The sequence below is a fragment of the Streptomyces sp. NPDC051822 genome, from assembly GCF_044452745.1.
Classification (GTDB): domain Bacteria; phylum Actinomycetota; class Actinomycetes; order Streptomycetales; family Streptomycetaceae; genus Streptomyces.
In genome coordinates this window covers 273409-326959 of sequence record NZ_JBITBZ010000009.1, presented here as the reverse complement: position 1 = coordinate 326959, position 53551 = coordinate 273409, and the positions used below count along the sequence as shown (strand labels likewise).

Genomic DNA, 53551 nt, shown 5'->3' with positions numbered 1-53551 from the left:
TCAGGTCTGATTCGCTTGTCAAGTGTCCCATGGGAGCGCAACGTGATTTCCCCGCCTGTGGACAACCCCGGAGAGTGTCGTTCCGTCTGGGAGAATGGCTCAGGCAGAGCTTGTCAGGCAGCACCCCTCAGGAAGAAGGACGTACCGACCGTGGCTCAGAGCAGCACCGAGACCGACTGGGTCTCCCGTTTCGCGGACGAGGTCATCGCCGAGTCGGAGCGACGTGCGCCTGGCAAACCGGTCGTCGTCGCCTCCGGCCTCTCCCCGTCCGGCCCGATCCACCTGGGCAACCTCCGCGAGGTCATGACCCCGCACCTGGTCGCCGACGAGATCCGCCGCCGCGGCTACCAGGTCAGGCACCTGATCTCCTGGGACGACTACGACCGCTACCGCAAGGTGCCGAACGGCATCGAGGGCATCGACGCGTCCTGGGCCGAGCACATCGGCAAGCCCCTGACCTCCGTCCCGGCCCCCGTCGGCTCGCCCCACCCCAACTGGGCCGAGCACTTCAAGGCCGCCATGGTCGAGTCGCTGGCCGAGCTGGGCGTCGAGTACGACCCCATCAGCCAGACCGAGCAGTACACCGCCGGTGCCTACCGCGAGCAGATCCTGCACGCCATGAAGCACCGCGGCGACATCGACGCCATCCTCGACCAGTACCGGACGAAGAAGGCGCCGAAGAAGCAGTCGCAGAAGCCCGTCGACGAGGCCGAGCTGGAGGCCGAGGAGGGCTCCGGCGCGGCGAGCGAGGACGACGGCTCCGGCGGCGCCTCCGGCTACTTCCCGTACAAGCCGTACTGCGGGCAGTGCGAGAAGGACCTCACCACGGTCACCTCGTACGACGACGAGACCACCGAGCTCGCCTACACCTGCGTGAACTGCGGCTTCGGCGAGACCGTGAAGCTCAGCGAGTTCAACCGCGGCAAGCTGGTCTGGAAGGTCGACTGGCCGATGCGCTGGGCGTACGAGGGCGTCATCTTCGAGCCCTCCGGCGTCGACCACTCCTCGCCCGGCTCGTCCTTCGTCGTCGGCGGCCAGATCGTCCGCGAGATCTTCGACGGCGTCCAGCCGATCGGCCCGATGTACGCCTTCGTCGGCATCAGCGGCATGGCCAAGATGTCCTCCTCGCGCGGCGGCGTACCGACCGCCGCCGACGCGCTGAAGATCATGGAGGCGCCGCTGCTGCGCTGGCTGTACGCGCGCCGCAGGCCCAACCAGTCCTTCAAGATCGCCTTCGACCAGGAGATCCAGCGGCTGTACGACGAGTGGGACAAGCTGGAGGCCAAGGTCGCCGACGGCACCGTGCTGCCCGCCGACGCCGCCGCCCACTCCCGCGCCGCCCGCACGGCCGTCGGCGAGCTGCCGCGCACCCCGCGCCCGCTGCCGTACCGCACGCTCGCCTCGGTCATGGACATCACCGCGGGCCACGACGAGCAGACCCTCCGGATCCTCACCGAGCTCGACCCGGAGAACCCCGTCACCTCCCTCGACGAGGTCCGGCCGCGCCTCGACCGCGCCGAGAACTGGATCACCAGCCAGGTCCCGGCCGACCAGCGCACCATCGTCCGCGACGAGCCGGACGCCGAGCTCCTCGGCTCCCTCGACGACGAGGGCCGCGAGTCGCTCCGGCTGCTCCTGGAGGGCCTCGACACCCACTGGTCGCTCGACGGGCTCACCACCCTCGTCTACGGCGTCCCGAAGGTCATGGCCGGTCTCGACCCGGAGGCCAAGCCGACGCCCGAGCTGAAGCTCGCGCAGCGCGCCTTCTTCGCCCTGCTCTACAAGCTCCTCGTCAGCCGGGAGACCGGGCCGCGTCTGCCCACGCTGCTGCTCGCCGTGGGCGCGGACCGGGTGAGGAAGCTGCTCGGCGCGTGAGCGCGTGAGCATGTAAGTACCTGACAAGGAGAAAGGGCCGCCTCCCGGAGTTCGGGGGCGGCCCTTTCGGCTGTCTTCAGTTGGGTCAGGGGGTGTCGAAGTCGGCCATCTCCTGCTGGATCCGCTGCTGGATCGCGGGGGTCAGCCGGTGCAGCACGTCGGTGTCAGGGAACTCCGGCATGCCGTAGTGCGCCGCGACCAGCTGCTCCAGCTCGGCCGCGCTGGGGAACTGCTTGTTCTCGTGGCTGTAGGACCACGTCAGCTTGTAGACGGTCTCCTCGAAGTCGTCGGCCGGCGGCTCCGGATCGACGTACTCCGGGTACGGCTCGAAGCCCTCGGGACCCTGTTCCTGGCGGGGGTCCGCAAGCGGCATGTCCTCCGGGCCGAGCGGGATGGCCACCGGCGTCGGCTCCAGGCCCTCGGCGATCTGCGGCGCGTACGCCGTCTCGTGGGCCTCCGGCGGGAGCTGCTGGGCGTGGAACCAGGGGCTGCCGTTGACCAGGTGTTCGCCCGCCGGGACGTCCGGCTGCCCCGGTGCTTGCGGGAGCTGCTGCGGCGGGCCCGCCTGCGCCACCGTCGCCGACTGCAGTTGGGGCTGCGGGGACTGCTGAGGCAGCTGCTGCGCGGGTGCCTGCTGCTGCGGGGGCAGGAGAGCCGGCTCGATGCCCGCCGCGGCGAGGCCCGCCGCCGCCGTCTCCGCCAGGGGGACGCCGTACCGGGCGAGACGCAGCGGCATCAGCGCCTCCACCGGGGCCTTCCGGCGCCAGCTCCGGCCGTAACGGGCCTGCAGCCGCGCCTGGTAGATCAGCCGCTCCTGCTCCAGCTTGATGACCTGGTCGTACGAGCGCAGTTCCCACAGCTTCATCCGGCGCCACAGGCGGAACGTCGGCACCGGGGACAGCAGCCAACGGGTCAGCCGCACGCCCTCCATGTGCTTGTCCGCCGTGATGTCCGCGATCCGGCCCACCGCGTGCCGCGCGGCCTCGACGGCCACGACGAACAGGATCGGGATCACCGCGTGCATCCCGACGCCCAGCGGGTCCGGCCAGGCGGCCGCGCCGTTGAAGGCGATCGTCGCCGCCGTCAGCACCCAGGCGGTCTGGCGCAGCAGCGGGAACGGGATCCGCAGCCACGTCAGCAGCAGGTCCAGGGCGAGCAGCACACAGATGCCCGCGTCGATGCCGATCGGGAAGAAGTACGAGAAGGTGCCGAAGCCCTTCTGCACGGCGAGCTCGCGCACCGCGGAGTACGACCCCGCGAAACCGATCCCCGCGATGATCAGCGCACCGGCGATGACGAGGCCGATGAGTATCCGGTGTGTGCGTGTCAGCTGCATCGCGGCCACCCGCGATCCCCTCCCCGTCATTCGACATCCCGCGCGCACAGAGTGGCACATGTGTGCGGAGCCCGGCCCCCGGGGGAGGGACGGGCTCCGTACGGACGTGCCGGACTGTGCGGGTTTGTGCCTACTTGTTCAGGCCTACTTGTTGGCGGCGGCCACCGCGGCCACGGCCTCCTTGGCCGCCTTCACCGCGCCGTCCACGATGGTCTTCTCCGACGGGGTGGGCGCGCCCGCGTACCCGGCGCCGTTGTACGAGAGCAGCACCAGGACGTTGCCCGCACGCGCCACGACGGCGCCGTAGACGAAGTCCTCGTCGGTCTTGCGCAGCTGGTACGTGACGGTCTTGGCCTCGTCGCCGATGCCCGTCGCCGTGGTGGTGCGGAGCTTCTTGGCGCCCTGGGTGCCCTGGACCTTGGCGAGTTCCTTCGCCAGGTTCTCCTGGGCGCGCTCCTGGCCGCTGCCGAGCACCGCGTCCGACTCGTACCGGTAGAAGGACACGTCGAGCCAGCGGTACTGCGAGCCCTTCACGCCCTTGTCCGCGAGACCGTTCCACGAGCAGCCGCCACGGCTGGCGAGGTCGCTGGAGACGGCGGGCGTGCCGTTCTTGGTCTTCGCCTTCGGCACCAGCGATTCCGTGGTCTTGGCCGCGATCGACTTGCAGGCCTGGGGCAGCTCCGCGAACTTCGCCGGCTCGACCTTCTTCGTCGTCTGGGACGGCGAGGGAGTCGCGGACGCCGACGCGCCGGCCTTGTCCTTCGATCCCGTCTTGCCGGAGCCGCTGTCGCCGGAGTCCGAGGAGCAGCCGGCGACGACGAGCATCACCGGGACGGCGGCGCAGGCGAGTATGCGGGTGAGTCGCGGGGCTGATCGCTGCATGGTTCCTTCAGTCGCTTGTCGTACGGTCCTGCCGGGGTCCGGCGGCCACGGGCACGGTGCGGATGGGCCACGGTACGCCGACACGTTACGTGCTCGCCGTCCGCTCACGGAGCGGAGCGGGACGGCTACTCCTCAAGGCGCTCGGCGAGCAGCCGGGCCAGATTCCGGGCCTTTTCCTGCAGTTCCGCGCTGTCCGGGGCCTCGGCGGAACCGGTGGTCTGCTCACGGTAGGAGACCGTCACGATGACGTTGGATGTGCGGAACACCACGCTGACGACCCGCTGGTGGCTGTTGGCCCCGACGGCGCTGACGACGTCGTCCAGGTACGCGATGTCCCCGAGGCCTTCGAGGACGCGGGGCTCCAGACCGGTGGAGGCCGGGTCGGGAGTGGTCGGGTCGCCGGTGGCGGTGCCGCCGGTGGCACCGGCCGTCGGGGACTTGGCCGTCGGGGTGCTGTTCGGCGGGGCCGTCCTGCCGGGTGGGGTCTTGCCCGGGGTTGTGCCCGGCGCGGTCGTCGAGGTCGAGGCCGGGGCCGTCGCCGAGGCCTGGTCCGTGGGGGTCGGCGGGACGGTCGGGGCCAGCGGGATGCCCGCCGCGAGCTGCTTGCGGGTGTACACCTCCTGCGCCCGGTCGTCGTCGCTGACGGCGGTGTCGTAGGACACGACCCGCTCGACGTCGAGCACGAGCCGGTGCGAGGTGTCCGGGGTGTCGGCCCGCCAGGTGCAGCCGACCCGCCGGTCGGTGTCGTACGTGACGGCGGCGGTGCCGCGGTACGCCTTGTCGCGCTCGCGGTCGGCCAGCGTGGCGGCGCCGGGGAGCAGGTCCCTGAGCGTGGCCTGTGGGACGGAGCCGCAGGGCTCGAAGAGCGTGCGGTAGCGGCCGGGGGGCGCCACCGGGGCGGCGGGGCCGGCCTTGGCGTCGACGGCGATGTCGTCCACCGGGGTGCCGGCGGAGCATCCGGTGAGACCGATCCCGAGGCCGAGGCCGAGGGTGAGGACGACGGCGGTGCGAGCCGCGGACCCGGTGCGGCCGGGGGTGTACCTCTTTCGCTGCACGGTCCCAGGCTCCCTTCTCCCGAAGTCTTTCCCGAAAACTGTTTGCCGCGCGAACCCGGCCGATGGACACAATGTCTATCGCACACGCAGCTGTTGATGCCGGTCCGCTGTCACCTGTACGGGCTTTGGCTCCGGTTTTTGCGTTATCAGACTTTTCGGGGGAATCGAGGGAGTATGTCGTACGTAGAGGTGCCTGGGGCGAAAGTACCGATCCGGATGTGGGCCGACCCTGCCACGGTGGAGGGCGGTGCGATGCAGCAGCTGCAGAACGTGGCGACGCTGCCGTGGATCAAGGGCCTGGCCGTGATGCCGGACGTGCACTACGGCAAGGGCGCGACGGTCGGTTCGGTGATCGCGATGCAGGGGGCGGTCTGCCCGGCGGCGGTCGGTGTGGACATCGGCTGCGGCATGTCGGCGGTCAAGTCCTCGCTGACGGCGAACGACCTGCCGGGCGATCTGTCGCGGCTCCGGTCGAAGATCGAGCAGGCGATTCCGGTGGGCCGCGGGATGCACCGTACGGAGGTGGATCCGGGGCGGCTGTACCAGTTCCCGACCGGGGGGTGGGACGACTTCTGGTCGCGGTTCGACGGGGTCGCGGACGCGGTGAAGTTCCGGCGAGAGCGGGCTGCCCAGCAGATGGGAACCCTTGGCTCGGGAAACCACTTTGTTGAACTTTGCACCGATTCGTCTGGCTCGGTGTGGCTCATGCTGCACTCCGGGTCCCGGAACATCGGCAAGGAGCTCGCCGAGCACCACATCGGGGAAGCGCAGAAGCTGCCCCACAACCAAGGGCTCGTCGATCGTGACCTGGCGGTCTTCGTCGCGGACACCCCGCAGATGGCCGCCTACCGGCACGACCTCTTCTGGGCACAGGAGTACGCCAAGTACAACCGCGCGATCATGATGGCTCTGTTCCAGGAGGTCATCCGGCGGGAGTTCCGCAAGGCGCGGGTGACCTTCGACCAGGTGATCTCATGCCATCACAACTATGTGGCGGAGGAGCGCTACGAGGGCATGGACCTGCTGGTCACGCGGAAGGGCGCGATCCGGGCCGGGTCCGGGGAGTTCGGGATCATCCCGGGTTCGATGGGCACGGGCTCGTACATCGTGAAGGGCCTGGGGAACGCGGCGTCCTTCAACTCGGCGTCGCACGGAGCCGGCCGGAAGATGAGCCGGAGCGCGGCGAAGAAGCGCTTCTCGACGAAGGACCTCGAGGAGCAGACGCGGGGCGTCGAGTGCCGCAAGGACTCCGGGGTCGTGGACGAGATCCCGGGCGCCTACAAGCCGATCGAGAAGGTCATCGACCAGCAGCGGGACCTTGTGGAGGTCGTCGCCAAGCTGAAGCAGGTCATCTGTGTGAAGGGCTGAGTCGCCGCCCGAGGGGGGCGCGGGACGCGAGCAGGCCGGTGCGGACGCGCCGGCCTCTTCTCGTGGCCTCAGAGCTCGCGGTGGACCTTGGTGTTGGACGCCTGGGCTCGGGGGCGGACGACGAGGAGGTCGATGTTGACGTGCGGGGGGCGGGTGCAGGCCCAGGTGATGGTGTCCGCTACGTCGTCCGCCGTGAGCGGCTCGGCCACGCCCGCGTAGACCTTGGCGGCCTTGTCGGTGTCGCCGCGGAAGCGGGTGGTGGCGAACTCGTCCGTCTTCACCATGCCGGGGGCGATCTCGATGACGCGGACCGGGGTGCCGACGATCTCCAGGCGGAGGGTCTCGGCGAGCACGCGGGCGCCGTTCTTGGCCGCGACGTAGCCGGCGCCGCCCTCGTAGGTGGAGTGGCCGGCGGTGGAGGACAGGACGACGACCGTGCCGTCGCCGCTCGCGGTGAGCGCGGGCAGCAGGGCCTGGGTCATGTGGAGGGTGCCGATGACGTTGACCTCGTACATCTGGCGCCAGTCGGCGGGGTCGCCGGTGGCGACCGGGTCGGCGCCGAGCGCGCCGCCCGCGTTGTTGACGAGGACGGCGAGGGTGCGGAACGCGGTGGCGAACTCGTCGACGGCGGCGCGGTCGGTGACGTCGAGGGCGTAGGCGGCGGCCTGGTGGCCGGCCTCGTTGATCTCGGCGGCCAGGGCCTCGACGCGGTCCTTGCGCCGGGCGGTGAGGACCACGCGGTAGCCGGCGGCGGCCAGCTGCCGCGCGGTGGCGGCGCCGATTCCGCTGCTCGCTCCGGTGATGACGGCGATGGGGGTGCCGGGGGCAGTCATGACGGGGTGCTCCTCGCGCGGGTGGTCGATGACGTCGATCGCCCGGCCAGGATAGGCGGGGGCGCCGGTCAGTGATCTCGGGGGGCGTACATGATCACGGCCATGCCGGCGAGGCAGACGAGGGCGCCGATGACGTCCCAGCGGTCGGGCCGGTAGCCGTCGGCCGCCATGCCCCAGGCGATGGAGCCGGCGACGAAGACTCCGCCGTAGGCGGCGAGGACGCGGCCGAACTCGGCGTCGGGCTGGAGGGTGGCGACGAAGCCGTAGACCCCGAGGGCGAGCACTCCGGCGCCGATCCAGATCCAGCCGCGGTGCTCGCGGACGCCTTGCCAGACGAGCCAGGCGCCGCCGATCTCGAAGAGTGCGGCGAGGGCGAAGAGGGCGATGGATCGGGCGGTCAGCATGGCGGCAGCCTGCCACGGGTCCGGGGACACGCAGGCTGATGGGTTGTCAGAATATCGGATGGTGTGTGGGTATTTTGGGCCCCATGCGTGGAATGCGGAAGGGTGTGCTCGGGGTCGCTCTCGCGGCCGCGGTGGTGATGGGCTCGGCTGCCGGGGCGAGTGCGGGTGCCGACGCCGGTGTCGGTGTCGGTGTCGTGGGGCCGGAGGCCGGGGTCGAGGCGGATCTGGCTCATCACGGTCATGTCTCCCTGTGGGACGGGAGGGTCGGTGTCTGGCTGGTCAGCGAGAACCACGGCCCCTCCCACCTCTCCCAGGCGACGGTCCGGCTCGCCTTCTCCGAGCCGATGGCGGGCGGCCAGGAGCTGCCCCAGACGTGCCTGTGGAGCAGCGACCGGGTGGTGTCGTGCCGGACGGGCGAGCTGCGGGCGGTGGGGGGTATCGGTGAGCTGGCGCTCGACCTGCGGACCGCGGGCTTCCCGGACGAGCTGACCGTGGAGATCACCACGGCCTGGCGGGACGGGGTGACCGACCGGAACCCGGCGAACGACCGGCACCGGGTTCTCGTGCTCTCGACCGGGGACCCGTACGTCTTCTGAGCACGGCTCCTGATCGCCGCTCCGGTTCAGCGGCGCGTCCAGTGGACGTAGCCGTCGGGGCGGACCAGTACCGCCGTCCGTCGCGCCGGGTCGGTCCACGTGGCCCGTACGAGGCGCGCCGGGGAGACGGGTGCGGTCCCGGGCAGGGCCGGGGGCTCGCCCGCCGGGGCGATCAGGACGAACTCGCCCCCGCGCAGCAGCTCGTAGAGCCGTCCCTCGCGCAGGCGCAGGTCCGGCGCGCGGCGGCCCGCGGGGCGGCCGGAACCCGCCGGCGGCGCGTACGCGATGCCGATTCCGCTGATCATGCCCATGGCGCGGGCCGAGGCGGGCCGCACCACGTTCAGGAAGCGGGCGGCGAGGGCGCGGGCGGCCCGGGTGAGCGGGGTGTGCGCCATCGCGAGGCGCACGATCGCACCGCTGCTGCGCAGCACCATGGTGCCGACCGGGTGCCGCTCGGACTGGTAGCTGTCCAGGAGCGCCTCGGGGTCGGGGGCCTCGCCGCGCAGGACGGCGATGAGCTTCCAGGAGAGGTTGGCGGCGTCCTGCAGACCGGTGTTCATGCCCTGGCCGCCGGCGGGGGAGTGGACGTGGGCGGCGTCTCCGGCGAGGAAGACCCGGCCCACCCGGTAGGCGGGGGCCTGGCGCTCGTCGCTGTGGAAGCGGGAGATCCAGCGGGCGTCGTGCATGCCGTAGTCGGTGCCGAGGGCGCGGCGGGCGATCTCGCGGACCTCGTCGAGGTCGACGGGCTCGCTGTCGGCGACCTGGCGGGTGCGGCTCCAGCCCATCACCCGGTACCAGCCGTCGCCGAAGGGGGCGAGGAAGGCGAAGGTGTCGCCGGAACCGCTGACGGTGAACAGGCTGCCGGGTTCCTCGGTGAGGCGGACGTCGGCGAGGACCATGGAGCGGATCACGGAGCTGCCGGGGAACGGCAGGTTCAGGGCGGTGCGGACCGCGCTGCGGACGCCGTCCGTGCCGACCAGGTGGCGGGCGCCGAGGGTGAGCGGCTCGCCGTCCGGGCCGGTGAGCTCCGCGGTGACCGTGTCGGTGTCCTGGTGCAGTCCGCGCAGCTCCGTGCCGTACCGGAAGGTGACTCCGGCCTCCCTCGCGCGGCGCTCCAGGAGGCGCTCCACCTCGTACTGCGGGGTGACGAGCAGGTGGTTGAAGCGGCTGGGGAGGCGGGAGAGGTCGAGGTCGAGCCGGCCGAAGAGCCGGGCGCGGGGGAGGGGCGTGCCCTTGGTGAGGAGTTCGTCCGCGAGGCCCCGGGCGTCGAGCTGCTCCAGGGTGCGGGCGTGCACGCCGAAGGCGCGGGTCATGTTGCTCAGGCCGTGCGGGCGGCGCTCGACGAGGGTGACGTCGATGCCCGCGGCGGCGAGGTCGCCGGCGAGGAGCAGGCCGGTGGGGCCGGCGCCGATGACGAGAACGTCCGTGTCGGTGGTGCGCATGGTGCTCATGGCTGCCTCCAGGGGGCCCACGTCCGTTGGCCAACACCTGTTGGTCAACGCTTGTTGGCAACTGTAGGGGCGACCCGGCTGGAGTGTCAACGCTTGTTGGCCTACAGTTGTTGGTATGCCGACCGCCCGCCGCTCCGACACCACCAGGGCCGCCATCCTGGAGGCCGCTCGTGAGCGCTTCGCCTCCGACGGATACGAGCGCGCCACCATCCGTGCCATCGCCCGCGACGCCGACATCGATCCGTCGATGGTGATGCGCTACTACGGGAACAAGGAGGGCCTCTTCGCCGCTGCGTCCGAGATCGAACTCGGGCTGCCCGAACTGGGCTCCCTGCCCGCTCAGCACATCGGGGCCGTCCTGGTCGGCCACTTCCTGGAGCGCTGGGAGCGGGACGAGGTCCTCACCGGGATGCTGCGGGTGGGCGTCACCAACGAGGCGGGGGCCGCGCGCATGCAGGCGATCTTCGCCCAGCAGCTGGGCCCCGTCACCCGGGGAGTCTGTCCCGATCCGGCCGAGGCCCCGCGGCGGGCGGCGCTCGTCGCCTCCCAGATCCTCGGCATGGCGCTCACCCGCTACGTGCTGCGTCTGCCGCCGGCCGTGGAGATGTCCACCGACGAGATCGTGGCGTGGCTGGGCCCGACCGTGCAGCGCTATCTGACCGCCGAGGCGCCCTGAGGCGGCCGGGCGGGGTGCCGGGGCGGCCGGTGTTCAGCCGGTGACCGCGCCGCCGAACTCCCGTACCGCGTCGGAGACGATCGCCTCCAGGCGCGCGTGGTGGGCGCCGCGCCAGTAGACCCGGCCGCACTCCACGCACTCGGCGAACACGTCGTACGTCTTCTCCGTGCCCTGCTCCAGGCGGGCGCGGACCGCGTCCTTGTCGGCGCCGCTCAGTTCTCCGTTGCACGCCGTGCACCGCGTCCACGGCGCGAGCGGCGGGGCGAACCGTTCGAGCACGTCGCGCAGCTGGTAGTCCGGCCGGTCGCTGTAGATGTACGCCCCCGCCCACAGCTCGCGGCGGCGCAGCAGGCCGCGGTCCCGCGAGAGCATGACGCGCCGCTCCCGGGCGGAGAGCGCGGCGAGCGCGGGGTCGCCGATGTCCTCGCTCTCGTACGCCGCGTCCACCCCGAGCAGCCGCAGCCGCCGGGCCAGGGTGCCGAGGTGCACGTCGAGCAGGAACCGGAGCGGTGCGCCGGGCACAGGCTGAGGCCGGGCGACGCCCTCCACCTCGACCGTCTCGCCCGCGGCCGGGACGTGCGAGGCGTCGACGGGCCGCCCGTCGACCAGGAGCCTGCCGGCCTCGGTGAGGGGCACGCCGAGCGACTCCACGACGTGGCCGAGCGAGGAGGCCCCGTCGGTGACCACGGACGTGCGGCCCGAGCGCCGCTCCACCGCGACGAAGAGCCCGAGGTGGGGGGCGAAACTGATCTGGATCTCCGGTCCGTTCACGGGGACAGGATGGCATCGGGGCCGGACGCGCGGCCAGGGAATTCGGTCGTCGGCGGGCCGGTGGCGGGCCTCCGGGATCCCCTCCCGGAGCCCTCCCGGAGCCCTCCGGGAGCCCTACGGAACCTCCAGGAACCCTCCGGAACCCTTCGGAAGCCCCGCGGAAACCTGACCGTCAACCCGCGCGAATCCCTGAGGTACCGTCCCGCCATGAAGATCATCGACCTCGAGCCCGGCGACCCGCGCCTTGAGAGCGACCTCCTGCCGGTCCTCTCCGAACTCCGCCCCCACCTCACCCCGGAGCTCTTCCGCGAGGTGTACGACGCCGGCCATCCGCAGGGCCTGCGCTTCAGCGCCGCCTACGCGGACGACGGCCGCTGCGTCGGTGCGGCGGGCTGGCGGATCATCAACAACACCAGCTCCCTGCGCAAGCTCTACGTCGACGACCTCGTGACCGCGGCCGACACCCGCTCCACCGGCGTCGGCCACGCGCTCGTCGACCACCTGGACGCCCACGCCCGCGCCGCCGGCTGCCATGAGCTCAACCTGGACTCCGGGACCCACCGGACCGGGGCCCACCGCTTCTACCTGCGCGAGCGCTTCGACATCGTGGCCTTCCACTTCACCCGGCCGCTCACCGCACCCGAAGACGCCTCCTGACGCACGGTCCGGTCACCCCGCCCGCTCCGGTCGCGGGACGAGGGCGGGAGGCCCTCTTGTGCGGGCCGGGGAAGCGCTCCAAGGTGGCGGAAGAGGCACATTCCGGCCGGGGAGGGAGCAGCCGTATGTCCGATGCGCAGGCATGGGGTTTCGCGGACGACAGGGGTACGGAAGCGGTGGCGGCCCGTGTGCCGCGGCGGGTGGTCGCGTACGTGCGGGCCGGGGCGGCCCTGTGCGACCTGGGCGTGACGCCGGTCGCGGTGTACGGCTCCGGGCACGACGGCGAGGTTCTCGACCCCGCGAAGGAGGGCGGGCTGCGGGCGGCCGGGGTGACGTACCTGGGGCCTGGGCGTGCCCTGGACGAGGGGCTGCTGCGGGAGCTGCGGCCGGATGTGATCGTCGACGTGACCTACGACGGGAAGAGTCCGTACGCCCTCGACGAGGCCGTCGCCGAACGGGCCGGGGTGCCGCTCGTCGCGCTCTCCGTCGGCAACGAACTCACGCTGGCGGCGATACTCGACCGCTTCGGCGCGCTGGCCGTCAGCCTCGGGGCCGCGCCGGACGCGCAAGCGGGCCCGGACGGCGGCCCGGAAGCGGACGCGGCGGTTTCGCCGGCCGGGCTCCGTGCCGCGGAGGACGCGCTGCGGGAGGCCGCGCGGAGCGGGCTCGCCGTGCTCGCCCTCTCCGGGGCCGGCCCCGACCAGGTCCATCTCGCCCGGCCGCAGGCCTGGCCCGAGCTGGCGTGGCTCTCCGGTCTCGGCGTCCGGTTCGTCGACCCGGGACCGGGCCCGGGGGCGAACTGGCTCACCGCGGACTGGGGCCGCGCCGCCGAGCTCCGTCCCGGCCTGGTCCTCTTCGACAGCAGGGCCCACGCCACGGCGCCCGGCGATGCCCTGTCGGGTGTCCGGTTCACGCCGTGGAACCCGGAGACCCCGCCCAGCCCGGCCGCCTACGCGCGCTTCTTCCGCGACCTCGCCGAGGCGCTCACGTCCTGAACCCGTCCGGAACGGCCCACCGTCCCGGCGCGAAAGCCCCCGCCCCGCTCCTCAGGCCGGTGTCGTCGCCGTGAGGCGGGTGCGGCGGAGGGAGTCGGCGAACTCCTCCGCGCGGGAGAGCTGGGCGCGCAGTTCGGCGACCCGCTCCGCCGCCGCCTGCTCGTAGCGGCGGACGCGGCTCACGAGCGCGGCCCGCTCCTCGGGGTCGAGCTCGGTGTCCGTGCCGGCGCGCTCGGCGGCCAGCCGGTCCACGGCCGCGAGGAGTTCGCGGGTCTCGTCGAGCGTGAAGCCGAGGGGCTTCATCCGGCGGACCACCATCAGGCGGGACACGTCCGCGTCCGTGTAGAGCGGGAAGCCGCCCGGCGAGGCCGCGGACGGGACGACCAGGCCGTTGTCCTCGTACTGCCGGATCGTGCGCAGGGGCAGCTCGGTCCGTGCGGCGACCTCGCCGATCTGCATGGGCCGGCCGGCCATTCGTACTCCGCTCACGCGTCTGGTCCTTCCTCGTGCGGGACTCCCGTAGGACGTATCGGACGTCAGGAGAAGCGCGACTTCCGCGCATGAAATCCGATTCGTCCTAACTTCAGCACTTATGAGTGCCGGAAGTGCGGCGCAACGCCTGCCCGTAGGACCGTTAGGACGCTCACGGCCACACCAGGCAGTACGGCTGGTGGCCCGCCTCGTGGAGGCGTACGGAGAAGTCCTGCCACTCGTGGAGCAGCTGGTAGACGTCGAAGGCGTCGCGCGGCCCGCCGCGGTCGGGGACCGTGGACCAGATGAAGGCGGCGGCGCCGACCGACTCCTCGCCGATCCCGCGCAGCGGGTCGACGACGGTCATCGGCAGCTTCACCACCGCGTAGTCCGGGTGCAGGACCACCAGCTCCAGCGGGGGGACCTTGTTCAGGGGCATGCCCTGGATGCCGGTCAGGACCATCGCCGCTATGGTCTCCGGCTTGATCTTGGTGAACATGCCGCCCATGCCGAGCTCGTCGCCGCCGAGCTCCTCGGGGCGCATCGAGATCGGGACCTGAGCCGCCGTCGCGCTGTTGGGCGCGCCGAAGTACTTGTACGTCACCCCCAAGCTCCGGCCTCCGGTCGCGGGGGGCGGCTCCGCAGCGGGCTCCGGGATCGCCCGGCGCTCCGACGCGGTCGGCTCCTCGGCGCGCCGGCGCCGGTGCCTCCCCCGCCGGGCAGACTCCGGACCCAGGTCGTCCGTCCCCTCGCCCGGTCCGCCACCGCGATGCATATCTCCACCCGACTGCTTTTTCTCGGCAACACGACCCCGCCGCGCAACCCGATCATCGTGTCAGTGACCTCCCCCGCGTTCGTACGGTGAAACACCTGTCCGCAAGAACGCCGTGGCCTCTGACACCATGGATTCCGTGAGTCATCCCTATGACGCCTCAGTTTCGCAGACGCGGACCGCGGGCGCCCCGGCGTAATACCCAGGATGTCCACGCCGTCCCTCCGTTCCCGATGTCGTGCCCGAAGTCGTTCTCGCAGGTCAGGATCACAGTGCCGTATTCATACGAAGCCCCAGTCTCACAGACGCTTTTCGACCGCGCTTCCCTCGTGACGCCCGGCGGCGTGAACTCACCGGTGCGTGCCTTCCGGGCCGTGGGCGGAACGCCCCGGTTCATGGTGTCCGGTTCCGGTCCGTACCTCACCGACGCGGACGGTCGTGAGTACGTCGACCTGGTCTGCTCGTGGGGACCGATGATTCTCGGCCACGCGCACCCCGAGGTCACCGCCGCGGTGCAGGCCGCCGTGGCACGCGGCACCTCCTTCGGTACGCCCGGTGAGGGCGAGGTCGCGCTCGCGGAGGAGATCGTCTCCCGGATCGAGCCGGTCGAGCAGGTACGGCTCGTCTCCTCGGGCACCGAGGCCACCATGTCCGCGATCCGGCTGGCCCGCGGGTTCACCGGGCGCGCCAAGGTCGTCAAGTTCGCGGGCTGCTACCACGGCCACGTGGACGCGCTGCTCGCCGCGGCCGGCTCCGGTGTCGCCACGCTCGGACTGCCGGACACGCCCGGCGTGACGGGCGCCCAGGCCGGGGACACGGTCGTGCTGCCGTACAACGACCTGGCCGCGGTGCGGGCCGCCTTCGCCGCGCACCCGGGCGAGATCGCCTGCGTCATCACCGAGGCCTCCCCGGGCAACATGGGCGTCGTGCCGCCGGTGGCCGGTTTCAACCAGGGCCTCGCGGACCTGTGCCGGGAGAACGGCGCGCTGTACATCTCCGACGAGGTGATGACCGGTTTCCGTACCTCGAAGGCCGGCTGGTACGGCGTGGACGGGGTCAAGGCCGACCTGCTGACCTTCGGCAAGGTCATGGGCGGCGGCTTCCCGGCCGCGGCGTTCGGCGGCCGTGCCGACGTCATGGGCCACCTGGCCCCGGCCGGTCCGGTCTACCAGGCGGGCACCCTCTCCGGTAACCCGATCGCGACCGCCGCCGGGCTCGCGCAGCTGCGGCTGCTCGACGACGCGGCGTACGAGAAGGTCGACGCGGTGTCGAAGGAGATCCAGGGGCTCGTCACGGGCGCCCTCGCCAAGGAGGGTGTCGCGCACCGGCTGCAGACCGCCTCCAACATGTTCTCCGTCTTCTTCACCGCCGACGAGGTGCGGAACTACGACGAGGCGAAGCAGCAGGAGGCCTTCCGCTTCAACGCCTTCTTCCACTCGATGCTGGCCGACGGCGTGTACCTGCCGCCGTCCGCCTTCGAGTCCTGGTTCGTGTCGGCGGCCCACGACGAGCGGGCGGTCGAGCGGATCGCCGCCGCCCTGCCGGCCGCCGCCCGCGCCGCCGCGGAGGCGACGGCATGAGCCGCAACGACGACAAGGCGAGCGACATCACCGTCGTCCACCTCATGCGGCACGGCGAGGTCCACAACCCCGACGGCGTCCTGTACGGGCGCCGCTCGGGCTACCACCTCTCCGAGCTGGGCCGCCGGATGGCGGACCGGGTCGCCGAGCACCTGGCCGAGCGGGACATCACGTACGTCGTCGCCTCCCCGCTGGAGCGGGCGCAGGAGACGGCGGTGCCGGTCGCCAAGACGCACGGTCTCGACGTGGCGAGCGACCCGCGTCTGATCGAGGCGGAGAACGTCTTCGAGGGCAAGACCTTCGGCGTCGGCGACGGGGCGCTGCGCAAGCCGGGCAACTGGAAGCACCTGACCAACCCGTTCCAGCCGTCCTGGGGCGAGCCGTACGTCGAGCAGGTCGTCCGGATGATGGGCGCGCTCGACGCGGCGAAGGACGCGGCGCGGGGGCACGAGGCGGTCTGCGTCAGCCACCAGCTGCCGATCTGGATCGTGCGCAGCTTCGTGGAGAAGCGGCGGCTCTGGCACGACCCGCGGCGGCGGCAGTGCACGCTGGCGTCGCTGACCTCGTTCACGTACCAGGGCGACAGGATCGTCTCGGTCGGGTACAGCGAGCCGGCGCTCGACCTCGTCCCCGTGCACCTGCGGGCGGGCGCGAAGCCGGTCAAGGGGAAGTCGAAGGCCTTCGGCGCGTAGGGATCCGTAGAGATCCGGTAGACGCGGTACGGACCCTCTGGACAGCGCCGGAGCGGGCGGTCCACAGTTCAGGGCGATCGGGTGGTGCTCATGCCAACCGGTCGCCCTGAAATTTTTGTGCTAATTCCCGGAACCTACGTGTTCCTCCCGGCATCTCACTCATTGTCGGTTTGGATGACGTTCAGGTCATACGTCAGCGCGAATGGGGATGTCATGCGCGGGATCAGCGGAATCAGTCGAAGGGGGCTGCTCGGGGCGGGTGTTGGTGCTGCGGCGGCCATGAGTCTCGCCGCTTGCAACTCCAACGAAAAGGACAAGCCGGGACGTTCCGGACCGGGTAAGGGGGGCGACGCCTCGGCGGACCCGGGCACCGGCACCCCGACCAAGGACGACGTCCGGCTCATCGGCGACGGTTCCACCGCCGACACCGGGAAGCAGCCGCACCAGCCCGACGCCCCCGTCCCGCTCGAACCCGGCCAGACCCCGCCCCAGTTCGTGATCTTCTCCTGGGACGGCGCCGGCGAGGTCGGCAACGGCCTCTTCCCGCGCTTCCTCGAACTCGCCAAGAACCACGACGCGGCGATGACCTTCTTCCTCTCCGGGATCTACGTCCTCCCCGAGTCGAAGAAGAACCTCTACCGCCCGCCGAACAACCGCGTCGGCGCCTCGGACATCGGCTACCTCACCGACGACCACATCAAGGACACGCTGAAGTACGTCCGGCAGGCCTGGCTCGAAGGCCACGAGATCGGCACCCACTTCAACGGCCACTTCTGCGGCGGCTCGGGCTCCGTCGGCAACTGGACCCCGGCCCAGTGGCAGAGCGAGATCGACCAGGCCATGAAGTTCGTCACCGAGTGGAAGACGAACAGCGGCTGGACCGACCTCGAACCGCTGCCCTTCGACTACTCCAAGGAGCTCGTCGGCGGCCGCACCCCCTGCCTCCTCGGCCAGGACAACCTGCTCCCCACCGCCAAGCGGCTGGGCTGGCGCTACGACGCCAGCTCGCCCGGCGGCCGGCAGACCTGGCCCGTCAAGCGCCAGGGCATCTGGGACCTCCCGCTGCAGGCCGTGCCCTTCCCCGGGCACTCCTTCGAGGTCCTGTCCATGGACTACAACATCCTCGCCAACCAGTCGAAGAACACGACGAAGGGCATGCCCTCGCGCTACCCGGGCTGGCGCAAGCAGGCCACCGAGGCCCTGCTCGGCGGCTTCACGCGCGCGTACGAGTCGAACCGCGCGCCCTTCTACGTCGGCAACCACTTCGAGCAGTGGAACGGCGGCATCTACATGGACGCCGTCGAGGACGCGCTCAAGGGGATGGCCGGCAAGAAGGACGTCCGGCTCGTCTCCTTCCGCCAGTTCGTCGACTGGCTCGACGTCCAGGATCCGGCGATCCTCCAGAAGCTGCGCTCGCTCGACGTCGGCCAGAAGCCCGCCGGCGGCTGGAACACCTTCCTCAGGCCCGCCGTCTCATCCACCCCGACCGCTTAGGCGATCTTGACAAGGGGCTTTACGGGCACGTAGGGGGGTGCCCAAGATCCCCCAAACGCCCATGCGAAACTTTTCACATGAGCCTTAGCAGTCGTGTCAGTCGCGCCGGTCGTGCCCCTCGACGCACCCTGCTCGCCGTCGGAGTGCTGTCCGCCGCCCTCACGCTCTCCGCGTGCGGCGGCGACAGCAACGGCAAGTCCGGCGGCGGTGGCAACACCAACTTCGTCACCAACACCGGCGGCATCTCCACCGCCGCCAAGGGCGAACGCGCCGCCACCGGCAAGCTCGCCGGCGAGACCCTCGACGGCAAGCAGCTCGACGTCGCCGACCTCAAGGGCAAGGTCGTCGTCCTCAACGCCTGGGGCTCCTGGTGCAGCCCCTGCCGCGCCGAGGCCCCGCACTTCGCGAAGGTCGCCGAGGACCTCAAGGACGAAGGCGTCGCGTTCGTCGGCATCAACACCCGCGACCCCAACAAGCAGCCCGCGATCGCCTTCGAAGAGGACTACGGGGTGACCTACCCCAGCCTCTACGACCCGCAGGGCAAGCTGATCCTCTTCGGCTTCCCCAAGGGCACCCTCAGCCTCCAGGGCATCCCCTCCACCGTCGTCCTCGACAAGGAGGGGAAGATCGCCGCCCGCTCGCTCATGGCACTCAACGAGGAGAAGCTCCGGTCGATGATCGAGCCCCTCCTCAAGGAGAAGTGAGCCGGTGAACGAGACGGTCACCAGCGGAGCCCTGCTGCTCGCCCTGCCTCTCGCGGTCCTCGGCGGCCTGGTCTCCTTCTTCTCGCCGTGCGTCCTCCCGCTCGTCCCCGGCTACCTCTCGTACGTCACCGGGGTCACCGGCACCGACCTCGCCGCGAACCGGCGCGGCCGGATGACCGCGGGGGCCGTCCTCTTCGTCCTCGGCTTCACCGCCGTGTTCGTGTCCGGCGGGGCGCTCTTCGGCTACTTCGGGTCGACCCTCCAGGAGTACCGCGAGACGCTCACCACGGTCCTCGGCGTGCTCATGATCCTCATGGGCGTCTTCTTCCTCGGCCTGATGCCCTGGTTCACCCAGCGCGAGTTCCGCTTCCACAAGAAGCCCGTCGCCGGCCTGGTCGGCGCCCCGCTGCTCGGCGCGCTCTTCGGCATCGGCTGGACCCCGTGCATCGGCCCGACCCTCGCGTCGGTCAACGCCCTCGCCCTGGATCAGGCCAGCGCGGGGCGCGGCGCGATACTCGCCTTCGCGTACTGCCTCGGCCTGGGCGTACCGTTCGTGCTCGCCGCCATCGCCTTCCGCAAGGCGCTCGGCGCGTTCGGATGGGTCAAGAAGCACTATGTGTGGGTGATGCGGATCGGCGGCGGCATGATGATCGTCACCGGTGTCCTGCTCCTCACGGGCGCGTGGGACAGCATGGTCGCCACGATGCAGGGCTGGTCCAGCGGCTTCACGGTGGGGATCTGAGCCCCATGAGCAAGGCGGATTCCTTGAGCAAGACCGACACGTCCGGTACGACGGAGAACGACCGCAAGGCCGACGAGGCCGCCGGCGCCCAGTTGTCGACCGCTCCCGTCGAGGACCGGAGCGAGACCGTCGTCGGCGGCCCCACGCTCGGGATCGTCGGCTGGGTCCGCTGGTTCTGGCGGCAGCTGACCTCCATGCGGGTCGCGCTGATCCTCCTCTTCCTGCTCTCCCTCGGCGCCGTCCCCGGCTCCCTCATCCCGCAGACCAGCGCGGACGAGCTGAAGGTCGCGGACTTCAAGAAGGCGCACGAGACCCTCACCCCGCTGTACGAGAAGCTCCAGCTCTTCGACGTCTACAGCTCGGCGTGGTTCTCCGCGATCTACATCCTGCTGTTCGTCTCCCTCATCGGCTGCATCGTGCCCCGCAGCTGGCAGTTCGTCGGCCAGCTCCGCAGCCGGCCGCCGGGCGCCCCCCGGCGCCTCGACCGCCTTCCCGCGTACACGACCTGGCGTACGGAGGCCGGGCCCGAGCAGGTCCGCGAGGCCGCGCTCACCCTCCTCAAGGGCCGCCGCTTCCGCGCGCACACGGCGGGGGACGCCGTGGCCGCCGAGAAGGGCTACCTCCGCGAGGCCGGGAACCTGGCCTTCCACGTCGCCCTGATCGTGATGCTCGTCGCCTTCGCCTGGGGCCAGCTCTTCAAGTCCGAGGGCGGCAAGCTGATCGTCGAGGGCGACGGCTTCTCCAACACGCTCACCCAGTACGACGACTTCAAGTCGGGCTCCCAGTTCGGCACCGAGGAGCTGGAGCCGTTCAGCTTCACACTGGACTCCTTCAACGGCACGTACGAGAAGAGCGGCCCCCAGCGCGGCACCCCCCGCACCTTCGAGGCGGCCGTCAGCTACTCGCAGGGCGGCGCCGACAAGAAGGCGGTCATCCGGGTCAACGAGCCGCTGAAGGTCGGCGACTCCAAGGTCTATCTGATCGCCCACGGCTACGCGCCGGTCGTCACCGTCAAGGACGGCCGCGGCAAGGTCGTCTTCCACGGCGCCGTGCCGCTGCTGCCCATCGACAACAACATCACGTCCACCGGCGCCATCAAGGTGATGGACGGCTATCGCGACAAGAACGGCAAGAAGGAGCAGCTGGGTTTCCAGGCCTTCTTCGTGCCGACCTTCGCGGGCGCCGGCAAGGGCACGATGTTCTCGCAGTTCCCCGCGCTCGACTTCCCCGTCATGGCGCTCACCGGCTTCCACGGCGACCTGCGCGTGAACTCCGGCCTGCCGCAGAACGTGTACCAGCTCGACAAGTCCAAGATGACCCAGTTCACGGACCCGCACGGCAACAAGCTGGCCCAGCGGATGCTGCCCGGCGAGACCATGACGCTGCCCGGTGGCGCCGGCTCGATCACCTTCGAGAAGGACGTCAAGGAGTGGGCGAGCTTCCAGATCTCGCAGCAGCCCGGCAACGGCCTCGCCCTCGCGGGCGCCGTCGCCGCCATCGCCGGTCTGACCGGTTCGCTCTTCATCCAGCGGCGCCGGGTCTGGGTCCGTGCCGTACGGGGTGAGGACGGCGTGACCGTCGTCGAGATGGCCGGCCTCGGCCGGAGCGAGTCCGCCAGGCTGCCGGAGGAGCTGGGCGACCTCGCGGTCGCGCTCACCGCGCAGGCCCCGCCCACGGCCGCCGCCGCGGACGACGAAGCCGTACCGGAACCCGCGGAAGATCCCGTGGACGTTCCCGCAGAAGACCCCGCCCCTTCTGGAGAGGCCGACAAGTGATCCTCGCCGCCACGACCAACGAGAGCCTGGCGCGGATGAGCGACATGCTCATCTACTCCTCGATGGCCGTCTACACCCTGGCCTTCTTCGCCCACATCGCCGAGTGGGTGCTCGGCAGCCGCAGCAAGGTCGGCCGTACCGCCGCCGCGCTGACCGCGCGCGCCGGCGCCGCGACCTCCGCCGTGACCGTCCAGGTCAAGAGGGCCGGTGGCACCGCCGTCCTGGAGAAGCCGCAGGTCGTCACCCGTGCCGCGGCCGGCAGCCGGGACGTCCCCGACGGTCCCGGCGCGGCCGGTGGCACGGTCAAGGGAGATCTGTACGGCCGTATCGCCGTCTCGCTGACCGTCCTCGCCTTCGTGGTCGAGGCGTCGGGCGTGGTCACCCGGGCGCTCGCCGTGCAGCGGGCCCCCTGGGGCAACATGTACGAGTTCTCCACCACCTTCTCGACGGTGGCGGTCGGCGCGTACCTCGGCTTCCTCGTGGCGAAGAAGAACGTCCGCTGGATCGGTCTTCCGCTGGTCACGACCGTCCTGCTCGACCTGGGCATGGCCACCACCTGGCTGAAGACCCCGAGCGACCAGCTGGTCCCGGCGCTCGACTCGTACTGGCTGTGGATCCACGTCTCCACCGCGATCTTCTGCGGTGCGGTGTTCTACCTCGGCGCGGTCGCCACCCTGCTGTACCTCTTCCGCGACTCGTACGAGAACAAGCTCGCGACCGGCGGCAACCCGGGGGCCTTCGCCCGCTCCGTCATGGAGCGGCTGCCCTCCTCCGCCTCGCTCGACAAGTTCTCGTACCGGGTCAACGCGGCCGTCTTCCCGCTCTGGACCTTCACCATCATCGCGGGCGCGATCTGGGCCGGCGACGCGTGGGGCCGCTACTGGGGCTGGGACGCCAAGGAGGTCTGGTCCTTCATCACCTGGGTCGGTTACGCCGCGTACCTGCACGCGCGCGCGACGGCCGGCTGGAAGGGGCGGAAAGCCGCGTACATCGCGCTCATCGCCTTCGGCTGCTTCCTGTTCAACTACTACGGCGTGAACATCTTCGTGAGCAGCAAGCACTCGTACGCGGGCGTCTGACGTCCGGCGCCTGACGCCCGGCGTCCGGCGTCCGCGTTGGCACCCGGCCCGCCCCTGGGTGACGCTTGAGGCATGAGCGAGATACCCCGGGGCAGCGGCGAGACCCATGACGGGGACACGCATCTGCTGCGGTTCGTGGTCGGCCTTCCGCACCCCTTGCCGGCGGTCTGGAAGGCCGTCGCCTCCCCCGAGGGCCTGCCGGCCTGGCTCTGCGAGGCGGACCCGCTGGAGCCCCGGCTCGGCGGCCGGGTCACGCTCCGCTGGCTCAACAGTGACACCGAGGTGTCGGGGCGGGTGACCGCCTGGGACCCGGACTACGTCGCCGAGTACACGGTCGATCCCACCACCCACGGACGGATCCGGTTCCACCTGGAACCGGGGTCCGCCGGGGACGAGGGGTCGACCGTTCTGCGTTTCACCAACGAGGTGCGGGGGAGCCGGGAGTACCGGCTCGACTGCCTGGCCGGCTGGCACGAGCACTTCGAGCGGCTCGCCGCGGCACTGGACGGCCGCCCGACGGACTGGCGCGAGTGGACGCCCGAGCGGTGGCGGCATCTCCGGGACCTGTACGAGCGGGACGAGGCGCCCTGGCCGAAGTGGGAGCCCTGAGACACCCCTCAGGCCCCGGAGCGGGGGTGGTGCCGGTCGCGCCAGTCCCGGGGCGGCATGCCGTACGCCCGCTTGAACACCTTGCTGAAGTGGGTCGCGTCGGCGAAGCCCCACCTCCGTCCGATCGCCGCGACGGTCCGGAGCCGGCCGTTCGGCCCGGCCAGCTCCCGTCTGCATTCGGCCAGCCGTCGTGTACGGATCCAGTCGCCGAGGCTGATGCCAGACCGGGACAGCACCGCGTAGAGCTGGCGTACGGAGATGCCGTGCGCGGCGGCGATCCGGGCCGCCGACAGATCGGGTTCGGCCAGGTGCTCCCGGATGTACTGGGTGATCCGCAGGCTGAGCGTCGCCTCCAGCGGTGCTCTGGCCGGGCCGTCGGTGCCGTGCCGGGACGCCAGGACGGCACGGAGCAGTTCGACGCTGGGTTCCACGACGGCGTCGGCCTGCGCACCCTGGTGGAGTGCGTCGCTGCCGGCCAGGTGGGCGAAGTACGTGAAGGCGAGGCGCGCGACGGGGTCGTCGGCCCCCAGGGGGACCGCGCTGACGTCGCGCAGCAGCCGCTCGGGGAGCGCGAGCGCCGCGCGGGGGAAGCGCAGGAAGTGGTGGTCGACGCCCTCGTCGAAGAGAAGCGTGTAGGGAGCGGTCGACTCGTAGACGGCGAAGTCGCCCGGTCCCAGCAGGCACTCCCGGCCGTTCTGCACCACCAGGCTGCTGCCCGACATCTGCAGGCCGACGAAGACGGCCGGTTCCTCGTCCTCCCGGGCCAGCCGCGCCGTCCGGTGGATCGTGACCGCCGTCGCCCGTGCCGAGCAGATCGTGAGCGGCCCGACGGAGCCCAGTCCGATGCGGACGGAGAGGTCCTCGGCCGGGGGACCGTGATCGATGTCGACCGCCACCACGGACTCCCACACCGCCTGCCGGACCACCTCCTCCCGGTCCCGCGGCGGTACGGACGCGGTGTCCAGGACCGGGCTCATGAGACGGACCTTCCTGACGCGCACGCGGTGCGGTGCGGTGCCTGCTGTCGTACTGACGGGGACTCCTGCGCGTACGACACAGTTCCCTGCGCGCGCGACAAAGTCCGGGGCCCGCGACGAACCTAGGGTCCGTGGGCGGGGCCGTCACCGAGACGGCGACACCGACACCGACCCGAAGGACTGCATCGTGCAACGAGTTACCAGGACGCTCCGCCTGCGCACCGGAGTGATGGGGGTCTTGGCGCTCCTCTTCGCCGCCGGCCTGACGGCCAGCCCGGTGATGACCGCGCCCGCCCACGCCGCCTACGGCCTCTGCAACACCACCTCGTGGCGGGACGTGCCCACCCTCGGCGGCACCAGCAACGAGTACAGGGTCCCGGCCCGTACGGACAACGGACTCTCCTGCTACCTGCGCTACTTCGAGGGTTCCTCGGCGGCCGTCGAGGAGCTCCAGAAGGCCATCATCATCTGTTACGGCGGCACGTGGGCCAGCCAGCGGATCAGCAACTCCGGTGGCGCCGACGGCGTCTACGGCACGGGCACCGTCGAGGCCGTCAAGTGGCTCCAGATCAACAAGCTGGGGCTCTCCGGCAGCGCCGACGGCGTGTACGGCCCCGACACCCGCAGCCGCATGCTGTGGCCGCACTACTACGACCGCGGCGCGCTCCTCTACAGCTGCACCAACCCGTCCACGTTCTGAGCGTTCTGATCGTTCTGCCGTTCTGAGTGGCGGGGGTCATCCCCGCTTCGGCGGCAGGCAGGAGGCCGCCGGCGGACGGCCCTCCGGCCAGGCGATCTGGACGAAGCGCTGTGAGCCGTCCTGGGCGAGCTCCACGATCGGGACCGCCTTGTTGTACGGGTTCCCGTAGTTGTCCAGGCAGATCCAGCCGCTCGCGCCCTGCACCCGCAGCGAGCCCTTGACCTGCGGCCACTGGGTGGCCACGTCGGCGAGTTCCGGGTAGCGGGAGCCCTGCGGGGTGGCCTGGCGGATCGCGTGGACGGCCGTCGCCATCGCGTCGTACGCCACGATCGCCTGGCCGTCCGTCAGCGTCACCGGGTTCCCCTTCGGGGCCGCCCTGGCGATGTCCTTCAGGAAGTCCCCGTACGCCTGCCCGGAACCGCCCGTGCGGGGAACGGTCCGCCCCGGCGCCGCCCTCCAGGCGTCGGGGTGGGCGAGCGCCGCGTACCGCACGGTCAGCTTCGCCTTCAGGGCCTTCCTGTCGAGCTTCTCGTCCGCGCCGAGGTACGAGCCCTCGTCGCCGCTCAGGACCGTGAAGGCGCGGTCGGCGCAGCCACGGGAGCCGAGCGCGTTGATGAACTGGCGCAGCTGGGTGTGGCGGCCCGCGAAGAACACCGTCTCGGCGCGGGTGTCGCAGATCAGATGGGTGATCTGGCGGAAGGTGTTGGCGGTGGTGCCCTCCTCGGTCGGGTCGGCGGGGGAGGTGAAGAGCGCCGGTTCGTGCGGCGCCCCCTTGAGGTTGGCGGCGAAGGCCGCCTTGAGGGTGTCGGTGTAGTGGTCGCCGGTCCTGGTGTCCTGGACGAGGAAGGCCTTGGCCGCGTCCACCTTGCCGAAGTGGGCGAGGGCCTTCGCCTCGTCGCTGTTGGTGGGGGAGACGCGGGCGAGGCCGGGGTAGCGGTTGTTCCCTGCGCCGGGGCCGTTGGCGATGTCGTCGGCGGTGATGGTGGTGCCGACGACGGCGATCCCCGCGCCGGTGAGGGTGGCCACCGACTCGCGTATCTCGGTGGAGGAGGTGGCGACGCCCGAGACGGCCCGCAGCCGGTCGGGGGCGCCCGTCAGGGCGGTGAGCCGGTCGACGGTGGCGCGCCAGTGGGCGTTGCCCTTGCCGGTGTTGGCGAGGGCGAGCCTGATCTTCGGGGTCTCGCTGTTGGACTGGTGGTTGGCGCGGTACTGGTAGGCGTAGGCGCCCTGGAGTTCGTGCAGCACCTTGGTGCGCATGCCGGCGTCGGTGGAGGTCAGCGGCAGGAGCACGGCGACGGTCACGTACTCGCCCTCCGTGAGGGTGGCGTTCTCCCTGCCGATGGCTCCGGCGATCTCCCTGAGGTCGGCGATGCCGAAGTCATGGCCGTCGCCGTTGACGCCGACGCATTCGTCGCTGCCCTCGGGACGCTCTACGCCCTTCGCGCAGGAACGGTCCTCCGGAGTGGTGAGCCGGGCGATCCCGTAGCCGCCGAGGCCCAGGACGACGGCGGCGGCGAGGACGGAGGCGACGAGCCTCTGGCGGGGGGTGCGGACGTGGCGCCGCAGCCGGTCGGTCAGACGGTCGGGCATGGCGTCAGACTCCGTCCTCGCGGCCCGGCGGCAGCGAGAGCTCCCGCCAGGCGCGGATGTCGCGCGGCCAGTGGGTGGCCGCGTCCCAGAGCGAACCGCTGCCCGTCAGATGACGGCCGGAGAGCCGGCGCAGTTCGTGCGCGAGGCGGTCGGCCGCCTCGTCGTCGGGCAGTGCGAGCGGATCCGTCAGCAGCCATACGGCGTGCAGCAACCGACGTACGGACAGGTGGAGTTCGGTGGCATCGGCGTCGAGCCCCGGGGGGAGTTCGCCCGGCGGGGCCTGCCCCAGGGCGACGGCCCGGCGCGGGTCGGGGCCGGTCCGGTCCCGCTCGCGCGGGTACGGCGCGGAGCCGATGAACCGCAGCCGCCCCAGCCAGCCCAGGACGTCCTGGTCGGGGAAGGTCTCCCGCAGATGGGTGACGGCGTCCTCGGTGCGGCCGAGCGCCAGGTCGTGATGGAGGCGGTACGGGCCGGGCTCGGGCCCGTAGTGCCGGTGCAGGGTCGCGTGGACGGCCTGCCAGGCCGCGTAGTGCGGGTGGTCGCCGTCCTCGAAGCGGAGCCGGTGCAGGAGCAGGGCGCGCAGCAGCGGGTCGGCGACGAAGTGCCCGGGGCCCTCCTGCCAGTCCTCCGAACGCAGCTGGTCACGGACGCGCAGCGCCACGTCCCCGTCCAGGGACTCGCCCTGGAGCCGGGCGTGGGCGAGCATCCGGGCGGAATCCTCGTCGTGGGCGGCGGCGAGCACGGCGTACGGGCCGGGCCGCCGCACCGGGAGGAGTTCGGCGAGCAGGGTCGGGGCGACGGGCACCGGCGGGGTGTCCTCGCGCAGTTCCACCGTCAGGTCGAGCAGCCGGCCGGGGGTGAGCCCGGCCCGCAGGTGCTCGGGTGCCTCGCCCGCGGCCCGGCCGAGGAGCGCCACGCCGAGCGGCCTTCCGCCGGTCAGCCGGTGTACCGCGCGGGCGAGTTCGGTGGGCGTGCGGCCCGCCGGGTCGTGGTGGTCGAAGGCGGAGCGGGTCTGCGCGGGGGAGAGCGGGGTCAGTTCGACGGCGAGGATCCCGGAACCGACGCTCGTGCCGCGCGGGCACGGCGCCCGGTGCGCGGTCTCCGGCAGCCGGGTCCTGGTCGCCTGCCGCAGCCCCTCGTGGTCGCGGACCCGGGAGGCGGCGAGGATGACGACGCGGTCGCGGCGGCCCTCGGCGCGGGCGCGCAGAATCGGTTCGACCAACTGGCGGCCGAGCGGCTCGTGGGCGTTGTCGAGGAGGACGAGCGGGCGGCCGATGCGGCCGCCGCGCCGCAGCCCGGTGTAGGGGTACAGCAGGTCCTCGGTCAGGGCGACGACGAGGAAGTCCTCCGCCTCGCGGCGGCGCCGGCCGCCCTGCTCGAAGTCGATCGCGAGCTGCTGCAGACCGGCCTTGCCGTTGCCGCCCGCGTTGCGGTAGGTGCCGTACCAGTTCTCCGAGCTGCGCTGGAGGCGGCTGAACACCTCCTCGAGGACGGTCTCCACGGTCGCCTCCGCGAGCAGCCCGGCGAGCGGGACGGCGGCCTCCGCGAACCGCGCGGCGAGCTTGGCGAGGACCTTGCCGACCCAGTTGGCGGCGGCGCCCCTGGTCGGGTCGACGGTGGAGAGCAGCGGACCGAGCCGCAGCAGATCGCGCCGGGCCCGCTCGTCGTCCTCCCGGGACCAGCTGAGCGAGGCGACGGCCACCAGGCCGAGCGAAAGGCGGGGGAACCGCACGGGCCGCGCGCCGAGCACCTTCGGCGACAGCTGGATCGCGAGCTCGGCGAGCGCCCCGGTGACCGGGGTCCAGCCGGGGCCGTGGTCGGCGGGCGGCTCGATGTGCGCGCAGTCGAGCAGCGCGAGCGGCGTGTACCCCTTGTAGCGGTTGCGGACCTCCTTGAGCAGGGCGGTCTTCCCCGTACCGCGTCCGCCGGTGAACACCGTGACCGGCGGGTCGTCGCCGTGCTCGAACGGCACCCGGGCGGCGCCGTGCCGGGTGAGGCCGCTGAGGCGCGCGACCAGCCCGGAGTCGTGCAGGACCGCCTCGCGGCCGTACAGCTCCCTGTCCACGCCCCGTCACCCCCGTCACAGTCAACACGAGGATATCGACGGGGTGTTGGTAAGCGTCCGACTTTTCGACACTGTCTTCGAGTCGTTGCGGATGTGTTGTCAGTCGGCGGTGATGGCGTCGAGCTGCGCCCGCAGGTAGCTGTGCGACTCGATGCCGTGGATCGTCGTCCCGGGCGTGCACTCGTAGAAGTACACCAGGGACATCAGCTCCTCGGCGGGCGCGTCGGCCGGCGGCGGCAGCACCCGGTGGCGCCCCGAACGCCAGCGCCCGCCGGTCCAACCGGCCATGAGGTCACCGATGTTGACAGTGAAGGCGTCGGGATCGTACGGAGCGTCCTGCCAGCCGCCGCTGTCGGTGAAGACCTGGAGCCCGCCCTTGCCCGCCTCCCTGTCCAGGAGCGTGACCGTGCCGAAGTCGGTGTGCGGCCCGATCCGGAACTGGCCCGGCTCCGGCTCACCCGTCCGCTCCCGCCCCGGGTACCAGTTGATGTTGAAGCCGAAGGTGGGGTGCCCGGTGTGCCGGGTGAAGAAGTCCCGCTCCTCGCCGAGCGCCTCGCCGAGCAGGCCGAGGACGTGGTCGGCGAGCGCCTTCATCTGCGCGAGGTAGGTCTCGACGAGGGGCCGCAGCTCGGGCGTCTCGGCGGGCCAGGTGTTCGGCAGGAACCACTCGGCGTCCACGGCCGGGTCTCCGGTCCGCTCGTCCGCCGCGAAGGACAGCGACTCCTTCAGGTCCGGCGGGGTCACGGTCCCCTCCGCGTACCCGTTGGCCTCGGCCCCTGGCCCGAGCCAGCCACGGCCGCCGACCCGCACGGCGTACGGCTCCTTGACGGCGGGCGGCAGGTGGAAGAAGGCGCGGGCCGTCTCCCGGATGGTGGCCCGCAGACCGGGATCGACACCGTGCCCGGTGACGAGCAGGAACCCGGCGTCGCGCAGCGCGCGGTCGACGGCGGGGAGCTGGGGGCCGGGGTCGAGACGGAGGTCGATAACGGGAAGGCGGGCTTCACTCATGACCGATGTCCTCGTTCCAGAGGGAGGGGTGCCGGGTGATGAACTCCCGCATGAGCGCCACGCATTCGGGGTCGTCGAGCACCACGACCTCGACCCCGTGCTCGGCCAGCCAGTCGTGCCCGCCGTGGAAGGTCTCCGCCTCCCCGACGACGACCCGAGAGATCCCGAACTGCCGGACGAGCCCGGAGCAGTACCAGCACGGCGAGAGGGTGGTGACCATGGTCGTCCCCCGGTACGAGCGCTGCCGCCCGGCGGCCCGGAAGGCGGCGGTCTCCCCGTGCGCGGAAGGATCCCCGTCCTGCACGCGCCGATTGCGCCCCCGCCCGAGCAGCGAGCCGTCGGCCCCGTAGAGCGCGGCCCCGATGGGAATCCCACCTTCGGCGAGCCCGGCCCGGGCTTCGGCCAGGGCGGTGTCGAGCCAGCGCCGTGCGACTTCTTCGTCCATACCGCGATGTCTTCCCCGGCGGCCCGGGGACATCACACCTGCTCGGCTCCGCGCGGTCGGCGCCGTCCCGCCTCCTGCTGGATACGCTGACCGGGGCACCCCTTGGAGGACATGGTGACGACACAACCTGAACACACCGGAGAGCTCATCCCGCGCCCCGAGCAGACTCCCTCCGCCCTGCGAGCAGCCCTGGCGGTGGTCGCTCCGGAACGGTTGCCCGAGATGGACGCCAGCCAGCGTGCTGCCGTGACGGAGGCCATCGAGCAGAGCGATATCACCCCGCTGCGCATGTTCCTGATCCAGTGGGCCGCCGTCATCGAGATCGAACGCTTCCCCGACACGGCCCGCGAACTGCGCCGCGCCGAGTACCTGGCCCGGATCGCGGAGGACGCGGAGGAGAGCCGTCGGTACGTGCGGACGGCGGGAGACATCATCCGTGCGGCGCACAGGGCGGTGGGCGGGTGAGCTGGAGGTGGGAGTACGACCCCAGCGAGGAGTACGTGATCGGAGGCGCGCCGCCGGCGTTCGTCGCCGAGTGGAGAAGAGGGCCGATGAGCTGGTCAGGGCTGCGGAAGCCCTCTACCTCGACGGCTCCTCGTTCGAGGGGGAGAACCCGAGGAGCGAACACGTGCGGGTACCCGGCGGGATGTTCGTCTTCCTTCTCGTACCGCGCTATGAGTGCGGATACGTCCTCCAGGTGACCTACCTCTGAGAGGCGGCCCCCTCCCCCGCCAGGCCCTCGGTGACGGCGGTCGCGAGCCACTGGCGGGCGGTGTCCTTGCTGAGGCGCTCGTCCATGCCGGGATCTCTTCCCCGGCATGGGGCCTCACCTCGGGTGTGCCGTTCTACCCGTTCAGCGTCGGGTGGCCGCGTCGTTCGTCGTGGCCCGGAGGTACGTAGCGGAGCCGGCCGCGCTCGTCGGGCACCCGGGTGAAACCGGCCGCCTCCAGCCGGATCGCGCCCGCGCGCAGCACCCGCATGCCCCATACGTACAGGAGCGCCCCAAAGATGGCGGTAACCGCCAAGAAGGCGCCGCCGATGGTGAGGATGGCGTCCCGGTCGTCACCGAACTCGATCCCGAGCTCCAGGGCGCCGATGACGAGGGCCAGGCCGGCTGACGCCCAGATCCACTTCGAGGTAAGCCTCCTCCGCTCGACGTCAAACAGCATCCGGGCCTTGAAGAGCGCGAACGTCTCGGGGTCGGGCACCGGCAGCGGTCCGCCCTCGCTCGCCCGGGGGTACCGTCTCCGATTCTCGGCGGCCCGCTCCTGCGCCTGTGGACGCGGGTCCGGCAGCAGGAACAGAGTGAGCTTCCCTTCCGACTGTTTCAGGTCGGCGTACTCGTAGCCGAACTCCTCGGCGAGAAGGGCGAGTCGGACGGCCCGCCCGTACGCCAGGCCGCCGGTGTCGAGTGAGACCGGCTCCCCCTCCGCCATCAGTCGCAGCAACTTCCGCTCTGTCTTCTTCCGGCCCACGGTTCCCCCTCGCGATCGGATCTCCTGCTCGCTCTCACACAAGAACACGCACGCGAGGTTCCGTCGAGTGATCGATTGCTGCCGGGTTTCGATGTGGCCGATCCCGTCGCACCCGCCGCGCCCGTCGCGCCCCGAGACGGACGGCGGCCGACCCGCCCACGTCGGGGGCGTTGCGTCACCCCTCTGTTGAGGGGGTGCCGGTCCCAGCGGTGGGGGTCACGTAGGAGCCCTTGCCGCGCACGGTGATCACGAGTCCCCGGTCCCGGAGTTCCTGGGTGGCGCGCCGGGCGGTGAGCCGGGCGACGCCGTACTCCTCGGCAAGACGGTTCTCAGAGGGGATGGGGCGGTCGGGGGCGAGAGCGCCGGAGGCGATCTGCTTGCCGATGATCTCGGCCAGCTGGACGTAGAGCGGGGTGGCGCTCTGCGGGTCCAGGGGACCGTCTGGCGTGGAGTTATCGCTCATGTGTCCAACATAGAGCGGTGCGCATCTACACGATGGGGTGGATCTCTCTCTACTTGTATACAGAGGACTATGAGGAAGCTAGGTTTTCGGGCAAGCAAAGACCCCGGCGACCGCTGGCACCGGCCCCGGGGCATGGCCACCAACTATCAACGGAGTTGATGACGTGCGGAACCCTATCGCGCGCCTGCTGGGGAGGGTCCTGATCCCCGTACTGCTCGGGCTGCTCATGCTGAGCCTGCCGCCCACCGGGCGGCACCGGCCCCGTCCGGTCACCCACCCCCGGCCGGCGGCCCGGCGGCAGGCGCCGCGGCACCGTGCACCCGCACGGCGGTCGCCCTATGCCCAGGAGCAGACGGCGCCGCTCGACGGGTCCCGGTCGCCTCTGGAGCGGCCCTACCTGACGGCCGCCTCGGCTCGGGCCGCACAGCGCAGGCGGCGGCGGGCGTTGTGGTTGGCCACGGTGGGGGTGGACGTCGACCAGCGCGACATCCATGCCGGGGTCACCCGATGAGCCGGTGCGGGGCGCGGCGATCCGTATTCGACGTCGCCGAGGCGGTGCGGCCGGTGTGGGGCGGCTCTGTCTGCGTGCTCGCCGTGGCGCACGACGGTCCGCACCGGGACCGCGCGGGTGACGGCTGGTGGGTGACGCCGGAGATCGCGGACGCCGTGACCGTATCCCTGCTGGCGGGCGCCCTGGTCGAGCCCGAGCCGGAGTTCACGTCACCGCGCTGCGTCATGGGCCGCCACGACCGCTGCCGTGACCACGTCCACCGCGACAGCGGCGTACAAGGCGTTCGCTATCTCGTGTGCGGGTGCCTCTGCCATGTGGGGCCGCCTACCCTGTCCTGACGCCCCGCACGAGCAGAGTCCCCGTTCGCCGACCCTCCGGGGGTGGGATCACCTCTGCTGTCACGTCTGTGAACCCGGCCTGCCGGAGGATCTCCGTCCAGCGGCCGGGCTCGTAGTCCCAGCGCTTCACGTACAGGGGTTCCGCGCCCTTCTCCGGCGGCTGCATCTGGGAGGCCTGCGGGCCGTAGCAGCCGCTCAGGGCCGGGGGGTTGTGGGAGAACGCGTAGATCCCGCCGGGTTTCAGGCTCGCTCGGACCAGGGGCAGCAACTCGGCGGGATCGGTGAACCAGGCGGCTCCGAAGACCGAGCAGACGGCCGCGAACTCGGCAGAGGAGGTCGCGAGGAACTCCTCGGCCGGCTGCTGGCGTACATCGAGGTGTGGCCAGCGTTCACGCGCCTTGGTCACCTGGACGGGCGAGACGTCCACGCCGACCGCGTCGGCCCCCCGCGCCACCAGGTGAGCGAGGTTTCCGCCGCTGCCACAGCCCAGGTCCAGGACCGGCATGCCGGAAAGGTCGCCGAGGATCTTCTCGTCGGGCCCGTGGTCGGGCCACTGCGTCCAGTTGAACCACGTCGCCGCTCCGGTCGCGTTCGCCTCCTTGCGTCCCGGCCTGGCCGCGCCCCATACGTCCCATGCCCAGACGTCCTGCTCGCGCACCCTCGTCCCTCCCGAGCTGAGAGCCCGCCCGCCGACCCGAGGGTCGAGGGGCGGGCGGTGTTGGCGTGACTACTTCTTGCCGCCCACGGGGCTGTCCGTGCAGCCGGCGTGGCACTGCGTGCAGTCAGCGGAGTCCGGCCACAGCTCCAGGTCCACGTCGAAGCCTGCCGCACGAATGGCGGCCACGGTGCGATTTCGGGCCACCTCGGGCCCGCCCGTCTCGGCGGCGTCGGGGAGGCCGGGATGGTGGCGACGCCGTCCGGGTGCCTGACGCGGCAGCTGTCAGTCCACTTCGTACGGGAACCGTGCCAGCGGTGTCTCGTTCTCGAAGAACGTCTTCGCGTGGAGCATCGCGCGTTCGTCGGCGCGGACCCGGCCCGGGCGGGAGCCCGTTCCCGTCAGGACGCCGCCGAAACGCATGCGGAGGTACGCCGCCGAGAGGCTGAGGGTGGTCGTCATGCCGCCAGCGACGGTGTGGTCGTCGTTGGCCATGACCGTCACGCCCCACAGCGTCCGGCCCGCCATCCGTCGCGCGAAGTCCGAGTCGGGCGCGACCAGCCAGCCCGACCAGTAGTCGAGGTAACGCTTGGTCTGGGCGGACAGGTTGTACCAGTACAGCGGCGAGGCTATGACGATGTCCGTGGCCTCCAGGGTGGCCTGGCGCAGCAGCTCCTCGTTCTCGTTCGCCGGCCAGCCGGCCGTCTCGTGGCGGCCGTCCTGGAAGTCCGGCAGGGCGAGCTGGTTCAGGTCGATCCAGCGCTGGGGGACGTGCGAAGGCAGTTGCGCCGCTGCCGCGCGCGCGAGGATCTCCGTGTTGCCGTCCGGGCGCGAGCTGCCGAGGACGAAGAGGAACGAGCGGTCCGGGCCGATCTCCGGCCGCTTCGCGTCGACTGTCGTGTCGAGGGTGGTCATGTCTGCTCCGGCGTTAGGGGTGTTCCGGTGCCAACTAGCGTGCGCGCGCGGGTATTCCGCGACCCATCGGTTTCGCCGATCGCCCCCATCGGCAGGACGCCCCACTGGCTCGTGGACCCGGCCCGGGCCCGCTCGTAGCGTCGTCCGCATGAGAAACGACATGAGGAACGACATCCGGAACGAAACGCGCGGCACCGTCGAACTCACCCTCGCCATGGTGCTCTCCGGCACCCTCGGCGTCTTCGTCGTCGAGTCCGGGGCCTCGCCCTTCGAGGTGGTGTTCTTCCGGTGCCTCTTCGGGGCCCTCGCACTCGGGGCGTACAGCCTCGTCCGGGGGTTCTTCACCGGGCACGGGTTCACCCCCAAGAAGCTCGGACTCGCCGCGCTCGGCGGCGTGTTCATCGTCTTCAACTGGGTGTTCCTCTTCGAGGCCTACGAGGTCAGCTCCATCTCCCTCGCCACCGTCGTCTACCACACCCAGCCGTTCTTCCTCGTGCTCCTCGGGGCGGTGTTCATGAGGGAGCGGATCTCCGTGGGGAAGCTCGGCTGGCTCGCGCTCGCCTTCCTCGGGCTCGTGCTCGTCTCCGGCGTACGGCCCGGGGAGACCGCCTCCCTCAAGGGGCTCGGGTTCGCGCTCGCCGCCGCCGTTCTCTACGCCCTCGCGACCTTCGTCACCAAGCGGATCACCGGCATACGGCCCCACCTCGTCGCCCTCGTGCAGGTGCTCGTCGGGCTGCCGCTGCTGCTGCCCTTCGCCGACTTCGGCGCCGCCGCCGGGCTCGGCAGCGGCTGGCTGTGGCTCGTGGGGCTCGGGCTGGTCCACACCGGGCTCATGTACGTGCTCATGTACGCGGCCTACGCCAAGCTGCCCACCGCGAAGATCGCCGTCCTCGCCTTCACGTACCCGGCCGTCGCCATGGGCGTCGACTGGGCCGTGTACGGGCACCACATCGGGCTCGTCCAGGCGCTCGGCGTCCCGCTGATCGTCCTCGCCAGCCTCAAGGTCACCCTCGCTGCTCGGACACCAGCCGCCGCGCCTGCTCCACGAACAGCCGGACATGCGCCGGAAGCCGCTTCCCCCGCCGCCACGCGAGCTGTGTGAAGAGGGTGAACGGGGCCTCCCAGTCCAGTTCCACGAGTGCCCCGGTCGCCAGCTCCCCGGAGACGGCGACCCTCGGCAGCAGCGCCACCCCGAGGCCCGCCGCCACCCCGCGCTTGGTCGCCTCGATCGTGCCGAACTCCATGAACGGCGGCGCCCACTCCCGCAGCTCCGCCTCGAACAGGTCCCGGTACGGGCAGCCGGGCTCCGTGCCCACCAGTTGCGCCCCGGCCAGGTCCGCGGCCGTCAGGGCCGTACGCCCGACCAGGGGATGCCCGGGACCGGCCACCAGGACCAGCGGCTCCGGCGCGAGGACCTCCGACTCCAGGCCCTCGTGCTCGGTGTCCGGCTCCATCAGGAAGCCGACGTCGTACGTGCCCTGCCGCAGCGCCTGCCGGGTCTCGTCGCCGAGTGTCGGCCGCAGGGTGAGCCGGACTCCCGGGTAGCGGTGGTGGAAGTACTCCAGGAGCGGCGGCAGCCGGTAGGAGGTGAGGGACTCCATCGTGCCCACCGCGATCGTTCCCGAGGGGTCGCCCGCGTCAACCACCGCCGTACGGGCCTCCTCCGCGAGCTCCGCCATCCGGCGGGCGTACGGCAGGAGGCGTTCACCCGCCTCCGTGAGCCGGATGCGGCTGCCGAGCCGCTCGAACAGCTCCACCCCCAGCGAGGACTCCAGGGAGCGGATCTGGCCGGTGACGCTGGACTGCGCGTAGCCGAGGTCGGCCGCCGCCCGGGTGAACGAGAGGACGTCCGCGACCTTCTCGAACGTCGCCAGGAGCCGTAGCTCCATCAGGACCCGGACCTCTCGCCGCGCTCCGGTCGCATCAGCTCTCGGTGTCCTTGTCGCCGTCCTTCTCGCGCTTCTTCAGTTCCTCCTCGCGGCGGCGCAGGTCCGCCTCCCAGTCCTTGAGGACGGCCTCGTCCTTGTCGTTCTCGTCCTTGAGGGACTTCAGGAACTCGGGGTTGTCGTCGGGGGCGACCCATTCGGTGCGGTGGTTGCGGTGCCATTCGGAAGGCGTACGGCCGACGGCCGGTGCACGGCGCATCTTGCCCGCGGCGAACCAGACGATCGGGCCGACGATCCAGAACAGCAGGATGATGATGACCCAGACGACCTTCGGCAGGTGCTTGGCCTCGTCCTCGGGGGTGTTCAGACAGTCGATGAACGCGTAGATCGTCAGCGCCAGCGGCAGGATGTACATCAGCGCCCTGAGCATGTGGGACAGCCCCCTGGAAGCAATGGCGGGGTTCGTTTCGAAGGCCCCGGTGACAGGTCAAGCCTAGCCCGTGACCGATACTTGGCCCTATGGCTTACGACGATCTCCGCTCGCTGCTCAGGGCCCTCGAGCGCGAAGGCGACCTCAAGCGCATCAAGGCCGAAGTCGACCCGTACCTGGAGGTCGGGGAGATCGTCGACCGGGTGAACAAGGCGGGAGGCCCGGCGCTCCTCTTCGAGAACGTCAAGGGCTCCTCGATGCCGCTCGCCATGAACGTCTTCGGGACGGACCGCCGGCTGCTCAAGGCGCTGGGCCTCACGTCGTACGCGGACATCAGCGACAAGATCGGCGGGCTGCTGAAGCCCGAGCTGCCGCAGGGCTTCATCGGTGTCCGCGAGGCCTTCGGCAAGCTGGGCTCGATGGTCCACGTGCCGCCGAAGAAGGTGAAGGACGCTCCTGTCCAGGAGGTCGTGTTCACCGGGGACGACGTCGACCTGGACATGCTGCCCGCGCTCTTCACCTGGCCCAAGGACGGCGGCTCCTTCTTCAACCTCGGGCTCACGCACACCAAGCACCCCGAGACCGGTGTCCGGAACCTCGGCCTCTACCGGCTCCAGCGGCACGACAAGCGCACCATCGGCATGCACTGGCAGATCCACAAGGACAGCCGGAACCACTACGCCGTCGCCGCCGCGAAGGGCGAGCGGCTGCCCGTCGCCATCGCCTTCGGCTGCCCGCCCGCCGTCACGTACGCCTCCACCGCCCCGCTGCCCGGCGACATCGACGAGTACCTCTTCGCCGGCTTCGTGCAGGGCAAGCGGATCGAGATGGTCGACTGCAAGACCGTCCCGCTCCAGGTCCCGGCGAACGCCGAGGTCGTCATCGAGGGCTGGCTGGAGCCCGGCGAGATGCTGCCGGAGGGTCCCTTCGGCGACCACACCGGCTTCTACACGCCCCAGGAGCCCTTCCCCGCGCTGAAGATCGACTGCGTGACCATGCGGAAGCGTCCGCTGCTCCAGTCGATCGTCGTCGGCCGGCCGCCGACCGAGGACGGGCCGCTCGGGCGGGCCACGGAGCGGTTCTTCCTGCCACTGCTCAAGATCATCGTGCCGGACATCGTCGACTACCACCTGCCGGAGTCGGGCGGCTTCCACAACTGCGCGATCGTCTCGATCGACAAGAAGTACCCGAAGCACGCGCAGAAGGTCATGCACGCCATCTGGGGCGCGCACATGATGTCGCTGACCAAGCTGATCATCGTGGTCGACAAGGACTGCGACGTCCACGACCTCCACGAGGTGTCCTGGCGGGCGCTCGGCAACACCGACTACTCCCGCGACCTCACCGTCGTCGAGGGTCCCGTCGACCACCTGGACCACGCCTCCTACCAGCAGTTCTGGGGCGGCAAGGCCGGTATCGACGCCACGAAGAAGCTGCCCGAGGAGGGCTACACCCGGGACGGCGGCTGGCCGGACATGGTCGAGTCGGACCCGGCGACGGCCGCCCTCGTGGACCGGCGCTGGAAGGAGTACGGACTGTGACCACCGCGGCCGTCCCCGGCGCCCAGCCGGGACGCACCAAGGCCTTCCTGCGGCTGGTGATGATCGAGCACTCGGTCTTCGCGCTGCCCTTCGCGTACATCGCGGCCCTGACCGCCATGTACCAGGTGGACCGGGACATCCACTGGTGGACGCTCTTCCTCGTCACCGTCTGCATGGTGGGTCTCCGGACCTTCGCCATGGCCTGCAACCGGATCATCGACCGCGAGATCGACGCGCGTAACCCGCGCACCGCCGGACGCGAGCTGGTGACCGGAGCCGTGTCCGTACGGTCGGCATGGACCGGGGCCGGGATCGCCGTCGTCGTCTTCCTCGGCGCCGCGGCCCTGCTGAACCCGCTCTGTCTGGCGCTCGCGCCGCTCGCCGTCATCCCGATGGTCGTCTACCCGTACGGCAAGCGGTTCACGAACTTCCCGCACGCGATCCTCGGGCTCGCCCAGGCCATAGGGCCCATCGGCGCATGGCTCGCGGTGACCGGCGAGTGGTCCTGGGACGCGGTCATCCTGGGTCTCGCCGTCGGCATCTGGATCGGCGGCTTCGACCTGATCTTCGCCTGCCAGGACGTGCAGGCGGACCGGGCCGAGGGCGTCATGTCGGTGCCGGCGCGCTTCGGCGTCCCGGCCGCGCTGTGGGGTGCCCGCGGCTCCGCCGTCGTCACCACGGGGCTGCTCGTCTGGTACGCCCTGGTGACAGACGCGGGCCTGTTCTTCTGGGCCGGCCTCGTGATCGTGGTGGCCGCGTTCTGCTACGAGCACTCGATCGTGAAGCCGCACGACCTGTCCCGCCTGAACCGGGCGTTCTTCACGACGAACGGTTTCATCGGGATCAGCCTCTTCGTGTGCGCCCTCCTCGACCTGCTGGTCCGCGGGCTCACCCCGTAGGCCCCGGCCCGATGACGGATAGGCTCGACGGCATGAACGACGGCAAGCGCATCCCCTGGATCGTGGGGGTCTCCGGGGCGTCGGGCACGCCGTACGCCGCCGCCGTGCTGAGGGGGCTGCTCGACGCGGGGGAGAGCGTCGACCTCGTCGTGTCGCGGGCCTCGCGGCTCACGCTGCTCGACGAGACGGGGATCTCCTTCCGGGACGCCCACTGGCGCGAGGACCTGACGGCCTGGCTGGCGCGGGGCGCCGACGGGAAGCCGGACACGTTCGCGGTCGACGTGAGCGGGGTGCGGTACTGGGCGGCCGGGGACCTGGCCGCGGGGCCGTCCTCCGGCTCGTACCCGGCGAAGGGGATGCTGGTGGTGCCGGCCTCGACCGCGGCGGTGGCGGGAGTGGCACTGGGGCTTTCGAAGGACCTGCTGCAGCGGGTCGCGAGCGTGACGCTGAAGGAGCGGCGGCCGCTGGTCGTCGCGGTGCGGGAGACCCCGCTGAACGGTCAGACGCTCAAGCACATGGTCGCGCTGGACGAGGCGGGCGCAGTGGTGCTGCCCGCCTCTCCGGCGTTCTACGCGGGGGCGACGCACATCCAGGATCTGGTGGACTTCGTCGCCGGGCGGGTGCTCGACGCGGCGGGAGTGCCGCACCGGCTGTACCGCCGTTGGGAGGGAGAGCTCGGTGGAGCGACCCCCCGGTCGGGTTAGGGCTTCGGATCAGGCCCCATGCGGTCTGATCAGCGCTTCTTGGCGTGCTTCTTGGCGGCGCGCTTCGAGGCGGCGGTCGGCTGGTGGGCACGCGAGCGGTTGGCCAGCTCCTGGAGCTCACGCATACGGGCGTAGGCCATCTCGATCGTGTACACGGTGAACACCACTCCTGAAAGATCGTCTTTGATCTGCTGAAAGATTCACAGGGCGTTGACCCCTGTGTACCTTAGATTCTATACCCAAACTCGCGGTATCGCTGGACAATGGAAGGCTTCATACCTATGGACGCCGTGGACAGGCAGCTCATCCAGGCTCTGCGCGAGAACGGTCGTGCCTCGTACGCCGAGCTCGGCCGGCTCGTCGGGCTCTCCGGCCCCTCCGTCACCGACCGCATCAACCGCCTTGAGGCCGCCGGGGTCATCACCGGCTACCGCGCCACCGTCGACGCCGCCTCGCTCGGCCTCGGCGTCACCGCCCTCATCGGCATCTCCCTCTCCGACGCCGCCGACCACGAGGACGTGGCCCGCCGTCTCAAGGACCTCGCCGAGATCGAGGACTGCTGGTTCATCGCGGGCGACGACTCCTTCATGCTCAAGGTGCGCGCGAACGACGTCGACGGCCTGGAGAAGACGATCCGCCGGCTCTCCGGCACCAAGGGCGTCTCCCGCACCCGCACCACGATCGTGCTCTCCACGAAGTGGGAGAACCGGGTCGGAGAGCTGCCCGAGGAAGGGTGACGGATCGGCTGAGAGTACGGTGGGGAAGCCTGATCGCGGAGGAAAGGGAGGCGGCCGGAGATGACTGCATCCATTAAAGATGTAGGGCTCAAGCGCGAGCTTGAACAGAAGGTCCGGGACGGTGAGCGGCTGAGCCGTGAGGACGGCATCGCCCTGTACGAGTCCGACGACCTCGCCTGGCTCGGCGGTCTGGCCCACGAGGTCAGGACCCGCAAGAACGGCGACGTGGTCCACTTCAATGTCAACCGGCATCTGAACATGACCAACGTCTGCACCGCCTCCTGCGCCTACTGCTCCTTCCAGCGCAAGCCGGGCGAGAAGGACGCGTACACCATGCGCATCGAGGAGGCCGTGCGCCTCGCGAAGGCCATGGAGAACGAGAACCTCACCGAGCTGCACATCGTCAACGGGCTGCACCCCAACCTGCCCTGGCGCTACTACCCGCGCTCCCTCTCCGAGCTCAAGAAGGCCCTGCCGAACGTCTCGCTGAAGGCCTTCACCGCCACCGAGATCCACCACTTCGAGACGATCTCCGGGATGTCCGCGTCGGACATCCTCGACGAGCTCATCGACGCCGGTCTCGAATCGCTGACCGGCGGCGGCGCCGAGATCTTCGACTGGGAGGTCCGGCAGCACATCGTGGACCACCGCACCCACTGGGAGGACTGGTCCCGGATCCACCGGCTCGCCCACGAGAAGGGGCTCAAGACCCCCTCGACCATGCTGTACGGGCACATCGAGGAGCCCCGGCACCGCGTCGACCACGTGCTGCGGCTGCGTGAGCTCCAGGACGAGACGGGCGGCTTCCAGGTCTTCATCCCGCTGCGCTACCAGCACGACTTCGTCGACATGCAGGACGGCAAGATCCGCAACAAGCTCCAGGCGCGCACCACGATGGCGACCGGTGCCGAGGCCCTGAAGACCTTCGCGGTCTCCCGGCTGCTCTTCGACAACGTGCCGCACGTCAAGGTCTTCTGGGTCATGCACGGCGTCCAGACCGCGCAGCTCGCGCTGCAGCACGGCGCCGACGACATGGACGGCTCGGTCGTCGAGTACAAGATCACGCACGACGCCGACAACTACGGCACGCCGAACAAGCTGGGCCGCGAGGACCTGCTCGAACTGATCAGGGACGCGGGTTTCCGCCCGGTCGAGCGGAACACCCGGTACGAGATCATCCGCGAGTACCCGGGTCCGGACGCGGACCGGCGCGAGTCGCCGCAGGCGATGCGGGTCTGAGTTCCCCGTGCGACGAAGGGCCGGCGGGATGTCCCGCCGGCCCTTCGTCACGCGTGCCTCACGTCTCCGTGCGCTCCACCGGGATCCACAGTTCCGCCCGCGCCGTCGTCCAGTCCGCCGAGGGCCGGACGCCCAGCAGCTCGGGGCCGGGGCGGCTCTCGTACGGGTTGGACGGGAACCACTGGGTGAAGACGTCCCGCCACAGGTACTGGATCGCCTGCGGCAACGGGCCCTCGTTCTCGAAGACCGCCCAGGTGCCGGCGGGCACGTCGAGTGCGTCGAACCCGTCCGGTACGTCCGCGCCGCTGACGACCCCGTGCCAGTAGTCGAGTTCGGCGCCCTCCTCCCGGCTCTCCGAGAGGTGGGTGACCGCCGAGACGACGCCCTGCGGCTGCCCGTCCGAGAGGAGGGCGAGCCGGTCGAGGGCCTCCTGGCCGATGGACCGGATGTGGGCGGCGATCGCCGGGTTCTCGCCCTCGTGGACGAGGGGCACCCTGGCCCCGCGCCCGATGACCCGGAAGGCTTCCTTCTCCACGACCCTGTACCGCATGGTGCTGTTCCCTTCGACGACGAGGCGGAAGGACATCCGTGGCTGGGAGCGCAGCTCCGCGCCCGTGCGGCGGGCCTCGCCGGGGCCGACGCCGTGTACCGCGCGGAACGCGCGGGCGAAGGCCTCGCCGGAGCCGTACCCGTACCGGACCGCGATCTCCAGGAGCGACCGGTCGCCGGCGAGGACCTCGGCGCCGGCGACGGTGAGCCGCCTGCGCCGTACGTACTCCGACAGGGGCATCCCCGCCAGCGCCGAGAACAGGCGCCGGAAGTGGTACTCCGAGGTCATGGTGATCCGGGCGAGTTCGGCCGCTTCGAGGTCGCCGCGGAGGCGTTCCTCGATGTGGTCCAGGGCCTGGTTGAGCCGCTCCAGCATGGGTGCGTCCTTCCTCTTGCGTGCTTCACCGTAGGAAGGGCGGAGCCTGCGGGACCCGACATCCTGTGCCCGGTCGGGTCGGGTCCGGTCGGGTCCAGTCGGGTCCGGTCCGGTCCGGTCCGGCCGGGTCAGTTCAGGGGCAGCAGCATGATGATGTCGTCGCGGTCGTCGCCGGGGGCGACCCGGATGGCGTCGGGGACGCGGCCGACCTCCTTGTACCCGGAGCGGGCGTAGAACCGGTCGACGCCGGTGCCGCCCCGGCAGGTCAGCCTGATCGCCTCGATCGCCTCGAAGCCCGCTGCGGTACGGGCGGTGTGCTCGACGGCCGCCATCAGGTCGCCGCCGTACCCCTTGCCCTGGTGCCGGGGGTGGACCATCACCGTGTAGAGCCACACCCAGTGCGTCATCAGCGGGTGGGTGTTGAAGGTGAAGAACGCGGTGGCGGCGACCTCGCCGTCCTCGTCGCGGCCGACGAGCAGGCGGGTGTCGCCCCGTTCCATCGCCACCAGGTGCTTGAGCAGGGCGGGGCGGATCTCGTCGGGGGTGACGGGCGGGACGAAGCCGACCGCGCCGCCTGCGTTGGAGACGTCGGCCCAGAGGGAGAGCACGCCGTCGCGCAGGGCGGGGCCGACCGTCGGGTCCACCTCAAACGTAAGGGTCATAGGGGTAGCTTAGATATTACTTACGCGGTGCTCAAGGGCCCGGTCCCGGGAGGTTCGTGCCGCCGTGCTTCACTGGGTGGGCGCTTGTCCCGTAAGGGGCCTTGGGTACTTTTCGGAACGTCGGAACGAAAGAGTGGGCCTGACATGCTCCGCTACACGCTGATGCGTCTCGGTGTCTTCGCCGGATGCTTCCTCGCCCTGTGGGGTCTCGTCTACGTCGGTGCGCTGCCGCGCGGCCTCGGCGACTCGAACCTGCTCTGGGTCCTCGTGCTCTCCATCGTCGTCTCCGCCCCGCTGAGCTTCGTCCTCCTGCGCAAGGTGCGGGACGAGGCGAGTGCCGCCGTCGTCGCGAAGGTCGACCGCGCCAAGGGGCGGCTGGCCGAGAACCGGTCCCAGGAAGACGCGCTCTAAGTCTGCCGAAACCCTGTCGGCGCCGTGTAGGGGCTGTGTAAGGGCTGCGTAAGGTTCGTCACAGATCATCACCCCGGACGGGAGCTTCCCAGGCTCCCGCCTGGGGTTTTCTGCGTTTCGGAGGCGCAGGGCCGTCTCCGCACCTCAAAGAAGGGCTTTGAGGTTCTCAAAGTTCAAGTGTTAACGTATCCGCCATGACGACAGCAGTGCGCCCCTTCGACGCCGCGAGCACCCCGCTCGTGGCGCGCCTGCACGTCGATCTCTGCCGCTGTATGTCCGCGGTCTGTTGCCGCGTGCTCTGATCCCGGCATCATGCAGCGGCCCGCGCTCGCAGCGCGTGTGTGCCGCACCCCCGTCCTCGTATTGCCCGATACGCACCTGTGGAGTGTGTCTGTGTCCGCGTCCGCGCCCGCTTCCGCGCCCGAGAACGAGACCAAGCCCTCGTCCCGGATACCCAAGGTCCCCTTCTGGGCCCAGATCATCGCCGGTCTCGTCCTCGGCGCGCTGCTCGGCTGGATAGCCCGCAGCCAGGACGTCTCCTGGCTCAAGGAGACCCTGGGTCAGGTCGGCGACATCTTCGTCCAGCTGCTCAAGCTGGCCGTCGCCCCGCTCGTCTTCTTCGCGATCCTGGTCTCGATCACCAACCTGCGGAAGGTGAACAACGCCGCCAGGCTCGCCACCCGCACGCTGCTCTGGTTCATGATCACCTCGCTGATCGCGGTCGCCATCGGCCTCGTCATCGGCCTGGTCACCAACCCGGGCGCCGGCACCGGCCTCACCCCGCAGGACGGCAAGCTGCCGAAGCGCGAGGGCTCCTGGATCGACTTCCTGACCGGCATCATCCCGTCGGACGTCATCACGCCCTTCACCGAGCTGAACGTTCTCCAGATCGTCTTCATGGCCGCCGTCGCCGGCATCGCCGCCCTCAAGCTCGGCGACAGGGCCAAGCCGATCCTCACCCTCTCCGAGTCGATCCTGGAGCTCCTCCAGAAGGCGCTGTGGTGGGTCATCCGCCTCGCCCCGCTCGGCACCGTCGGCCTCATCGGCTTCGCCATCGCCGACTACGGCTGGGACCTGATCGGCAAGTACGCGACCTTCACCGCCGACGTCTACATCGGCTCCGCCCTGGTCATGTTCGGCGTCTACCCGCTGCTGCTCGCCACGGTCGCCAAGGTCAACCCGATCCAGTTCTACAAGGGCGCCTGGCCGGCCATCCAGCTGGCCTTCGTCTCCCGCTCCTCGGTCGGCACCATGCCGGTCACCCAGAAGGTCACCGAGCGCCTCGGCGTCCCGAAGGAGTACGCCTCCTTCGCCGTCCCGTTCGGCGCCACCACCAAGATGGACGGCTGCGCCGCGATCTACCCGGCGCTCGCCGCGATCTTCATCGCGCAGATCTTCGACGTGCAGCTCGGCATCGGCGACTACCTCCTGATCGCCTTCGTCTCCGTCATCGGCTCGGCGGCCACCGCCGGCCTGACCGGCGCGACGGTCATGCTGACCCTGACCCTCTCCACCCTGGGCCTCCCCCTGGAGGGCGTCGGCCTGCTCATGGCGATCGACCCGATCCTCGACATGGTGCGGACGGCCACGAACGTGGCAGGTCAGGCGCTGGTCCCGGTGATCGTCTCCGCCCGCGAGAAGATCCTCGACCTCACCGCGTACGAGAACGCCTCGGCGTCCCCGATCGACGACCTGGCCGGCAGCCGTGAGGCCGAGCCGAAGGTCGCCGTCGCGGCCTGACGCGTCCGCCGCGGCCCACGGTTCGCGTGCCCCCTGCCCCCCGGCAGGGGGCACGCGCGTTCTCCCGGGGCGGCCGGCGGGGCAAGGAGAGGGGCGGGGCCTCAGGAAATGCGGGCGCCGGTCTCCCTGATGGGCCTTACCGCGCAGTAAGGTTACCGGCTAGTTACGTCACGTGAAGCAGGCAACGCACCGACGCACGACCTCAGTTCATCGCGCAGACCGAGGAGCCGCACGTGTCCGTCGTCACCGCCCCGCCCCCCGCCGAACCGGTCGAGCCGCACAAGACCCTGGTCGACGGCGTCGTGCGGGAGGCCTCCGTGCCCGCCCTCGTCCCGGTGATCCGCCGCGGCTCCCTCGCCGACCTGCCGTACGACAACGCCCGCCAGGAGCCCGAGGCCGTCCTCTTCTCCCGCAAAGGGCCGGAAGGGGAGTGGTACGACGTCACGGCCTCCCGCTTCGCCGCCGACGTGCACGCCGTCGCCAAGGGCCTCATCGCCCACGGCCTGCGCCCCGGCGACCGGCTCGCCCTGATGGCCCGCACCACCTACGAGTGGACCCTGATCGACTTCGCCGCCTGGGCCGCGGGACTCGTCACCGTCCCCGTCTACCCCACGTCCTCCGCCTTCCAGACCCGCTGGATCCTCCAGGACTCCGGCGCCGCCGCCTGTGTCGTCGAGGACCCCGAACAGGCCCGGCTCGTCTCCAACGAGCGGCGGCAGCTCCCCGGCCTCGCCCACCTCTGGGTCCTCGACGCCGGCGCCGTCGACCAGCTCCGCAGGGCGGGCACCCGCGTCGCCGACGAGGCCGTCACCGCCCGCCGCGGGCTGCTCACCCCGGAGACCCTCGCCACCCTCGTCTACACCTCCGGCACCACCGGCCGGCCCAAGGGCTGCGCCCTCACCCACGCCAACTTCTTCGCCGAGGTCGACAACGCCGTCCGGCTCCTCCACCCCGTCTTCGTCGCCGAGAGCAGCGAGCCCCCCGCCACCCTGCTCTTCCTGCCGCTCTCCCACGTCTTCGGACGGATGGTCGCCGTCGGCTGCGTCCGCGCCCGGGTCCGCGTCGGGCACGCGCCCTCCGTCGAGGGCGACGAACTCCTCACCGACATGGCCGCCTTCCGGCCCACGTTCCTGCTCGCCATCCCGTACGTCCTGGAGAAGGTCTACAACACGGCCCGCGCCACCGCCGAACGCGGCGGCAGGGCCGCCTCCTTCGACCGCGCCGCCCGGGTCGCCCGCCGCTACGGGCAGGAGGAGGCGCCCTCGCTCGCGCTGCGGGCCACCAGGGCGCTGTACGACACGCTCGTCTACCGGCGCATCCGGGCCGTGCTCGGCGGCCGGGTGAAGTACGTGATCTGCGGCGGCTCCCCGCTCGGCGCGCGGCTCGCCGAGTTCTACGCGGGCGCGGGCGTCGAGGTCTTCGAGGGGTACGGCCTGACGGAGACCACGGCCGCTTCGACGGTCACCCCGCCGCAGCGGCCCCGCACCGGCACCGTCGGCTGGCCGCTGCCCGGCACGTCCGTCCGGATCGCCGACGACGGCGAGGTCTGGCTCAAGGGCGGCCACGTCTTCGCCGGGTACTGGGACGCCCAGCGCGGGACGGCCGTCCCGTACACCGACGACGGCTGGTTCCCCACCGGCGACCTCGGCTCCCTCGACGCCGACGGCTATCTGCGGATCACCGGCCGCAAGAAGGACATCCTCATCACCTCGGCCGGCAAGAACGTCGCTCCCGCACCCCTGGAGGACTGGCTGCGCACCCATCCCCTGGTGGCCCAGTGCGTGGTTCTCGGCGACGACCGCCCGTACATCACGGCCCTGATCACCCTCGACCACGAGGGTCTCACCCACTGGCGGCGGATGCGGCACAAGGACCACCTCGCGCTGTGGGAGCTGGCCACGGACGAGGAGCTCCTCGGCGTGCTCCAGCGCGCCGTGGACGAGGCCAACCGGCTGGTCTCACGGCCGGAGTCGATCCGTGCCTTCCGGATCCTGACCGCCGAGTTCTCCGAGACCTCCGGGCACCTGACCCCGTCCCTGAAGCTCAAACGGCGGGCGGTGCTGCGGGACTTCGCGCGGGAGATCGAGGAGATGTACGGGGAAGGGGGCACCCCGTAGGGGGTGCCCTGCGCCGTGATGCCCTGTGCCGTGATGCTCCGTGCCGTGCCCTCCTCCCGGGCGTCCTCACACCGTGAGGGGCACCTCGTGGATCTCGTCGGCCGCGTGGCCCGTGCGGGCGTGGACCCTCGCGACGGCCTCCTTCGACGGGCCGTGCGACAGGCAGTAGACGGTGCCGGACTCCGGATCGGCCCACGCCTTCTCGAAGTGGACGCCCTCGTTCTTCTCGACGGCGAGGTCCGCCTCGTGCGCTTCCCTGAGCTGTTCGGCCGTGATGCCCACCATGCCCCGGTGCACGTCCATGTACGTAGCCATGGTCACCCACCTCCACTTTCCATGGTGCGCCCTCAGGGCCAGAGCAGCTCGCGCAGCCAGCCACCGCCGGCCGCCGGGTCGCGGCGGTAGCGCAGGCGCTGGTGGCGGCGCCGTCCGTCGCCCTGGAAGAACTCGACCTCGGCCGGTTCGACGACGTACAGGGTCCAGGTGGGGGACGGGGCGTCCGGCTCCGCCTCCGCCCTGCGCCAGGCCGCCGCGCTGGCCTCCGCGAGGGTGTCGGACGAGTCCAGGACCTCGCTCTGCCGGCCGACGAGCGCCGAGGCGAGGGCGCCGGTGGTGCGGGCGTGGAGGTCCGCGTACGCCTCCTCGGGGGTGCCGGTGGTGACGTGGCCGCGGATCCGGACCTGGCGGCCCTGGACCGGCCAGTAGAAGCCGAGGGCGGCCTCGGGGCGGGCGGCGAGCTGGCGGCCCTTGGCGCTCGTGGAGTGCGAGGCGAAGTGCCAGCCGCGCGCGTCCGCGTCGTGCAGCATCACCGTACGGACGTCCGGCCTGCCGTCCTCGTCGGCGGTGGCGAGGGAGAGGGTGTGCGGCTCGGTCTGGCCGGCCGCGACCGCCGACGTGAACCAGTCGTGGAAGAGGGGAAGCGGCTCGGGCGGGGCGCCCGCCGGGTCGAAGGACGGCAGCTCGGTGTCCCAGACCTTCAGGGAGCGCAGGGCGTGGTGGAAGTCGGTCATGCGGCCACGGTAGGCCGGGACGGCCGGTCCGCGAGCGGGATCGGGGCCCCGGCGGCCGGAACCGGCGGGTCCGTGAGCTCGACCGCGTTCGCCGCCGCCTGGATCTCGTCGCGGATCTTCCTGGCGATGAGGTTCTTCCACGGCGTCCTCGGCAGGGTCCGCACCATGAACATGCGCAGCGCGATCTTCCACTTCGAGTCCACGGTCATCTCCTTGACGAAGCTCTCCGCCATCCGCTGGTTGCGTTCCACGCCCGGCCGCATGTGCGCCTCATAGCGCGCGAAGGCGACGGTGTGGTCGCCGCCGGCCCGGGCGAGTTCGCCCGCCAGGACGTACGCGCCGGTGAGGGCGAGTCCGGTGCCCTGGCCGGAGGCGGGGGAGGAGCAGTGGGCGGCGTCGCCGAGGAGGACGACGCGGCCCCGGGACCAGCGGTCCATCTCGACGAGGGAGATCGAGTCGAAGTAGAAGTCGTCGGCGTCGGCCGCGTGGCCCAGGAGCCGGGGGATCTCCCAGCCGTCGCCGTCGAAGGTGTCGGCGAGCAGCCGCTTCTGGGCGGCGGTGTCCCGGTGGTGGTACGGGAGTTCCTCGGGCGAGGAGAAGACGAAGAGGTTCTTGGCGTCGCTCTCGCCGGCCGAGCTGTAGACGCTGACCAGCTTGCCGGGGAGCGCGTGGTACGTCTCCCAGCGGTCCAGGCCCAGGTGGTTGGGGGCGGTGAAGATGGAGACGTACGCCCCGAGGTGGCGCTTGTACCGCTCCTCGGGGCCGAGGGCGAGGCGCCGGGTGTTCGAGTGCAGTCCGTCGGCGCCGACGACCAGGTCGAAGCGGCGGACGGTGCCGCTCTCGAAGGTGACGGTGACGCCGCCGCCGTCCTCGGTGTACTCGGCGAGTTCGGCGATCGAGTCGTCGAAGAGGTACTCGACGTCGTCGCGGGTGCGGTCGTGGAGGATGCGGGCGAGTTCGCCGCGCATGATCTCGTCGTCCTCCTCGACGCGTCCGCCGAAGATGTCGGCGGGCAGTTCGCCGATGGTGCGGCCCTTGTCGTCGACGTACGAACCGCCGCGCATGCCAGTGGAGTTGGCGCGGATCTCGTCGAGGACGCCCATCCGGCGGCAGACCTCGATCGCGGTGCCCCTGATGTCGACCTTGTAGCCGCCGGTGCGCAGTCCGGGGGCGCGCTCGACGACGGTGGCGGTGAAGCCGTAGCGGTGGAGCCAGAGGGCGAGGGCGGGTCCTGCGATGGAGGCGCCGGAGATCAGGACGGTCTTGGCGGGCTTCGCGGTGTCGCTCATGACGGGACTCCTTGTCGGGTGTCTGCGGGCCGTTCTCCTGCCCGCGGACTTGACTATACGGATGTCCTACACGTCTGTCTATGACGCTTGTATAGATTCTTGCCGTGCCGGTCGGGGTCAGCCCCGGCCGAGGACCACCGTCCCCGAGGAGCAGAACCAGCCCCCGGTCCCCGAGGCCACCGCCACCTCCGGCAGGCTCCCGTCCCGGCGGCGCACCTGGAGGCCCGGCGCCTCCCCGCGCAGCTGCCGCACCGCCTCCACGAGGAGGAAGAGCCCCCGCATGCCCGGGTGGCAGGCCGACAGGCCGCCGCCGTCCGTGTTCACCGGCAGCCGGTCCTTCTCCTGGACGAACGGGCCGCCCTCCCCCTTCGCGCAGAAGCCCAGGTCCTCCAGGGTCACCAGGGTCATGTAGGTGAAGGCGTCGTAGATCTCCGCCACGTCGACGTCTCCGGGCCCGATGCCCGCGCGCTCGAAGGCGAGCCGGCCGCTGACCGCCGCCGGGGAGACCGTGAAGTCCTCCCACTCGGACATCGTGGTGTGCGAGACGTGCTCGCCGGTGCCCAGTACCCAGACCGGGGCGGTGCGGCAGTCCTGGACGTACTCCTCGGCGACGAGCAGCACCGCGCACCCGCCGTCGCTGCGCAGGCAGCAGTGCAGCTTGGTGAAGGGGTCCGCGATCATCGGGCCGTCCAGGACCTCGTCGACGGTGATCGGGTCGCGGAACATCGCCTCCGGGTTGAGCGCCGCGTTCGCCCGCGTCCGGACGGCCACCTCGGCGAGCTGTTCCAGGGTCGTCCCGTACTGGTGCATATGGCGGCGCGCGGCCATCGCGTACTTGGCGATCAGGGTGTGCCCGTATGGGACCTCGAACTGCAGCGGGCCGCGCGCCCCGAAGGAGAGGTTCGCGGTGCGCCGCCGGGCGCGGATGTCGGCGCGCGCGGTGGAGCCGTACACGAGGAGGACCGCGTTCGCGTGGCCGGCGGCTATCGCGTCGGCGGCGTGCGCGGCCATGACCTCCCAGGTGGCGCCGCCGACGGCGGTCGAGTCCACCCAGCGGGGACGAAGCCCCAGGTACTCGGCGACCTCGACCGGGGCGAGGGTGCCGAGCCCCGCCGACGCCAGGCCGTCGATCAGCGAGCGGTCGAGGCCGCTGTCCGCGAGCGCCCGCCGGGCGGCCTGGGCGTGCAGCGCGTACGGCGTGGCCTCGTCGACCCGGCCGCAGTCGGCGAGGGCGACGCCTGCGACGGCGACGCGGCGGGCGGGGCGCTGGGTGGCATCCATATTTCTGACGGTACATCAGATCAGCGGAATCGGAACGGGTGTCTCTCTGGGCAAGTGGCGCCGGAGAGACCTAGCATGACGGACCGTCAGATACGGAGGGAGCCTCATGGACGCCGCCGAAAGCGCAGCGCTCACCGCCCCGCCCACCGAGCAGCAGCAGGAGATCCGCCGCACCCTGCGGGGCCTGCTCGCCGAACGGGCCGGGCCGCACCAGAACCTCGTGGCCACCGCCACCCCCCAGGGGTACGACCCCGAGCTGTGGACCCGGATGTCCGGCGTCCTCGGCCCCGCGGGCCCCGGCCCCGCCGGACTCGCCGCCGCCTGCGAGGAGACCGGCCGCGCCCTCGCCCCCTGCCCGCTCCTCGCCACCCGCGTCCTCGCCGCCCCGCTCCTCACCGCCCTCGGCACCCCCGCCCAGCGCGCCGCGCACCTCCCTCGCCTCGCCGCCGGAAGCCTCACCTGCGCCCTCGCCGTCCCCGGCGGCGCCCTCGCGCTCGCCCTCGGCCTCACCGGCGACAACGCCGCCGAGGACTGGTCCGGCGGCGGCCGGGCGGGCGGCGTCCAGGCCCGTCAGGACGGGGAGGGCTGGCGGCTGTACGGCGAGGCCGCCCAGGTCCTCGACGGACACAGCGCGGGACTGCTGCTCGTCGCCGCCCACACGGGGGGCTTCGCCCGCAGCCGTACCCTCCTCTTCCTCGTACGGACGGAGGACGCCGGCGTACCCGGACTCGTCCGCACCCGGCAGCCCGCCCTGGACCCCACCCGGCCCCGGGCCACCGTCCAGTTCCGCGACACCAGGGCCGAACTCCTCGGCGCGGAACCGGCGGACGTCCTCGGCGCGCTCGCCGCCACCGGCCGCCGGGCCGCCGTCATGCTGGCCGCCGAGGCCGTCGGCGCGGCCCGGGCGGCCCTCGACCGGGCCGTCACCCACGCCCGCTCCCGGGCCGGCCGCGCCGGCTCCCGTGAGGTGGTCGCCCACCGGCTCGCCGACCTCTCCGTCCAGGTCGAGGCCGCCCGCACCCTCACGTACAGCGCGGCGGGCGAACCGGGGCCCGGATCCGGGCCCGAGGGCGGGCCTGAGAGTGGGCCGCTCGCGCTCGCCCACGCCCTGGAAGCCCTGCGCGCCGCCGCCGAGGAGGCCGTCCGGCCGGCCGACGCCACCGCGCCCTTCGCCGGCCGGGCCGCCTCCGACGAACTCCTCTTCGGCCCCGTACGGCGACTGCGCGCACGGGCGGCGGAACGGACCGGACTCCTCCGAGAGGTGGCGGCGTAGATGCCCGTCGGACGCAGGCTCGTACAGAAGGTGTCGTCGACCCGGACCTTCGCCCGGATCGGCCCCCACGTCATCCCCGCCATGGACAAGGCCGTGCACCGGCTCACCCGGGGAAAAGTGCTGCTCAGCGCCCAGATGCTGCCCGGGGTGGTGCTCACCGCGCGGGGCGCGAGGAGCGGGGTGCCCAGGGTCACCCCGCTCGCCTGCATGCCGGAGCCCGACGGCGGCTGGCTGCTCGTGGGCTCCAACTTCGGCCGCCCCGGGCACCCGGCCTGGACGGCGAACCTGCTCGCCCACCCGGACGTCGAGGTGAACTGGCGGGGCGCCGACATCCCCGTACGGGCGGAGCTGCTCACGGGGGAGGAGCGGGCGGCGGCCTGGCGGGCGGCGCTCGCGTTCTGGCCGCCGTACGCCACGTACCAGGCCCGGGTGGACCGCGAGATCCGGCTCTTCCGGCTGACGCGACGGTGAGGGGGGCCGTCCCGACGCTCCGGGGGGCGGCCGGACACACGGCGACGCCGACGGCGGTCCGTGGGGGCGGGCCGCCGTCGGCGTCGACGACAGGACGGATGAAGGAGTTGTCGTTTCCGGAGATCCGGGCGGCTATCTGGCCGGCTTCTTGCCGGTGATGCCCAGATGCACCAACAGGGCTAGGTTGGGCTTGAGTTCGGCCTGCTTCACGCCCCAGGTCGTGAAGCCCTTCTGGTGGCCCGCGACCGAGGCGAGCATCGCCACGAGCGAGCCCGCCATGGCGGCGGGGCTGACCTCCTTGTCGACCTTGCCCTTGGCCTGGAGCTCCTTCACCGCGTCCGTGAGGGAGTTGGTGACCGAGTTCAGGATCTTCATGCGGATCTTGTAGAACCGCTTGTCGCCCTCCGCGGCGCCGAGGTCCACGACCCGGAGGATCGCGTCGTGCTTCCGCCAGAAGTCCAGGAAGCCTTCGACGAGTTCCTCGGAGGTCTGCCAGCCGGCCTTGCCGACCCAGGAACGGCCGGACACCAGCGCGGTCAACGCGGCGCCCTCCTTGGCCATTTCCTCCGCGATCTCGAGAACGGCTCCCTCGACGTCCGGGAAGTACTGATAGAACGTCGCGGGTGAAGTACCCGCCTTCCGGGCCACATCGATGACCTTGACGTCCCGGTAGGGCGAGGAGCTGAGCATCTCACCGAGGCAGTCGAGCAGCTTCTGCCGCGTCGCCTGACCGCGTCGTCCGGCCACGCGGCCGTCGACGGTGCGTACTTGTCCTGTCATGCCGTCAGCTTACCGAGGGGGGGTCGGCGCGCGATTCGGCCGACTGCAAATGGGGTGCGACCCTGTTCCGCGGGTGTTCTGCGAGGTCGACGCGGGTCTCCGGCTCCGACGCCGAGGGGCGGGTTCAAGCCAGGCGGGGTGGCGTCGGCGTCAGGCCGGGGGAGTCCCGTACCCGAATAGTCTTATGAACAGCCTGT

At 71.3% G+C, this 53551-nt stretch carries 58 protein-coding genes; 30 read left to right on the top strand and 28 right to left on the bottom strand.

All coding sequences use genetic code 11. From position 1 onward, the window contains the following. Positions 1–150 precede the first annotated feature (150 nt). Positions 151–1875 (top strand): lysine--tRNA ligase, encoded by a 1725-nt coding sequence (gene lysS / locus ACIA8N_RS26615; RefSeq protein WP_365778249.1) that lies wholly within the window; start codon positions 151–153, stop codon positions 1873–1875. An 85-nt stretch (positions 1876–1960) separates the two neighbouring features. Here lysS and ACIA8N_RS26610 read toward each other — a convergent pair whose 3' ends face one another. From ACIA8N_RS26610 to ACIA8N_RS26600, 3 genes are all read right to left on the bottom strand, one after another. Continuing rightward, positions 1961–3220, bottom strand: a complete 1260-nt coding sequence (locus tag ACIA8N_RS26610) for a DUF2637 domain-containing protein (protein WP_365778251.1) — start codon at positions 3218–3220, stop codon at positions 1961–1963. A 135-nt stretch (positions 3221–3355) separates the two neighbouring features. Next, a complete protein-coding gene (locus ACIA8N_RS26605) occupies positions 3356–4093 on the bottom strand; it encodes a DUF3558 domain-containing protein (RefSeq protein WP_365778253.1) in 738 nt (245 codons plus the stop codon). Between the two features lie 125 nt (positions 4094–4218). Further along, entirely contained in the window at positions 4219–5148 is a 930-nt protein-coding gene (locus ACIA8N_RS26600) for a DUF3558 domain-containing protein (protein ID WP_365778255.1), read from the bottom strand. Between the two features lie 174 nt (positions 5149–5322). Between ACIA8N_RS26600 and ACIA8N_RS26595 the strand changes: the two genes are divergently transcribed. Continuing rightward, on the top strand, positions 5323–6516 hold the full coding sequence (locus ACIA8N_RS26595) for an RtcB family protein (RefSeq protein WP_365778755.1): 1194 nt from the start codon (positions 5323–5325) through the stop codon (positions 6514–6516). Positions 6517–6584: 68 nt separating this feature from the next. Here ACIA8N_RS26595 and ACIA8N_RS26590 read toward each other — a convergent pair whose 3' ends face one another. Beyond that, a complete protein-coding gene (locus ACIA8N_RS26590) occupies positions 6585–7349 on the bottom strand; it encodes an SDR family NAD(P)-dependent oxidoreductase (RefSeq protein WP_365778257.1) in 765 nt (254 codons plus the stop codon). A gap of 68 nt (positions 7350–7417) precedes the next feature. Beyond that, on the bottom strand, positions 7418–7753 hold the full coding sequence (locus ACIA8N_RS26585) for a YnfA family protein (RefSeq protein WP_365778259.1): 336 nt from the start codon (positions 7751–7753) through the stop codon (positions 7418–7420). A gap of 83 nt (positions 7754–7836) precedes the next feature. On the opposite strand from ACIA8N_RS26585, the gene ACIA8N_RS26580 reads away from it, so the two are divergent. Next, on the top strand, positions 7837–8349 hold the full coding sequence (locus ACIA8N_RS26580) for a hypothetical protein (RefSeq protein ID WP_365778261.1): 513 nt from the start codon (positions 7837–7839) through the stop codon (positions 8347–8349). A gap of 26 nt (positions 8350–8375) precedes the next feature. Here the strand turns inward: ACIA8N_RS26580 and ACIA8N_RS26575 are convergent, their stop codons facing one another. Then, positions 8376–9800 carry an FAD-dependent oxidoreductase gene (locus tag ACIA8N_RS26575; RefSeq protein ID WP_365778263.1) on the bottom strand — a complete coding sequence of 475 codons (1425 nt, stop codon included), beginning with the start codon at positions 9798–9800 and terminating at the stop codon, positions 8376–8378. A 115-nt stretch (positions 9801–9915) separates the two neighbouring features. Here ACIA8N_RS26575 and ACIA8N_RS26570 point away from each other — a divergent pair, with 115 nt between their 5' ends. Then, a complete protein-coding gene (locus tag ACIA8N_RS26570) occupies positions 9916–10476 on the top strand; it encodes a TetR family transcriptional regulator (RefSeq protein ID WP_365778265.1) in 561 nt (186 codons plus the stop codon). Positions 10477–10509: 33 nt separating this feature from the next. Here ACIA8N_RS26570 and ACIA8N_RS26565 read toward each other — a convergent pair whose 3' ends face one another. Continuing rightward, the gene (locus ACIA8N_RS26565) at positions 10510–11247 is read right to left on the bottom strand and encodes a Mut7-C RNAse domain-containing protein (protein ID WP_365778267.1); all 738 of its coding nucleotides are present in this window, start codon (positions 11245–11247) and stop codon (positions 10510–10512) included. A gap of 207 nt (positions 11248–11454) precedes the next feature. Between ACIA8N_RS26565 and ACIA8N_RS26560 the strand changes: the two genes are divergently transcribed. Together ACIA8N_RS26560 and ACIA8N_RS26555 are read left to right on the top strand one after the other, a co-directional pair. Continuing rightward, complete coding sequence (locus ACIA8N_RS26560) at positions 11455–11904, top strand: GNAT family N-acetyltransferase (RefSeq protein WP_030217041.1); 450 nt, start codon at positions 11455–11457, stop codon at positions 11902–11904. A 125-nt stretch (positions 11905–12029) separates the two neighbouring features. Continuing rightward, complete coding sequence (locus ACIA8N_RS26555; RefSeq protein WP_365778269.1) at positions 12030–12899, top strand: ABC transporter substrate-binding protein; 870 nt, start codon at positions 12030–12032, stop codon at positions 12897–12899. Positions 12900–12950: 51 nt separating this feature from the next. On the opposite strand, the gene ACIA8N_RS26550 is transcribed toward ACIA8N_RS26555, so the two are convergent. After that, the gene (locus ACIA8N_RS26550; RefSeq protein WP_365778757.1) at positions 12951–13373 is read right to left on the bottom strand and encodes a MerR family transcriptional regulator; all 423 of its coding nucleotides are present in this window, start codon (positions 13371–13373) and stop codon (positions 12951–12953) included. A gap of 169 nt (positions 13374–13542) precedes the next feature. Next, on the bottom strand, positions 13543–14145 hold the full coding sequence (locus ACIA8N_RS26545) for a hypothetical protein (protein WP_078623673.1): 603 nt from the start codon (positions 14143–14145) through the stop codon (positions 13543–13545). A gap of 230 nt (positions 14146–14375) precedes the next feature. Between ACIA8N_RS26545 and hemL the strand changes: the two genes are divergently transcribed. The 8 genes from hemL (at position 14376) to ACIA8N_RS26505 (ending at position 22817) form a co-directional block, all read left to right on the top strand. Beyond that, positions 14376–15722, top strand: coding sequence for a glutamate-1-semialdehyde 2,1-aminomutase (gene hemL, locus ACIA8N_RS26540; protein WP_365778271.1), 1347 nt, complete (start codon positions 14376–14378; stop codon positions 15720–15722). Next, the gene (locus ACIA8N_RS26535; protein ID WP_365778273.1) at positions 15719–16414 is read left to right on the top strand and encodes a histidine phosphatase family protein; all 696 of its coding nucleotides are present in this window, start codon (positions 15719–15721) and stop codon (positions 16412–16414) included. The genes hemL and ACIA8N_RS26535 overlap by 4 nt, the downstream gene beginning before the upstream one ends. A 222-nt stretch (positions 16415–16636) precedes the next feature. Then, positions 16637–17908, top strand: coding sequence for a hypothetical protein (locus ACIA8N_RS26530; RefSeq protein WP_365778759.1), 1272 nt, complete (start codon positions 16637–16639; stop codon positions 17906–17908). Between the two features lie 77 nt (positions 17909–17985). After that, positions 17986–18612, top strand: a complete 627-nt coding sequence (locus tag ACIA8N_RS26525) for a TlpA disulfide reductase family protein (RefSeq protein ID WP_030546802.1) — start codon at positions 17986–17988, stop codon at positions 18610–18612. Positions 18613–18616: 4 nt separating this feature from the next. Beyond that, a complete protein-coding gene (locus ACIA8N_RS26520) occupies positions 18617–19354 on the top strand; it encodes a cytochrome c biogenesis protein CcdA (RefSeq protein WP_365778275.1) in 738 nt (245 codons plus the stop codon). Positions 19355–19359: 5 nt separating this feature from the next. Then, the gene (locus tag ACIA8N_RS26515; protein ID WP_365778277.1) at positions 19360–21129 is read left to right on the top strand and encodes a cytochrome c biogenesis protein ResB; all 1770 of its coding nucleotides are present in this window, start codon (positions 19360–19362) and stop codon (positions 21127–21129) included. Next, complete coding sequence (ccsB, locus tag ACIA8N_RS26510) at positions 21126–22208, top strand: c-type cytochrome biogenesis protein CcsB (RefSeq protein WP_365778279.1); 1083 nt, start codon at positions 21126–21128, stop codon at positions 22206–22208. The genes ACIA8N_RS26515 and ccsB overlap by 4 nt, the downstream gene beginning before the upstream one ends. A gap of 72 nt (positions 22209–22280) precedes the next feature. Further along, positions 22281–22817 (top strand): SRPBCC domain-containing protein, encoded by a 537-nt coding sequence (locus ACIA8N_RS26505; RefSeq protein ID WP_365778281.1) that lies wholly within the window; start codon positions 22281–22283, stop codon positions 22815–22817. Between the two features lie 8 nt (positions 22818–22825). Here the strand turns inward: ACIA8N_RS26505 and ACIA8N_RS26500 are convergent, their stop codons facing one another. Continuing rightward, a complete protein-coding gene (locus tag ACIA8N_RS26500) occupies positions 22826–23794 on the bottom strand; it encodes a helix-turn-helix domain-containing protein (protein WP_365778283.1) in 969 nt (322 codons plus the stop codon). A gap of 187 nt (positions 23795–23981) precedes the next feature. Between ACIA8N_RS26500 and ACIA8N_RS26495 the strand changes: the two genes are divergently transcribed. Continuing rightward, on the top strand, positions 23982–24494 hold the full coding sequence (locus ACIA8N_RS26495) for a peptidoglycan-binding domain-containing protein (protein WP_365778285.1): 513 nt from the start codon (positions 23982–23984) through the stop codon (positions 24492–24494). Between the two features lie 36 nt (positions 24495–24530). On the opposite strand, the gene ACIA8N_RS26490 is transcribed toward ACIA8N_RS26495, so the two are convergent. The 4 genes from ACIA8N_RS26490 to ACIA8N_RS26475 all read right to left on the bottom strand — a co-directional run bounded on the left by ACIA8N_RS26490 (position 24531) and on the right by ACIA8N_RS26475 (position 29602). After that, the gene (locus ACIA8N_RS26490; protein WP_365778287.1) at positions 24531–26084 is read right to left on the bottom strand and encodes a hypothetical protein; all 1554 of its coding nucleotides are present in this window, start codon (positions 26082–26084) and stop codon (positions 24531–24533) included. 4 nt (positions 26085–26088) lie between these two features. Then, entirely contained in the window at positions 26089–28149 is a 2061-nt protein-coding gene (locus ACIA8N_RS26485) for a hypothetical protein (protein ID WP_365778289.1), read from the bottom strand. 99 nt (positions 28150–28248) lie between these two features. Next, the gene (locus tag ACIA8N_RS26480; protein ID WP_365778291.1) at positions 28249–29157 is read right to left on the bottom strand and encodes a 2-oxoglutarate and iron-dependent oxygenase domain-containing protein; all 909 of its coding nucleotides are present in this window, start codon (positions 29155–29157) and stop codon (positions 28249–28251) included. After that, on the bottom strand, positions 29150–29602 hold the full coding sequence (locus ACIA8N_RS26475; RefSeq protein ID WP_365778293.1) for a nucleoside deaminase: 453 nt from the start codon (positions 29600–29602) through the stop codon (positions 29150–29152). Before ACIA8N_RS26475 ends, ACIA8N_RS26480 begins: the two co-directional genes overlap by 8 nt. 114 nt (positions 29603–29716) lie before the next feature. On the opposite strand from ACIA8N_RS26475, the gene ACIA8N_RS26470 reads away from it, so the two are divergent. Together ACIA8N_RS26470 and ACIA8N_RS26465 are read left to right on the top strand one after the other, a co-directional pair. Then, positions 29717–30067, top strand: a complete 351-nt coding sequence (locus ACIA8N_RS26470; RefSeq protein WP_365778295.1) for a hypothetical protein — start codon at positions 29717–29719, stop codon at positions 30065–30067. A 70-nt stretch (positions 30068–30137) separates the two neighbouring features. Next, positions 30138–30314 (top strand): hypothetical protein, encoded by a 177-nt coding sequence (locus tag ACIA8N_RS26465; RefSeq protein WP_365778297.1) that lies wholly within the window; start codon positions 30138–30140, stop codon positions 30312–30314. 133 nt (positions 30315–30447) lie between these two features. On the opposite strand, the gene ACIA8N_RS26460 is transcribed toward ACIA8N_RS26465, so the two are convergent. Both ACIA8N_RS26460 and ACIA8N_RS26455 read right to left on the bottom strand, forming a co-directional pair. Next, positions 30448–31050, bottom strand: coding sequence for a hypothetical protein (locus ACIA8N_RS26460; protein WP_365778299.1), 603 nt, complete (start codon positions 31048–31050; stop codon positions 30448–30450). Between the two features lie 202 nt (positions 31051–31252). Next, positions 31253–31540: a GntR family transcriptional regulator gene (locus ACIA8N_RS26455; protein WP_365778301.1), complete on the bottom strand. Its 288-nt coding sequence runs from the start codon at positions 31538–31540 to the stop codon at positions 31253–31255. Positions 31541–31703: 163 nt separating this feature from the next. On the opposite strand from ACIA8N_RS26455, the gene ACIA8N_RS26450 reads away from it, so the two are divergent. Further along, positions 31704–32051, top strand: coding sequence for a hypothetical protein (locus ACIA8N_RS26450; RefSeq protein WP_365778303.1), 348 nt, complete (start codon positions 31704–31706; stop codon positions 32049–32051). Then, positions 32048–32389, top strand: a complete 342-nt coding sequence (locus ACIA8N_RS26445; RefSeq protein WP_365778305.1) for a hypothetical protein — start codon at positions 32048–32050, stop codon at positions 32387–32389. The genes ACIA8N_RS26450 and ACIA8N_RS26445 overlap by 4 nt, the downstream gene beginning before the upstream one ends. Here the strand turns inward: ACIA8N_RS26445 and ACIA8N_RS26440 are convergent. Then, positions 32376–33047, bottom strand: coding sequence for a class I SAM-dependent methyltransferase (locus ACIA8N_RS26440; RefSeq protein ID WP_365778307.1), 672 nt, complete (start codon positions 33045–33047; stop codon positions 32376–32378). The genes ACIA8N_RS26445 and ACIA8N_RS26440 overlap by 14 nt on opposite strands. Positions 33048–33329: 282 nt before the next feature. Next, positions 33330–33959 carry an NAD(P)H-dependent oxidoreductase gene (locus tag ACIA8N_RS26435; protein WP_365778309.1) on the bottom strand — a complete coding sequence of 210 codons (630 nt, stop codon included), beginning with the start codon at positions 33957–33959 and terminating at the stop codon, positions 33330–33332. A gap of 148 nt (positions 33960–34107) precedes the next feature. Between ACIA8N_RS26435 and ACIA8N_RS26430 the strand changes: the two genes are divergently transcribed. Continuing rightward, a complete protein-coding gene (locus ACIA8N_RS26430; RefSeq protein ID WP_365778311.1) occupies positions 34108–35061 on the top strand; it encodes a DMT family transporter in 954 nt (317 codons plus the stop codon). Here the strand turns inward: ACIA8N_RS26430 and ACIA8N_RS26425 are convergent. After that, entirely contained in the window at positions 34964–35848 is an 885-nt protein-coding gene (locus ACIA8N_RS26425; protein WP_365778313.1) for a LysR family transcriptional regulator, read from the bottom strand. The genes ACIA8N_RS26430 and ACIA8N_RS26425 overlap by 98 nt on opposite strands. A gap of 34 nt (positions 35849–35882) precedes the next feature. Next, positions 35883–36275 (bottom strand): PLD nuclease N-terminal domain-containing protein, encoded by a 393-nt coding sequence (locus ACIA8N_RS26420; protein ID WP_365778315.1) that lies wholly within the window; start codon positions 36273–36275, stop codon positions 35883–35885. Between the two features lie 89 nt (positions 36276–36364). Between ACIA8N_RS26420 and ACIA8N_RS26415 the strand changes: the two genes are divergently transcribed. From ACIA8N_RS26415 to ACIA8N_RS26405, 3 genes are read left to right on the top strand one after another with little or no spacing between them, the layout of a single operon-like run. Continuing rightward, entirely contained in the window at positions 36365–37816 is a 1452-nt protein-coding gene (locus ACIA8N_RS26415) for a menaquinone biosynthesis decarboxylase (protein ID WP_365778317.1), read from the top strand. Then, on the top strand, positions 37813–38715 hold the full coding sequence (gene mqnP / locus ACIA8N_RS26410) for a menaquinone biosynthesis prenyltransferase MqnP (RefSeq protein WP_365778318.1): 903 nt from the start codon (positions 37813–37815) through the stop codon (positions 38713–38715). The genes ACIA8N_RS26415 and mqnP overlap by 4 nt, the downstream gene beginning before the upstream one ends. Before the next feature lie 32 nt (positions 38716–38747). Then, complete coding sequence (locus ACIA8N_RS26405; protein WP_365778320.1) at positions 38748–39419, top strand: UbiX family flavin prenyltransferase; 672 nt, start codon at positions 38748–38750, stop codon at positions 39417–39419. Positions 39420–39448: 29 nt separating this feature from the next. On the opposite strand, the gene ACIA8N_RS26400 is transcribed toward ACIA8N_RS26405, so the two are convergent. Next, positions 39449–39586, bottom strand: a complete 138-nt coding sequence (locus ACIA8N_RS26400; protein WP_169749498.1) for a hypothetical protein — start codon at positions 39584–39586, stop codon at positions 39449–39451. 114 nt (positions 39587–39700) lie between these two features. Between ACIA8N_RS26400 and ACIA8N_RS26395 the strand changes: the two genes are divergently transcribed. Both ACIA8N_RS26395 and mqnE read left to right on the top strand, forming a co-directional pair. Then, positions 39701–40156 carry an Lrp/AsnC family transcriptional regulator gene (locus tag ACIA8N_RS26395; RefSeq protein WP_017241016.1) on the top strand — a complete coding sequence of 152 codons (456 nt, stop codon included), beginning with the start codon at positions 39701–39703 and terminating at the stop codon, positions 40154–40156. Positions 40157–40216: 60 nt separating this feature from the next. After that, positions 40217–41395: an aminofutalosine synthase MqnE gene (gene mqnE / locus ACIA8N_RS26390; RefSeq protein ID WP_365778323.1), complete on the top strand. Its 1179-nt coding sequence runs from the start codon at positions 40217–40219 to the stop codon at positions 41393–41395. A gap of 58 nt (positions 41396–41453) precedes the next feature. Here mqnE and ACIA8N_RS26385 read toward each other — a convergent pair whose 3' ends face one another. Together ACIA8N_RS26385 and ACIA8N_RS26380 are read right to left on the bottom strand one after the other, a co-directional pair. Continuing rightward, a complete protein-coding gene (locus ACIA8N_RS26385) occupies positions 41454–42320 on the bottom strand; it encodes an AraC family transcriptional regulator (protein ID WP_365778325.1) in 867 nt (288 codons plus the stop codon). A gap of 128 nt (positions 42321–42448) precedes the next feature. Next, positions 42449–42982 (bottom strand): GNAT family N-acetyltransferase, encoded by a 534-nt coding sequence (locus ACIA8N_RS26380; protein ID WP_365778327.1) that lies wholly within the window; start codon positions 42980–42982, stop codon positions 42449–42451. A gap of 144 nt (positions 42983–43126) precedes the next feature. Between ACIA8N_RS26380 and ACIA8N_RS26375 the strand changes: the two genes are divergently transcribed. The 3 genes from ACIA8N_RS26375 (at position 43127) to ACIA8N_RS26365 (ending at position 47250) form a co-directional block, all read left to right on the top strand. Next, complete coding sequence (locus ACIA8N_RS26375; RefSeq protein WP_030217133.1) at positions 43127–43393, top strand: DUF4229 domain-containing protein; 267 nt, start codon at positions 43127–43129, stop codon at positions 43391–43393. A gap of 393 nt (positions 43394–43786) precedes the next feature. After that, entirely contained in the window at positions 43787–45133 is a 1347-nt protein-coding gene (locus tag ACIA8N_RS26370; RefSeq protein WP_365778329.1) for a dicarboxylate/amino acid:cation symporter, read from the top strand. Between the two features lie 233 nt (positions 45134–45366). After that, positions 45367–47250, top strand: a complete 1884-nt coding sequence (locus tag ACIA8N_RS26365) for an AMP-dependent synthetase/ligase (RefSeq protein ID WP_365778331.1) — start codon at positions 45367–45369, stop codon at positions 47248–47250. A 66-nt stretch (positions 47251–47316) separates the two neighbouring features. On the opposite strand, the gene ACIA8N_RS26360 is transcribed toward ACIA8N_RS26365, so the two are convergent. The 4 genes from ACIA8N_RS26360 to ACIA8N_RS26345 all read right to left on the bottom strand — a co-directional run bounded on the left by ACIA8N_RS26360 (position 47317) and on the right by ACIA8N_RS26345 (position 50830). Beyond that, positions 47317–47565 (bottom strand): SCO4226 family nickel-binding protein, encoded by a 249-nt coding sequence (locus tag ACIA8N_RS26360; protein WP_365778333.1) that lies wholly within the window; start codon positions 47563–47565, stop codon positions 47317–47319. 32 nt (positions 47566–47597) lie between these two features. After that, positions 47598–48260 carry a pyridoxal 5'-phosphate synthase gene (locus ACIA8N_RS26355; protein ID WP_365778335.1) on the bottom strand — a complete coding sequence of 221 codons (663 nt, stop codon included), beginning with the start codon at positions 48258–48260 and terminating at the stop codon, positions 47598–47600. Then, complete coding sequence (locus ACIA8N_RS26350; RefSeq protein ID WP_365778337.1) at positions 48257–49549, bottom strand: FAD-dependent monooxygenase; 1293 nt, start codon at positions 49547–49549, stop codon at positions 48257–48259. The genes ACIA8N_RS26355 and ACIA8N_RS26350 overlap by 4 nt, the downstream gene beginning before the upstream one ends. Positions 49550–49666: 117 nt before the next feature. Further along, the gene (locus ACIA8N_RS26345; RefSeq protein WP_365778339.1) at positions 49667–50830 is read right to left on the bottom strand and encodes a thiolase C-terminal domain-containing protein; all 1164 of its coding nucleotides are present in this window, start codon (positions 50828–50830) and stop codon (positions 49667–49669) included. A 106-nt stretch (positions 50831–50936) separates the two neighbouring features. Here ACIA8N_RS26345 and ACIA8N_RS26340 point away from each other — a divergent pair, with 106 nt between their 5' ends. Beyond that, a complete protein-coding gene (locus tag ACIA8N_RS26340; protein ID WP_365778341.1) occupies positions 50937–52103 on the top strand; it encodes an acyl-CoA dehydrogenase family protein in 1167 nt (388 codons plus the stop codon). After that, a complete protein-coding gene (locus ACIA8N_RS26335) occupies positions 52104–52574 on the top strand; it encodes a nitroreductase family deazaflavin-dependent oxidoreductase (RefSeq protein WP_365778343.1) in 471 nt (156 codons plus the stop codon). Positions 52575–52706: 132 nt separating this feature from the next. On the opposite strand, the gene ACIA8N_RS26330 is transcribed toward ACIA8N_RS26335, so the two are convergent. Further along, positions 52707–53354 (bottom strand): TetR family transcriptional regulator, encoded by a 648-nt coding sequence (locus tag ACIA8N_RS26330; RefSeq protein ID WP_365778345.1) that lies wholly within the window; start codon positions 53352–53354, stop codon positions 52707–52709. Positions 53355–53551: the final 197 nt, after the last annotated feature.

What these genes read in the sequence shown, in the direction of transcription:
- ACIA8N_RS26605 (WP_365778253.1), bottom strand. Translation starts at nt 4,093, where the DNA reads ATGCAGCGATCAGCCCCGCGACTCACCCGCATACTCGCCTGCGCCGCC.
- ACIA8N_RS26595 (WP_365778755.1), top strand. Translation starts at nt 5,323, where the DNA reads ATGTCGTACGTAGAGGTGCCTGGGGCGAAAGTACCGATCCGGATGTGG.
- ACIA8N_RS26590 (WP_365778257.1), bottom strand. Translation starts at nt 7,349, where the DNA reads ATGACTGCCCCCGGCACCCCCATCGCCGTCATCACCGGAGCGAGCAGC.
- ACIA8N_RS26585 (WP_365778259.1), bottom strand. Translation starts at nt 7,753, where the DNA reads ATGCTGACCGCCCGATCCATCGCCCTCTTCGCCCTCGCCGCACTCTTC.
- ACIA8N_RS26580 (WP_365778261.1), top strand. Translation starts at nt 7,837, where the DNA reads ATGCGTGGAATGCGGAAGGGTGTGCTCGGGGTCGCTCTCGCGGCCGCG.
- ACIA8N_RS26575 (WP_365778263.1), bottom strand. Translation starts at nt 9,800, where the DNA reads ATGAGCACCATGCGCACCACCGACACGGACGTTCTCGTCATCGGCGCC.
- ACIA8N_RS26570 (WP_365778265.1), top strand. Translation starts at nt 9,916, where the DNA reads ATGCCGACCGCCCGCCGCTCCGACACCACCAGGGCCGCCATCCTGGAG.
- ACIA8N_RS26560 (WP_030217041.1), top strand. Translation starts at nt 11,455, where the DNA reads ATGAAGATCATCGACCTCGAGCCCGGCGACCCGCGCCTTGAGAGCGAC.
- ACIA8N_RS26555 (WP_365778269.1), top strand. Translation starts at nt 12,030, where the DNA reads ATGTCCGATGCGCAGGCATGGGGTTTCGCGGACGACAGGGGTACGGAA.
- ACIA8N_RS26550 (WP_365778757.1), bottom strand. Translation starts at nt 13,373, where the DNA reads ATGGCCGGCCGGCCCATGCAGATCGGCGAGGTCGCCGCACGGACCGAG.
- ACIA8N_RS26545 (WP_078623673.1), bottom strand. Translation starts at nt 14,145, where the DNA reads ATGCATCGCGGTGGCGGACCGGGCGAGGGGACGGACGACCTGGGTCCG.
- hemL (WP_365778271.1), top strand. Translation starts at nt 14,376, where the DNA reads ATGTCGTGCCCGAAGTCGTTCTCGCAGGTCAGGATCACAGTGCCGTAT.
- ACIA8N_RS26535 (WP_365778273.1), top strand. Translation starts at nt 15,719, where the DNA reads ATGAGCCGCAACGACGACAAGGCGAGCGACATCACCGTCGTCCACCTC.
- ACIA8N_RS26525 (WP_030546802.1), top strand. Translation starts at nt 17,986, where the DNA reads ATGAGCCTTAGCAGTCGTGTCAGTCGCGCCGGTCGTGCCCCTCGACGC.
- ACIA8N_RS26515 (WP_365778277.1), top strand. Translation starts at nt 19,360, where the DNA reads ATGAGCAAGGCGGATTCCTTGAGCAAGACCGACACGTCCGGTACGACG.
- ACIA8N_RS26505 (WP_365778281.1), top strand. Translation starts at nt 22,281, where the DNA reads ATGAGCGAGATACCCCGGGGCAGCGGCGAGACCCATGACGGGGACACG.
- ACIA8N_RS26500 (WP_365778283.1), bottom strand. Translation starts at nt 23,794, where the DNA reads ATGAGCCCGGTCCTGGACACCGCGTCCGTACCGCCGCGGGACCGGGAG.
- ACIA8N_RS26490 (WP_365778287.1), bottom strand. Translation starts at nt 26,084, where the DNA reads ATGCCCGACCGTCTGACCGACCGGCTGCGGCGCCACGTCCGCACCCCC.
- ACIA8N_RS26480 (WP_365778291.1), bottom strand. Translation starts at nt 29,157, where the DNA reads ATGAGTGAAGCCCGCCTTCCCGTTATCGACCTCCGTCTCGACCCCGGC.
- ACIA8N_RS26475 (WP_365778293.1), bottom strand. Translation starts at nt 29,602, where the DNA reads ATGGACGAAGAAGTCGCACGGCGCTGGCTCGACACCGCCCTGGCCGAA.
- ACIA8N_RS26455 (WP_365778301.1), bottom strand. Translation starts at nt 31,540, where the DNA reads ATGAGCGATAACTCCACGCCAGACGGTCCCCTGGACCCGCAGAGCGCC.
- ACIA8N_RS26445 (WP_365778305.1), top strand. Translation starts at nt 32,048, where the DNA reads ATGAGCCGGTGCGGGGCGCGGCGATCCGTATTCGACGTCGCCGAGGCG.
- ACIA8N_RS26435 (WP_365778309.1), bottom strand. Translation starts at nt 33,959, where the DNA reads ATGACCACCCTCGACACGACAGTCGACGCGAAGCGGCCGGAGATCGGC.
- ACIA8N_RS26430 (WP_365778311.1), top strand. Translation starts at nt 34,108, where the DNA reads ATGAGAAACGACATGAGGAACGACATCCGGAACGAAACGCGCGGCACC.
- ACIA8N_RS26425 (WP_365778313.1), bottom strand. Translation starts at nt 35,848, where the DNA reads ATGGAGCTACGGCTCCTGGCGACGTTCGAGAAGGTCGCGGACGTCCTC.
- ACIA8N_RS26420 (WP_365778315.1), bottom strand. Translation starts at nt 36,275, where the DNA reads ATGCTCAGGGCGCTGATGTACATCCTGCCGCTGGCGCTGACGATCTAC.
- ACIA8N_RS26415 (WP_365778317.1), top strand. Translation starts at nt 36,365, where the DNA reads ATGGCTTACGACGATCTCCGCTCGCTGCTCAGGGCCCTCGAGCGCGAA.
- ACIA8N_RS26405 (WP_365778320.1), top strand. Translation starts at nt 38,748, where the DNA reads ATGAACGACGGCAAGCGCATCCCCTGGATCGTGGGGGTCTCCGGGGCG.
- ACIA8N_RS26395 (WP_017241016.1), top strand. Translation starts at nt 39,701, where the DNA reads ATGGACGCCGTGGACAGGCAGCTCATCCAGGCTCTGCGCGAGAACGGT.
- mqnE (WP_365778323.1), top strand. Translation starts at nt 40,217, where the DNA reads ATGACTGCATCCATTAAAGATGTAGGGCTCAAGCGCGAGCTTGAACAG.
- ACIA8N_RS26385 (WP_365778325.1), bottom strand. Translation starts at nt 42,320, where the DNA reads ATGCTGGAGCGGCTCAACCAGGCCCTGGACCACATCGAGGAACGCCTC.
- ACIA8N_RS26380 (WP_365778327.1), bottom strand. Translation starts at nt 42,982, where the DNA reads ATGACCCTTACGTTTGAGGTGGACCCGACGGTCGGCCCCGCCCTGCGC.
- ACIA8N_RS26375 (WP_030217133.1), top strand. Translation starts at nt 43,127, where the DNA reads ATGCTCCGCTACACGCTGATGCGTCTCGGTGTCTTCGCCGGATGCTTC.
- ACIA8N_RS26360 (WP_365778333.1), bottom strand. Translation starts at nt 47,565, where the DNA reads ATGGCTACGTACATGGACGTGCACCGGGGCATGGTGGGCATCACGGCC.
- ACIA8N_RS26355 (WP_365778335.1), bottom strand. Translation starts at nt 48,260, where the DNA reads ATGACCGACTTCCACCACGCCCTGCGCTCCCTGAAGGTCTGGGACACC.
- ACIA8N_RS26350 (WP_365778337.1), bottom strand. Translation starts at nt 49,549, where the DNA reads ATGAGCGACACCGCGAAGCCCGCCAAGACCGTCCTGATCTCCGGCGCC.
- ACIA8N_RS26345 (WP_365778339.1), bottom strand. Translation starts at nt 50,830, where the DNA reads ATGGATGCCACCCAGCGCCCCGCCCGCCGCGTCGCCGTCGCAGGCGTC.
- ACIA8N_RS26340 (WP_365778341.1), top strand. Translation starts at nt 50,937, where the DNA reads ATGGACGCCGCCGAAAGCGCAGCGCTCACCGCCCCGCCCACCGAGCAG.
- ACIA8N_RS26335 (WP_365778343.1), top strand. Translation starts at nt 52,104, where the DNA reads ATGCCCGTCGGACGCAGGCTCGTACAGAAGGTGTCGTCGACCCGGACC.
- ACIA8N_RS26330 (WP_365778345.1), bottom strand. Translation starts at nt 53,354, where the DNA reads ATGACAGGACAAGTACGCACCGTCGACGGCCGCGTGGCCGGACGACGC.